We start from the raw sequence: 57,671 nt of genomic DNA on the forward strand, positions 1-57,671 counted from the left end.
GACGGTAAAACAATCCATCTTCGCGATTACCTGAAGCATGCCGGGGTAGTAGTAATTTTTGTGAGTTACGATTGCCCGTTTGATAAGTACTACATGGACCGGATTTTGAAAATTGCCGAAACGTATAAAACGACTTTTCCGGTAGTGCTCATCAACTCCAATTCCGATGAAGTGGAATCGGGTGAGCTTCTTAAGAATTATCTGGTTCAACAGAAAATAACAATACCGTATCTGTTGGATAAAAACCAGATTGAGCTAAAAACTTTCAATGCACACAAAACTCCGGAGTGCTTCGTATTGAAAAACACCGGGCAGAAGTTTACTGTGGTTTACCGCGGGGCTATTGACGACAGCCCCCAGTCGGCCGCTGATGTACGGGAAGCGTACCTTACCGATGCTATTGAAAAGGTACTGGCCGGGCAACGCATTGAAGTGGCCGAGCACCGCCCGCCCGGCTGCAGTATACGGTAGCGTTAATTCTCTTTAGCTTTTTGGATGGCCTCCAGCATCTGCTGCTTTACTTTGGTTACCCGCTCTTTTTCCGATTCGAGGTATTCGCGCAGATCTTCACCCGTATATTCTTCCGGTCTGAAATTGTTCATCCATTGCATCATGGCCTTGCCGGCCGAGTCCAGTTGCAGGATTTTCTGTTCCAGTTCTTTTTTCTTTTCAGGAACCAGGTCAGCACTTTTTTCAACCGTTTCTTTCAGTTCGCGCTTTAGCTTCATAATGTCGTCCATACGGGGCATTACTTCGTCATGAATGTCCATTACCTGGTTGTACAACACCTTGTTGGGGTCGTCCGTAGCCGGCTCGCTGGCCTGGTTATCTTTGTTTTTACCACAGGAAACAAGCCCGATAACGAACAGGAGTGCAAACGTTTTTTTCATGATTATTTAGGTAATTAAGGCAATAAAGGTAGGTTAATGGGTGCATGTGATCAAATCGCCTAACGGGCATTTGGTTGAAAAAAAGTTTTATTCAACCATTGCACGGCAAATCAAATTCATCTTTATTAGGGCATTATTTAGCAGTAAGTATGTTCAACAACACGTGGTTTTACTTTTATTATTTCTTTTTTCAGCCCTACACCGGGATTGAGCGAAGAGTAATTTGTTGTTGACAAAACGATAAAAACAAACGCAGAAAGTCCCGGATAACCTCCGGGACTTTTTGTTTGGCCTCAGCCCTCCCGTCCTCCATCTTTTGAGTGGAGAGGGAGGTGAGAAGGAAAGAGGTAAATAAAAAGTGATGAATAAAAGGAAGAGGATACGGGTTGCAATCCAGGGAATTGCCACCAGTTTTCACGAAGTGGCTGCGAAAGCATATTTCGGGAATGCCATTGAAACGGTGGAGTGCCTGACGTTTCATGAATTATGTAAGGTGCTGAGCCAGGGAAAAGTTGATTATGCAGTAATGGCTATAGAAAACTCCATTGCCGGCAGCATCTTGCCGAACTACTTCCTGCTGCAGCAGCATCACTTCAGCATCGTTGGCGAGTTGTACCTGCCCATCCACCTGCACCTGATGGCATTGCCCGGAGTGAAAATGAATGAAATTGAGGTCATTGAATCGCACCCGATGGCCATCCGCCAATGTTCGGAGTTTTTGCAAAGCCTGAACGGTGTTGATATCCGCGAAAGCGATGATACGGCTTATTCGGCCCGAAGGGTGAAAGAAAAAAAACTGAGGAACACGGCCGCCATTGCCAATGAACTGGCTGCCAAAAAATTCGGGTTGCAGATTCTTGAAAAGGGAATTGAAACGCATAAGAAAAATTTTACGCGCTTTCTGATGCTCACCAGGCGCATGAATGGCAAAGCCGAAAGCAATAAGGCTTCGCTATGTTTTGAAGTCGCTAACGAAGTAGGCAGCCTGGCTGATGCGTTACTGGTATTTAAATCGCACCGGATTAACCTTACAAAAATTCAGTCGATACCGATTATCGGTAAGCCAAGCGAATACTCCATTCATGTAGATGTGGAGTGGGCCAGGCGTAAGCAGTATGATGACGCCATGAAGGAAGTAATGCGGCAGGTGAAAAACCTGAACATTCTGGGTGAGTACAAAAAAGCAAAAATTGAATACAACTGATATGATCATAGAGCCATCAAAACGGGTTGAAGGTGTTGAAGAATATTACTTCAGCAGGAAGCTTGCCGAAGTACGTAAACTCGATACGCCTGAGTACCCGGTAATTAATTTAGGTATTGGCAGCCCGGATTTACCACCAGCGCCAGCCGTGATCGAAACGCTGATGGTTTCGGCCATGCAGGCGGGTCATCATGGTTACCAGAGTTACCGCGGAGTGGCTGCACTGCGCAACGCCATAGCTTCTTTTTCCGAACGTGTTTATGGCACTGTACTCAATGCCGAAACTATGATCCTTCCGCTGATGGGCTCGAAGGAAGGCATCATGCACATCAGCATGGCTTTTTTAAATGAGGGCGATGAGGTACTGGTGCCCGACCCGGGATATCCTACTTACGCAGCTGCGGCCCGGCTTGCCGGTGCAACGGTTCGTACCTATGACCTTTCGGAAGAAAATGACTGGCGGGTTGATATTCAATCGCTGCGAAAGCAGGATCTGTCCAACGTAAAAATTATGTGGCTCAATTCTCCGCACATGCCAACCGGGGCGACAGCCTCGGTTAACGAATTGAAAGAACTGGTAACGTTGGCACGTGAACATCAGTTTTTATTGGTGAACGATAATCCGTACAGTCTTATTCTAAACGACACACCCATCAGCCTCCTTTCTGTTGATGGCGCCCTGGAGGTTGCCCTCGAACTTAACTCGCTCAGCAAATCGCACAACATGGCAGGCTGGCGCGTGGGTTGGGTGGCCGGCCGCAAAGAATACATTGATGCTATTCTCCGGTTTAAAAGCAACATGGACTCCGGAATGTTCCTTGCCGTTCAGCATGCTGCTGCCGAAGCCTTGCGATCAGCAGGTGAATGGACGAAGTCGCTCAACACCATTTACAGAAAACGAAGACAAGTTGTTTATGAGCTGTTGAACGAGCTTCGGTGCACATACACTTTAACCCAGGCCGGATTATTTGTTTGGGCCAAAGCTCCTGACGATGTGCCGGCTGTTGAGCAATGGCTGGATGAAATCCTGTATGAAGCACATGTGTTTATTACACCCGGTTTTGTGTTTGGCAAAAATGGCGGCCGCTATATCCGAGTTTCTTTGTGCAACCCGGAAGAACAGATTCAGGAAGCTGTAAAACGGATCAGTGCAATGAAAATAGTAAAGCAAAAACAAGTTAGTGCAGCATGAGAAGGAAAGCAACCATAGTTGGACTGGGCTTGATTGGCGGATCCATTGCTATCGATCTGCGCAAGTCAGGATTGTACGATGAAGTTACCGGAGTTGACCTGAATGCCGATCATGCCCTACAGGCACTTCAATTGAAGCTGGTTGATAAAACAGAGCAGGAAGGAAAAGCATTGTCAACTGCGGATTTGATTGTGCTGGCCATACCCGTAAATGCCATCCAGGCATTTTTACCTGCGGTGCTGGATATTATAAAAGAGAACGCGGTAGTGGTTGATACCGGCTCAACCAAATCACTGATATGTAAATCGGTAAGCAATCACCCGAAACGAAATCGTTTTGTGGCAAGCCATCCGATTGCAGGAACAGAAAATTCGGGCCCGACTGCAGCCTTCGGGGGGCTGTTCAGAAGTAAAACGAATATCATCTGTGAAGCGGAGAAATCAGCAGACGAGGCCCTGCAAACGGCACTTCGTCTTTTTAATGAACTGGGCATGAAGACCATTTTTATGCAGCCCGATGAACACGACCGCCATGTGGCGTATGTGTCGCACCTCTCGCACGTGAGTTCTTTTTTACTCGGGCAAACCGTGCTGGATATCGAGAAGGATGAAAAGAACATTGCCGTACTGGCGGGCAGCGGGTTTGCCTCTACCGTGCGGTTGGCCAAAAGTTCGCCCGATATGTGGGCGCCCATCTTCGAACAGAATATGGAGTACCTGAGCCAGGCCCTGCAGGAGTACATCATTCACCTGCAGCGGTTTCAATATCATTTACTGAAGCGCAACACCAATGAACTTCATCATACACTGCGCGAAGCCAACCATATCCGGAGAATACTGGATGGCATAGAGACAAAAACTTTATCAATAGAAAAACAAGACGTATGAAAAAAGATATACAACCTGAATCGCTGACCAAGTGGTTTCCGAATACACATAACAGTAAACCCCTGCTCATCTCCGGCCCGTGCAGTGCCGAAACCGAATCACAAATGTTGAATACGGCCCGGCAGCTGGCGGCCACGGGTAAAGTAAATGTACTTCGTGCGGGCATCTGGAAGCCGCGCACCCGGCCCGGGCAGTTTGAAGGTGCCGGTACCGAAGGACTCGGCTGGCTGGTGCGTGCGAAGATTGAAACCGGGTTACCCGTAGCCACCGAAGTAGCTAATGCTCAGCACGTGGAGTTATGTTTGAAACACGGTGTGGATATACTGTGGGTAGGTGCAAGGACTACGGTAAACCCGTTTTCGGTACAGGAAATTGCCGATGCCCTTCAGGGTGTGGATATACCCGTGTTGGTGAAAAACCCGGTAAACCCCGACATCGACTTGTGGATGGGTGCGCTGGAACGACTGAACAAGGCTGGCATCACCAAACTGGCAGCCATCCACCGCGGATTTTCTTCATTTGAGAAAGGGCCCTTCCGCAATGCACCCATGTGGGATCTGGCCATCGATCTGAAAACGCGTGTACCCGAACTTGCCATTTTTTGCGACCCCAGCCACATCTGCGGAACGAGAGAACTCATTCCCTTCGTTGCGCAAAAAGCGCTCGACCTCGATATGGCCGGGCTGATGGTAGAAAGCCACATCCATCCCGATGCCGCGTGGAGCGATGCCAAACAGCAGGTAACACCGGCCGCGCTTGCCAAACTGATTGACGGATTAATTGTGCGTAAACCTTCGGTTGACAGCGGTTCTTTCAAAGACACGCTGACGCAGTTGCGCGAACAGATCGATCAGTTGGATGACGAGATTATGCAGAAACTTTCCGCCCGGATGAAGATCTCGGAAAAGATTGGTGTGTATAAAAAAGAAAACAACGTAACCATTTTGCAGGTTAACCGGTGGGAGGAGATCATCCATACCCGCATTGCGCTGGGGCTGGCCATGGGACTGTCGGAAGATTTTACCCGCGACATGCTGAAGCTGGTGCACCATGAATCCATACACGTGCAGGAGAAGGTGATGAACGCGGTGAATCAGCGGGTGGGATGAGGTTGTTGTACAAAGAGGTTTGTGTTCAAATTTTATCATTTTTGCGGTGTGAGGTTGCTTAGCTTTTTTATTGTATTGTTGACAGCATTTTCTCAGGAGCCCGATAAATCCTATTTACTCGGCCGTTTCAACCCGGAAACTGATGCCCGCTTTGTAAAGCCGGCTGATGAGCACACGGCAGGGGCTGCCCGCAGCCAGTACTTGCGTAAAGAAACCTATGAGGCGTTTGTAAAAATGGCTGAAGCTGCTGCAACGGATGGAGTTAGGCTCGTGATCATTTCAGCTACGCGGAATTTTGAAACGCAAAAAAGCATCTGGGAACGCAAGTGGCAGGCCGAGGCTACCATTGCCAATGAAGCTGACAGGGCCAAAAAGATTTTACTGTACTCCTCCATGCCAGGCACCTCGCGCCACCACTGGGGCACCGATATGGATCTGAATGATTTGAATAACGACTACTTTGAATCAGGTGAGGGATTGAAAATTTACCAATGGCTCACTGCCCACGCCCATGAGTTTGGATTTTGCCAACCCTATACTTCAAAAGATAAAGGCCGTACCGGTTATGAAGAAGAAAAGTGGCACTGGTCATATACACCGTTATCCGTTCCGTTGCTGGAGGCGTATAAAAAAACAGTTTCGCTGAAAGACATCAGTGGTTTTAAGGGCAGCGAAACAGCCGTGCAACTGGATGTTATTAAAAATTATGTTGACGGGGTGGCGTGTAAGTAGTGACTCAATTCCTGTGAATTGCTATTCACTTTTCTTCAGGTGAATCGTCTGGGTGGGATAAGCAAACTCAATTCTTTCTTTCTCAAAAATCTCGTATATCTTGAAATTTACATCCTGCACAATATCCATGTACTGTTTGTAATCGGAGCTTTGTACAAAAAACACCACTTCAAAATTTAAACTGAAATCGCCATAGGTGGCGAAATGCACCCGGTCGGGTGTGGTTAAAGGTTCATTGATGATAATTTGGGTTATCATATCCGGAATCTTCTTCAGTTTTTCCAGGGGCGTTCCGTACACCACACCAATATTGAAAATGGCCCGCCTTTGCTCCATGCGCCTGAAGTTGTGCAGGCGTGAACTGGTGAGGTTACTGTTCGAGATAATGATCTGTTCGCCCGAAATACTTTTAATCCGGGTAGTTTTAATGCCGATGTACTCCACCGTGCCGCGCTTGTCATCCACTACGATAAAATCACCCACCTCAAACGGCCGGTCGAAAAAAATCACGAAATAGTTAAATAAATCGCCCAGGATGTTTTGAGCAGCCAGGGCAATAGCAATACCGCCAATACCCAGCCCGGTGATGATGGCTGTTACATTGTACCCGAAGTTATCGAACAGAAAGACTAGCCCCAGTACCCACACAGCAACATTGATAACCACCATGATGCCCGTGATTTGCTTCAGTTTGGTTTCACCGTTCTCCTGCTTCAATACATAGGCCTCCAGTAATTTTCGTATCGCGCTGAGAATTATCCGGATAACGAAGTAAACAATAACTACGGTTGTGGCTTTAGAAACGATGGAAGAAACCTTAGCCGACAGGGTGAGGTAGTGAATACCCCAGTAAATGATTAAGAAGTTCAGAATGGGTAATCCAAAGCGTTCAACGCCCAATACTACATAATCATCAAAGCGGGTATCAGTTTTGGCTGCCCACGCTTTCAACCGGTTCAACAGTGTCTTCCGGAACAACCTCAACAAAGCGATACCGCCCAGAATAATGCCCAATGCAATGGCATAGTCTTGCACGGTGTTATTGAAATAAATGTTATCCAGGATGTCTTTCATAGATCAATCATAAATCGGGTTAAAGTTAATTATAACAGGTTGCTGCGTATAAAATTCACAAAGATTTCTTCGGCCCTGCTTCGTTTCTCACAATTAATTCTCGAAATTTCTTTTTCCAAATTCATTTACCTTATGAAAAACTTTCCGTGGAAAAAAGTTGTACTTGTTGTTCTAGTCATAGGTGTTTTTGTTGCCGGCTTTTTTTATTTCAAGCCAGGCGCAGCCACACGCGAACCGGTAACGTACATCAATCCTGCCTTTGCTGAATACATCTCCACCTATTCAGCAGGTTTGCTCAGTTCAGGTACACCGCTTCGTATCGGATTTACGCAGGATGTTGCTGATTCAGCATGGGTAGGGAAGGAAACCTCGGCTAAGCTGATGGAGTTTAGTCCTGCAGTAAAAGGAAAAACTACATGGCTCGACAGGCGTACGCTTGAGTTTAAACCGGAAGGCCGTTGGCTTTCGGGGCAACGCTACGAAGTAAAGTTGTTCCTCTCAAAACTTGTTCAGGTGCCCACCGATCTGAAAACCTTTGCGTGGTCGTTCCAAACCATTGCGCAGAACTTTGAACTGACTGTTGATAATGTTAAGCCTTATGTAAAAACCGAATTAACCCGCCAGAAAATTGAAGGTTCGTTAACAACATCAGATTTTGCAGATGCAGAAATGGTTGAACGCAGTCTGCAGGCTTCGCAGGATGGAAAGAAACTTAACATTACCTGGGCTCACGCAGGCGAAGGTCGACAGCACAACTTTATTGTTGAAGAGGTAGAGCGCAAAGAAGCTGGCAGCAAAGTTATGCTATCGGTTAATGGTAAGGAGCTGGGCATAAGCCGTACCGATGAGCAGGAAATTGAAATTCCATCGCTAAGCGATTTCAAAGTGATGAATGTGCGGGTTGATCAGGCTTCAGGTCAGCACGTGGTTGTTCAGTTTTCCGATCCGTTAAATGAAAAGCAAAACCTTGCGGGATTAATCAGCCTCACGGGATTAAGCAGTCTTGAATTTCAGATTCAGGATAACCTGCTTAGGATTTACCCTCCCGTTAGGCAAACCGGCAGCAGCACACTCACCATTGAGGCCGGTGTTCGCAATGTGCTCAACTATAAAATGAAAGAGCCGGCTACAGCCGAAGTCATGTTTGAGGAACTTAATCCTGCTGTTCGCTTTGTTGGCAAGGGCACAATACTTCCGGGTACTGACGGTCTGGTGCTTCCTTTCGAAGCGGTTAATCTGAAAATGGTGGATGTGCAGATTGTTAAAATTTTTGAAAGCAACATCGTGCAATTCTTCCAGGTAAACGACATGGAGGGTTATTCGGAATTGCGGAGGGTGGGCAAGCGCCTGCTGAAGCAGCCGATCTCGCTCGAAAATTCAGGCGTTGTCGATCTGGGTCGCTGGAACCGCTTTACCCTTGATCTTTCAACCTTGATTACACCCGAACCGGGCGCTATTTACCAGGTACATCTGGGTTTTAAAAAGGCTTATTCTGTTTACCACTGTGGCGGTGAAGAGCAAGCACCGGATAATCCGTTTGAAGCCGATGAGGAGGAAGATGATGAGAAGGAGTTCAGCTACTGGGATTCGTACGAGGAATATTATTACGGAGAGGATTACGATTGGCAGGAGCGCAACAACCCATGTCATTCATCCTATTACAATGGCGAGAAAAACATCAGGCGCAACGTGCTGGCAAGCGACTTGGGTTTAATAGCCAAACGCGGAGGTGATGGAAGTACCGTAATTTTTGTTACCGATATCAAAACCACAAAGCCCATCGCAGGTGTAACGCTTGATCTGTACAACTACCAGCAACAGGTTATCGGCAGTGCATCGACAGGCTCAGACGGCAAGGCAGTTATTCAAGCTAAAGAAAATCCGTTTGTGTTGGTGGCGAAAAACGGTTCGCAACGCGGCTACCTGAAACTAGCTGATGGCGAATCGCTATCGCTCAGCAATTTCGATGTGAGCGGTGAGCGCATCAGTAAAGGGCTGAAGGGTATGCTTTATGGTGAGCGGGGTGTGTGGCGCCCGGGCGATTCGTTATTCCTTACGTTTTTGCTCGAAGATAAACTGAAACTTATACCATCTACCCACCCGGTTGTTTTTGAACTTCAGAATCCGCAAGGCCAGGTAGTGCAACGCCTGGTACGGTCAGCAGGAGAAAACGGTTTTTACAAATTTGCCACCGTTACCGAACCGGATGCACCAACAGGCACTTATACCGCACGCGTAAAAGTTGGCGGTACGGAATTTACCCAGCCGGTTAAGATTGAGATGGTTAAGCCCAACCGGCTGAAAATTAACCTGGATTTTGGGGTAGATAAGATTACAGCAAACAACAACAACCTGAGTGGGAAGTTGAATGTAAAATGGCTGCATGGCGCCCCAGGCAAAAACCTGCGGGCTGAGTTTGAAGTAATGCTCATGCGCGGTGAAACAAAATTCCAGCGATATCCGGATTATACCTTTGAAGATCCCTCGCTGGAGTTTTACAGCGAAGCACAACCGGTGTTTGACGGCTATACCGATGCTGAAGGAAATGCCACTGTTAATACAACTCTTGAAGCCAGCGAATATGCACCCGGGGTGTTGAACGCGGTGTTCCGCGGCAAAGCGTTTGAGGAAAGCGGCAATTTTTCTACCGACCGGTTTAGTATTCCATTTTATCCGTACACTTCTTTTACCGGCATCCGGTTGCCGGCAGGCGATAAGGCGCGAGGCATGTTGTTAACCGATACTACCCATCGTGTTGATGTGGTGACCGTTGATGCGGATGGTAACCCGGTATCGCGCGAGAAGGTGGAAGTTACCTTGTACAAATTAACCTGGAGCTGGTGGTGGGATAACACCGAAGCCAGTGCCGTGTACCGCACTTTTTCGCAGGCACAGGAACTGAGCAGCAGCATTATTCAAACACGTAACGGAAAAGGCGAATGGAAATTTAAAGTAAAGTACCCGGACTGGGGCCGTTACCTGGTGCGTGCATACGACCATGAGTCAGGCCATAGTACCGCCAAAGTAGTTTATATCGATTGGCCCGGTTGGGCTGGCCGCGCCCGTGGCGGCACCGATGCGGCTACCATGTTGTCGTTTTCATCGGATAAGCCGGGTTACGCCATTGGTGAAAAAGCAAGTATCGTAATACCCGGCAGTGCACCCGGCCGTGCACTGGTAAGCATTGAAAACGGAAGCCGTGTGATTGAAAGTTACTGGGTGGAGACCAAGCAGGGTGATACGCCATTTTCGTTTACCGTTACCCGCGACATGACCCCGAATGTTTTTGTACATGTTACGCTGGTACAGCCCCACAATCAAACGGTTAATGATTTACCTATTCGGTTATATGGAGTAATACCTGTTTCGGTAGAAGATCCACAAACACACCTTGAACCGGTTATCGAGATGCCCGATGTGCTGGAACCGGGGCAGGAAGTAGTTATCCGGGTTTCAGAAAAGAGCAAACGTAAAATGACCTACACCCTTGCCATGGTGGATGAAGGCTTACTTGACCTGACCCGATTTAAAACACCCGATCCGTGGAAACGATTTTACGCCCGCGAAGCCTTGGGCGTAAAAACATGGGATTTGTACGATCAGGTTATCGGCTCATTTGGCGGAAAAATCGAGCGACTGCTGGCCATTGGCGGTGATACGGAACTGATGGCCAAAGAAGATGACGCCAAAACAAACCGGTTTAAAGCGGTAGTAAAATTTTTCGGGCCGTTTACCTTATCGGGAGGAAGAAATGAACACCGCTTTACCATGCCCAATTACATTGGTTCGGTTAAGACCATGGTGGTAGCCGGTTATGAAGGCGCTTATGGTTCGGCTGAGAAAGCCACGCCCGTACGCAAACCGCTGATGGTGCTGGCTACACTGCCGCGGGTGCTGGGCCCAGAAGAAAAACTGAAACTCCCGGTAACTCTGTTTACCATGGCGAAAGACATCCGCAATGTGAAAGTAGAAGTAAAAACCAGTGGACCTCTGCAGGTTAAGCAATCATCACAAAATGTTGCCATGACTGGCTCAGACATGACCATTGATTTTGATTTGGAAGTGAAGAGCATGCTGGGTGGGGCGAAGGTAGAAGTAACAGCAACTTCCGGTAATTACACGTCAAAAGATGTGATAAACATCCAGGTTAGAAATCCCAATCCTCCGGTAACAAAAGTTCAGGAGGCTATTGTTGAAGCCGGCAAAACATGGACAGTTAATGCCACACTGGTTGGCATGGCGGGTACTAACTCGGCTACACTGGAAGTTTCAACGCTTCCACCAATAAACCTTGGCCAGCGGATGAAATACCTGCTTCAATATCCGTACGGGTGCATCGAGCAGACTACGTCAACGGTGTTTCCTCAATTGTATCTGGATCAGATAAAGTCACTGACGGATGGCGAACGCGCAGTTATTCAATCGAATATTAAAGCAGGCATTGAAAGGCTAAAATCCTTTCAGCAGCGCGATGGCGGCTTTGCGTACTGGCCCGGTGCCGAAGATACAGACAGTTGGTCAACCACCTATGCCGGGCATTTCCTGGTGGAGGCTGAACAAAAAGGCTACTTTGTTCCGGGGGATTTGATTAAACGCTGGAAAAAATTCCAGCGTAACCGTGCACAGGCCTGGCGTAAGAGTCAGGAAGCCTACAGCAGCGAACTCATTCAGGCGTATCGCCTATACGCATTGGCTGTAGCCGGTGATCCGGAATTGGGTGCGATGAACCGGCTGCGCGAACAAAGCAATCTGCCGGTAACGGCTGCCTGGATGCTGGCAGCTGCCTATGCTCGTGCCGGCCAGCCTGAAGCGGCAAAGAAATTAATTGAGAATATGCCCACTACAGTTAAACCCTACCAGGAAATGGCCTATTCGTATGGTTCTGATTTACGCGATAAAGCCATCATCCTGGAAACAATGGTGTTGCTGAATGAACGGGCCAAGGCATTTGATCTCTTGAAAGATATTTCCACTTCACTCAGTAATGCCTCATACTGGATGAGTACGCAAACCGTTGCGTGGTGCCTAAAGTCGGTTGGCGCATTTGCCTCGGCTGAAAAGCGTGGTGAACTGAAGTTTCAGTACAACTATATTGGAAAAGAGGTCACTGCTTCAACTGATTTGCCTGTGTCGCAGGTTTCACTTCCGGTTGATGGCGTTTCATCACCGGCTTTGAAAATTTCCAATAGAAGTAACGGTGTGCTGTTCGTTCGGTTGATTAATGAGGGTACTCCGACACGGGGCGATGAACAGGAGGAATTGAGCAACCTCGGTCTCAGCGTTAGCTATTTGGATATGAATGGTAACGCCATCGATCCAACCCGCCTTGTGCAGGGCACTGAGTTTATGGCATCGGTTACTGTAAGCAACACCGGTACACGGGGCGCTTATAAAAACTTGGCGCTAACGCAGATTTTCCCTTCCGGGTGGGAAATCAACAACCTGCGGCTGGATGAGGCTACCGCGCGTGCCGGTGGCGATATACCAACCTACCAGGACATCCGCGATGACCGTGTTTATACGCACTTCGATTTAGGTGGTGCTCAACGTAAGACATTCCGCGTGTTGCTCACCGCAAGTTATACCGGTACCTACTATCTGCCGGCTGTAAGCTGCGAGGCCATGTACGATCGCTCTGTGTATGCCCGAAGAAAAGGACAGGTGGTTGAGGTGGTTAAACCTGAAGTGCAATGAAATTGCTTCGTTCATTGTGGCTGGGCTGGACCCTCATAATTCTCTCACAGGATGTGTCAGGGCAAATCAATGACCAGAAGGAGGTTTTATGGTTATTCCATAAAAAATTCGAGTGGTTAAAGAATCATCAGTTTGATTCGTTGCGCTGGATGCTGGATGATAACCTGATGTATATTCACTCGAACGGCTGGGTTGAAACCAAAGCCGATGTGATTGACGATTTAAAAACCGGTAAGCTGGTATATCGTAAAGTGGATATTATGGAGGCATCGGTGCGTTTGTATGAGAACACGGCCATTGTTACCGGCAAGGGTGCTTTTGCAGGAGTGAACAGCGGAGCGGAATTCAGTTTAAATCTTTTGTTTACGGAAGTGTACATTAAAAAGGGAGGCCGGTGGCTGCTTGCTTCGCGCCATGCCAACCGGCTGCCTTAAGTGATGAAGAGGCCAATAAAAAGTGCGGGTATAGTTGTAGCGGCAATCGGATTTTTTGCCTGGTATTATTTTGCGTTGCCCGAGCCGCTCTTTACAAGGCCTTACTCAACCGTGCTGGAAGATGAACAAGGCGAATTGCTTTCGGCCGCCATCGCCCACGATGGCCAGTGGCGGTTTCCACAACTCGACACAGTACCGGAAAAATTTAAGGAAGCCCTTATTCTTTTTGAAGACAAGCGCTTTTACCGTCATCCCGGTATCGATGTATTGTCGTTGGCAAGGGCTGTTAAACAAAATATTCAAGCAGGGGATATTGTAAGCGGAGGAAGCACTATTACCATGCAGGTTGTTCGGTTGTGGCGCAACCAACCCCGGACCTATTTTGAAAAATTGTTTGAAATCATTTTGGCCACCCGACTGGAGTGGCGCTATTCAAAGGATGAAATTCTTTCTCTCTATGCTTCGCATGCTCCGTTTGGAGGTAATGTGGTTGGACTTGAAGCCGCCTGCTGGCGGTACTTTCATCGTCAGCCGGATGAGCTTTCGTGGGGCGAGGCTGCCTTGCTGGCGGTACTGCCAAATTCGCCATCATTAATTCATCCCGGTAAAAACAGAAACGCACTGCTTGCCAAGCGAAACCGGCTGCTGGAGCGGTTGCATAAGGCCGGTAAACTGGATGAAGTTGAACTGGATTTGGCGAAGGCTGAAGACCTGCCGGAGCAACCAGTGCCCCTGCCACGCCTGGCCACTCATCTGCTTGACCGATCCATTCGCGAAGGATTGGAACAGAGGAAGGTCAGGTCAACGCTGCGACATGCATTACAAGTGCGGGCGGAGCAAATTGTTCGTGATCATTCCATACGATTGTCCGGCAACCTGATTTACAATGCGGCAGTTATCGTAGCTGAAGTTGAAACAGGCAAGGTACTGGCGTATGTGGGCAATACCGGTTTAACGGGCGATGATCACGGTCAGCATGTTGATATTATTTCCGCCAGGCGCAGTACGGGCAGTATTTTAAAGCCAGTGCTATACGCGGCTATGCTTGATGAAGGAAAGTTGCTTCCGAAAACATTGCTTCCGGATGTGCCCACCATTATCAACGGCTTTGCACCTAAAAATTTTTCAAAAGATTATGATGGTGTCGTGCCTGCCGATGAAGCATTAATACGGTCGCTTAATGTACCTGCTGTACATATGCTGCAGGAGTATCGATATGAAAAATTGTATGCTTTGCTCAAACAAATGGGTATTGGTACTCTTACTGCTTTGCCTGATCATTACGGGCTTTCACTTATACTGGGAGGTGCAGAAGGTACCTTGTGGGACATTACATCTGTATATGCTTCCATGGCCCGGGTATTGAATCGGTTTTCATTACATAATGATGAACGATATGCAACGACCGATTATCATTCATTAACTTATCTGCAATCTCCCACCGGCCAACAACTGCTTCAGGCTCAGGAAAACCCAATCATTCATGCAGCCGCATTATTTCAAACCTTCACTGCACTAACCGAAGTGAACCGGCCGGGTGAAGAAACGGGTTGGAAGAATTTTTCCGGTTCGCGGAAGATTGCCTGGAAAACCGGAACCAGTTTTGGCTTTCGCGATGGCTGGGCCGTGGGTGTCACACCCGAATATGTAGTTGGCGTTTGGACAGGCAATGCCGATGGCGAAGGCCGGCCGGGTTTAACCGGCAGCGAAGCAGCTGCACCTATACTATTTGATATTTTTTCGATACTGCCGGCCACAACCTGGTTCAATCAGCCTTATTCCGAAATGGAACAGGTTTCTGTTTGCGCAAAAAGCGGTATGCGCAGCACCATACTTTGTGAAAGAACCGATACAATATGGGTAGCAGAGGCCGGGCTAACCTCAAAGCCCTGCTCTTTTCATCAGATTGCTCATTTAAGCAAAGATGGGCGGTATCGGGTGCATGCCAGCTGCGAGCCGCTGGATAACCTCATGTCAATGCCGTGGTTCGTACTGCCCCCGGTACAGGAGCACTATTACAAAACCAAAAACATGTCGTACAAGCCCCTGCCTCCCTTTAGGAAAGATTGTACTGCTACGGCTTCAGTTGCGTCCATGGAGTTGGTATACCCTAAAGAAAATACTCGAATTTTCATCCCTCGTGAGCTGAATGGCAGTTGCGGACGGTCAGTTTTTGAACTGGCCCACCGAAATCCGGCAAGTAGGGTTTACTGGCATTTAAATGGCACTTTCATTGGAATAACGCAAAACCGGCATCAAATGGCCTTAAATCCGGGGCCCGGAAAACACGTGCTGGTATTGATTGATCAGGCCGGAGAGCCTCTGGAACGGCATTTTGAGGTACTCTCCAATTGATAAATATCTGATATGTAAGGTTTTAGTTGATATTTATTAATTCAAAAGTCAACTCCGACCTACATTTGCCCTCGTAAATAAAGTTTTGTGCTATGAAGACTCTCAGGAACATCATTTTAGGAGCGATTCTATTGTCGGTTTGCATCCCCGAACATGCCCAAAGCAACGATTTTCAAGGGCACCATTATGTGGTAATTGGGGCCTTTGCCATCAAGAAAAACGCGGTGCGTTTTACTTCCAGAGCGACAACCGGTAACCTGCAGGCAAAATTTGAGTTGAACCCTAACCGGCAGTTGTACTATGTATATGTACTCACCACCGATGATCGCCAGCAAGCGATTGACCTGGCCCTGCGCCTGCGTAGTGAATCGCCTTACAACGATACCTGGGTTTTTAAGGGGCTGTTAGGCGAAGAGCAAATTATGGCTACCCGTGGCGTGGATATAAACCCAGCCACGTTAGATAAGGTCGAAGAAGTTTTAATAGGCGATCAGCCAGTTCCGGCTGAGGAGAAAAATGCACCTTCACGGCAGGTTACCTTTGAGGAGGTATCACCGACTGATCAGCAAACTACAACCCTTTCAACCGCTGAAGATCTGTCGGGTAAAAACTTTTTGTTTAAAGTTTTTCGTGCCGATACAAAAGAAGCTATTGAGGGGGATATTAATGTTATTGATAGTGAACGTTCGAAAAAAGTGGGTTCCTATGCAGCAAACCGGCAGGTTAGAATAACTAATCCCAATAATAAATCCGGTAACCTTAGTTTGATTACTGAAGTATTCGGATACCGAAAAATCCAGCGGGAGATTAATTTTAATAACCCGGAGGCAGCGGATATTGCAACCGACCAGGATAATACCGTGGTTATTCCCTTTGAACTGGTACGCTTGCAAAAAGGTGATATCGCGGTGATGTATAATGTTTACTTTTTTAAAGATGCTGCGGTTATGCGTCCGGAATCGCGATGGGAAGTGAACAGTTTACTGGACATGCTGAACGAAAATCCGAAGTATAAGATCAAAATTCACGGACATACCAACGGCAACGCCCCCGGAAAAATTATTTCGATAGATGAAAAATCCGATAACTTCTTTGCACTTACAAACACCCGGGATGGTTTTGGTTCTGCCAAAAAACTTTCAGAAGAACGTGCGGAAGTGATTAAATCATACCTGATTGCCAATGGAGTTGATCCTAAACGGATGCAGGTAAAAGCATGGGGCGGAAAAAAACCCGTGGTCGATAAGTTGCACAGCCTTGCCGAGAATAATGTGCGTGTTGAAATTGAAATCCTGGAAAATTAAGATAAGCCGATTGAATCCGGAAAATTATTCAATAATCCCGGTTTCAATGTTGCCGCTGATTTCGCGGGTGATGGCGTCAAGTTGTTCACCGCATGTCCGGAGGTGACTGATAATTGTTTGGGTATCGTTTTCAAGTCGCTGGTCAAGTAAAGTAATCAGCCCCAGAATACTTGAAACGGGTGCGCGTAGCTTATGCGCGTTGAAGTAAGCATACTCAATCAGTTTCTGATTTTGTAATACAAGCTGACGGGTCCGCTCTGCAATTCTGTCTTCCAGTGTTTTATTCAGCTCGGTAAGTTCTTTGTTTAGCGATGCAACTGCCTTAGCTTGAATTTCCAGTTCGTTTTTTTGCTGTTCAATCTCGGCTGATTTCTCCTTTAGCATCTGGTTTACACTCAGAATTTTTCTGCGTTGCCGTAAAAGAACCCAGCTTAATAGTATTGCCAGTATCAACACTCCCGCTATGGCCGCAATTACTACCTGCTGGGTACGAAGGCGGTTTTCTTTAAGTAGATTACTTGCGCGCAACTGCTGATTCTCACGTTCGCGGTTTTCTGTTTCGTAGGCAAGCTGAAGGCGTGCCATTTGTTCAGACTTTACCAGGTTGAAGACACTGTCTTTCATTTTATTATGTTGGTAGAGGTATTTTAATGCCTGCTGATAATTACCACGGGCTGAGTCGAGTCGGGCATGTTTCAATAAATTGGTAACCATTAAATCGGGCACCCGTATCTGACGTGCCAGTTGGTGCGCCTCATTTAAATATGCTTCGGCCTTTGGGTATTGCTTAAGTTCAATATAAACATCCGCAATATCTAAATACATCTGGGTAAGTAAGCGGGTTTCGCCCAGTCTGCGATAGAGTTCTTCGGCTTGCTTAAAATATGCGATTGCTCCGTTGTGATCTTTTTCATGCAATGCGGAAACGGCAAAACCCCAGTATGTATAGGCAACAGTTCGCTGATCATTGTTTTTTGTGGCATGAATAAGCGATTGCTGAAAATACTTTTTAGCTTCGTTAAACCTTCCGGTTTGATTATAAAGTTCCCCTATGTTGTATAACGTAATGGCCCGGGTAAGTGTATCTTTCTTTTTTAACTGGATTGAACGGAGCAGAAAGTCCAGAGCTTTATTGTATTCACCCATGCGTTTATATACCTCGCCCAGGTTGTTGTATGTTTGTCCTAAACCAATACTGTCATCAAGTGATTGGTATTGGCGTGCTGCCTGCAGGTAATAATTTTGGGCCAGGTCGTATACCCCCTCATACCAGAACGAGTTACCGATAACGGTTAATGAACGTGCATAGCCTTTCAGATAATTGATTTGTTGTGCTGTTTCCGAACTGTGTAGGGCAATTCTTCGTGAAGCGTAGGGATTGATTTTCAGGTATTCATTAGCCAGTTTATTCAGTTCAGTTACATAGGCTGAGTCGCGCGTACGGGTATTAAAACGGGCCAGGCTGTCGGGTAATTGCGTTTGGCCTGTAACTGAAAAACTGATTATCAACAGAATAAACCCGTTATACAACGTTTTTTTGAACATCTACTACTTTTTTCTTATTGGTTAGAAATGGCCGCAAGCACATCATGCTGGGTAATGATGTGAACCTGTTGTTTTTCATCTCGGATCAGTACGGCTTTATTATCCTTATTTAGTAAAGATGAAAGAACATCCAATGTACTGTCGGGGGCAACAAACAACATGGGTTTGTCCATTACTTCACCAACCGATTTATTTTTTAGTTGAGGGTCTTCCATCATTTTTTCGAGCAGGCCGGCCGAACTAACACTGCCGATGAAGTTATCGTTTTCGGTTACGGGTATCTGGTCAATGCCCTCACGGCTCATCAGCAGAATGGCTTCGCTGACTTGGGCGTTTTTAGTTACCGTAACTAAGCTGGTGCGGCCGTTGCGAGATTGAATCAGGTGGCGTGCAGTTGTGGCATAGGGAGTTTCGGCAAAGCCGTGATCCTTCATCCACTGGTCGTTATACACTTTGGCCAGGTAGCGCGTACCGTGATCAGGAAGAAGAATTACAACAACATCATCTTTTTTAACATGTTGCCGTGCATATTCCAACGCTCCATGAACGGCCGAGCCGCTCGACCACCCCACAAACAGCCCTTCTTCGCGGGCCAGTTTGCGCGTCATTAAGGCACCGTCCTTATCCGTAACTTTAATGAACAGGTCAATTACATCAAAATCAACATTCTTCGGGAGAATGTCCTCGCCAAACCCTTCTGTCAGGTAAGGATAAATTTCTTTTTCATCGAAGATGCCCGTCTCTTTATATTTTTTAAAAACGGAGCCGTAGGTATCAATTCCAACAGCGATTAAATTCTTATTCTGTTCTTTTAAATACCGGGCTGTTCCACACATCGAGCCCCCGGTGCCCACCGTTGCAACGTAGTGCGTGATTCTGCCATCAGTCTGTTTCCAGATTTCAGGTCCTGTGGTTTCATAATGTGCTTTTGCGTTGCTGGGGTTGTCGTATTGATTCGGGTAAATCGAATTCGGAATCTCCTTGTTCAACTTGCGGGCCACCGAATAATACGAGCGCGGGTCGTCAGGCTCCACATTGGTGGGGCAAACAACTACCTCTGCGCCAACGGCACGCAGGATATTAATTTTTTCCTGCGACTGCTTATCGGCCATGGTGAAAATACACTTATACCCTTTAGCGATGGCCGTTAGTGCCAAGCCCATACCCGTGTTGCCCGAAGTACCTTCAATGATGGTGCCACCGGGTTTAAGTATGCCGGCTTTTTCCGCATCCTCAATCATCTTCAGGGCCATCCGGTCCTTGGTGGAGTTTCCGGGGTTGAAATACTCAATTTTGGCCAGGTAGGTTCCCGGCAGGCCTTTAAAAACTTTATTTAAGCGGATTATTGGCGTGTTGCCAATGGTTTCGATGATGGATGAATAAACTTGCATGGGGGCACAAATGTACAAAAAACAGGGTCGTAGTCGGGGTATTAATTTCTGTTGAAATTTGTGGCATTTAGGGGTTACATTGTTGTATTTAGGTTTATTTTAGAAGGGTCTACCCGTTTAGCGTAATCCACTAAGAAGCATTACTTTTATGGGTTTAAAGCAATAGTTGGTTAAACTTTATTAAATGCACTTATGATTCGGATTTTTACTGTTTGGTGTTTCCTCATAACCACCGTTTTAGTGGCTAACGCCCAGGCCACATTTACCTCCATAGCCAGTGGCGATTGGAACGGTGGCCTCACAGTATGGTCGGTAGTGGGTATTGACGGGGATAATGTGCCCGATGCCGATGATGAGGTAATTATTGCCACCGGGCATACTATAAACGTTAATGTTAATGCGGCCTGTAACACATTAACGCTAAACGGTACAGCCAATCTTTTCTTTAATACAAATAATCGCACCCTGGATGTAAATGGCCTGATGACCATGAATGGCAACAGCCAGGTTACCGGCAATAACAACAACCGTGTATTAAATCTCAACAATAATTTTAACATACCGGCTGGGCAAACAGGATCCATTGGCGGAGTGCGGGTTAATCAAACCTCACCCCGAACCTTTACAGTTAGTGGAACATTTATTCCGACCAGTGCAACAGGCACTAAAACAATTGGTGATGTAATCCTAAACTCATCGGCCTTTTGGTCAGCCACTTCAAATGAAACCTATACTACCAATAACTTTACTGTTTTTAATGGAGCTAATGTTGATGGTAGCACCACGGCTTCAATTGTTGTTAACGGTAATTTACTGGTGCAACCTTCAACACCCGGTTTACGCTTTACACTCGGTCGCATTAATTTCAGGGTAAATGGTACTACAACTGTTATTGCCAACGGTTATTTAGAATTTACAAACTCCAATGCCGGCACCAAGCGGTTTGAAAATACAATAACGGTTAATTTAGGGGGTACCTGGGACAATACAGTAGGTGAGGACCCGGTTATTAACTGCAGCATCGTAAACAACGGTGTTTGGCCCGTTCCTACCGGAGGTAACGGCCGGTACGATGTTACTGCTGGCGGAAGTTATACGTATTCAGGCAATGCAGAGATTGGAATAACGCGTTTGCGGTTACAAAACGCCAGCACCGTTACCAATATCGGCACCTTGCGCTTAACACGGGCCGGGGGTCAGAACCTTAGTGTTGAAAGCGGCTCAACTTTTATTAACGGCAATGGAACATCGGGTTATCTGATTATGACCGGTGACGGTGCTGTGGTAGATGTGGTAGGAGCCCTGAGTAGTGTAGATTTCTCGGCCCCGAACAACATTGTTGAATATTCGGGTGCGGTTAACCAGACGATTTACGCAACCACCTACCACCATATAAACGCGTTAAACGGAAGCACCAAAACCATAAACGGAACCACAACTGTTAATGGGAACTTTACTATTAACAGTACCACCCTGGTTGATGTTACCGGAGGTAATGATCTTATCGGAACCGGTAACCTGGTGATGTCGGGCACCAGCCGGATACGGATTTCATCGGCTGGCACAGTGCCGGCATTAACGGGAACTTCACATTCACTTGCCCCCAGCACAATTATTGAATTTAATCGGGGTGGAGCACAAACAGCAGCCTCTAGTGCGATTTATCCCTATCAGAATCTTCATATTACCGGAGCGGGCGGGTCGGCTGTAAACATGTCGGCCGTAACCAATATAACCGGCAACCTGGTTATGACTAATCAGGGAACAATTAACAGCAATGCAGTGCTTACAATTGGCGGAACCTGGAACTATACATCCAGCGGTACATCGGTACTGGCCAATGATGTAACCACTTCAAATTTCATTTTTGCTAACGGGGGCCTAAATTACAGTAGCAGAACGATCACCATTAATGGTAATGATGGCACATGGACTTTTAACGGAGGTGGAGGTGTTTTTACAACCAACACTACCAGCCGGGTACGGTTTACTACCGGTACCAATCAGCAAATTACCGGAACATCAGCTACTACTTTTTCGAATTTAGAGATCGATAACCTGAATGGCGTTACGCTGAATGGAGTTAATGCAACGGTATCTACCGATTTGCTTTTTACCAATGGGAATATCTACACCGGAACCAACGTGCTTATCATGGCTTCGGCTACGGCTACCGTTACACCAACCAACGGATTTGTAGAGGGCAATTTGCGAAAGCCGGTTATTGCCGGTTCTCCCACAGTAACGTTTGAAGTAGGCACCGGTACGGATTATGCTCCCGTGAGTATTTCGTTTAATACGGTTAGTGTGGCTGGTAATTTCACGGTATCATCAACCGCTGATGATCACCCGGATATAAACGGGTCGAACATCGAACCCAACCGCAGTGTTAACCGGTACTGGACGGTTACGAACAATGCCACTACATTTGTTAACCTGAGCGCTGTCTTCAATTTTGTCGCTTCCGACCTGGATGGGTTAGCTGATTTCTCAAATTTCAGTGTGCGCAGATATGACGGAATAAACTGGTTTACCAGCACAGTAGGAACCCGTACAGCAACTTCTACCCAGATTACCGGAGAAGCTGCGGCCAGTTTGCCAAGCGGATCATCCCGATTTTATCAGATAGGTGAGTTAATCAATACCTCAGGTACGTTTAACCGGCTTACAGGAACCCAGAACTGGAGTAATCCGGCAACCTGGATACAAAACCGCACCGGTAATATTCAGTTTACTGCCGGAAGTACTGCAGTTACCGGAACCGGTACATTATTTACTACCGAACTGGCTGTAGGCGATGTGCTGATGCTGCAAACCAGTCCGGGTACGGTTCGCGGAACCGTACAATCCATAACCGATAATGAGAACCTGGTGCTTACAGCCAATGCTTCGGCAACAGCTACAGGAGGCTATGGCAGGCAATATGTGCCAAACACGATTAATGATGCCGTGACAATCGGTAACTCAAACATCACTCCGGATGCGGCCACCACTATTAACTTGGACATGAATGCTACCGTCAATTCGCTGGACATTAATACAACATCCAGTGCGCGCACTACAGCACAGGTATTGACTCACCTCGGCACCAATTCGCTAACGGTACAAACCAATGTACGGGTTAACCAGCCGGGGGGCGCAGGCACCACAACTGATGTGTGGAACCTGAATGCAGGCACCGCTACCACAGGCGGCAATGTACAGATAGGTTCAGGAGTTAATAATGCCAACCTGTTGGCGCGTGTTAATATAACCACTGGTACGTTAAATGTAGGTTCAAACCTGGTATTCAACACATCCAACAATGCCAATCGTGAATTAACTGCCGTGCTGGATATGACCGGGGGTAACGGACGGGTGAATTTAACCGGTCAGCTTTCTTTTACAAATAACAGGGGTTTGCTATTAGCGGGTACATCTGGCAGTGTGTTTAACTATAGTAGAACAGCCTCAGAACAGTTATTGGGTTTTCCTACAAGCAACCAGCCTGCTAATCCGTTTGTTTATCATAATCTCTACTTTAATAACACTAGTGTAAATGGAGTTTTTATTGGCACATCTATTACAACAACAAATGTTACCGGTGACCTAAGAATTCAAAGTGGTACTTCAAGACAAGGGAATGCCTCAATAACTGGGAATGGAACCAGAACTTTCCAAATTGCCCCTGGTGCTTCTTTGAGACTCATCGGCAATCAAGGATTTGCAACCGGTTTTGGTACTTTTGATCTTGGCACCACTTCACCTTTTGGTACAGTTCAATATCAAAATTCAAATGCACAAACCATTGCCAATGTTACTTATGGTAATTTGATTATAAGTGCTAATCAAACGTTTAGCATTCCTAATGTAACCATTAGTATTGCTGGAAATTTAACTTTAGGCAACGGAGCAACCAGCCCCGTTCTCCAAAGTGCGGCTGGCGGTGCCTCGGGCCTTACCGTGGCCGGTAATTTAACCATCAATAGCGGGGCACGCCTTAGGGCTGATAATAATGGAACCATTGCAACAATTACGGTTGGAGGTAACTGGGTAAATAACTCAACGGCCGGGGCTAGCAACGGCTTTGATGAAGGTACCGGCACCGTGGTATTTAACAGCCCGGCATCAAACACCTTGCAAACTATTGGCGGGACCACGGCTGAAACCTTTTACAACCTTACGCTGAATACCAGCGCTGCAACCGATGTAGTTCGTATTTTAAACAATACCACGGTTAGTAATACGCTGGCCTTAAACCAAGGAGAACTTGATTTGAATTCACTTACCCTTAACGTAACTCGTAACAGCACCGGGGCTATTACACGCACAAGCGGATACGTTAAAAGCGAAGATTCAACAGATCCTTATGGCACCCTTCGTTGGTTAACAGGTACGCTTACCGGTTCCTTCGTGTATCCTTTTGGAAAATCCAGCACAGAATACATTCCATTTACCTTAAATATCACCTCGGCCGGTGCTCCGGCTGCCGGTTCGGTGTCTGTATCAACTTATCCAACAGGTGTTGATAACACCCCTTTTCCGACAGGCGTTACCAATTTAAGTGGAACCAGCGGAGGGCTTTCGGTGGTTGACCGTTTCTGGGTGATTACACTGAACAGCTATACCACCACAAGGCCAACCTCTACCATAACATTTACGGCAACCTTGGCCGAGATTTCAACTACCGGGGCAACTACAGTCAATGCCCAACGGTGGGCACCATCCAACACTTGGGAGCCGGCATTGCCGGGGCAGGTGTACAACAGCGGGGCCGGCACGGTTACTGTGCCGGGTGTAAGTAATTATTCACCCTGGGCCGTGGCCGATATTGCCGCTCCTCTTCCGGTAGAGATGAAGTCGTTTGATTTGGTAGCCCACCAGGATTTTGTGGAAGTGAAATGGTCAACCGCTTCGGAACTGAATAACGATTTCTTTACTGTTGAAAAGCGATTTGAAGATGCTGAAGGATTTACAGCTGTAGCAGATGTGGCCGGTGCCGGAACGACTAACCGCGAAACCCGTTACCGTATTGAAGATTATTCAGTATCCCCTGGTACATGGTACTACCGCATTAAGCAAACTGATTACGATGGTACGTATACATATTCAAATGTAAAATCGGTCACAGTTTCCGGGCAGGGATTCTGGCAGTTATATCCTAACCCTTCTGACGGCTCATCCTTTACCGTAAAACTTACGGCTACCGAACTAAACAAGCCGGTACTGATTACTGTGATGGATATGCAAGGTAAGGTTGTACACACTGAAAACATGCAGGTTAGTTCGTTAAGCGAAGAGATAAAGTTGCCCGGCAAATTATCCCAGGGTGTGTATGCAGTCATTATTCAAAGCACTGTTTCCAGAAGTCAGCAAAAACTTGTGGTGCGGTAGGGGTATATTAGGGCATTAAGAAGGAACACCGGCCAGCAGGTACAGTACGGCCATCCGGATAGCTACACCGTTTTCAACCTGGTCGAGAATAATAGAATGGGCCGAGTCAGCGGCATCGCTGCTTAATTCAATGCCGCGGTTAATGGGCCCCGGATGCATTATTACAATCGGTTTTTTGAGGGAGTCGAGTGTAGCTTTGGTGATGCCATAATACAGGGCGTATTCACGCAATGAAGGAAAGTACTTGATTTGCTGGCGTTCAAGTTGGATGCGCAATACGTTGGCCACATCGCACCATTGAAGGGCTTTTTTCACATTAAGTTCAACCTGTACGCCTAACTCCTTTACAAATTTTGGTAATAAGGTTGGCGGACCGCAGACCATTACTTCGGCACCGAGTTTTTGAAGCGCAAAAATGTTTGATAGCGCAACCCTTGAATGAAGAATATCTCCGATAATGGCAACTTTTTTTCCGCGCACTTCACCCAGTTTTTCGCGGACGGAGTAGGCATCCAGCAGTGCCTGGGTAGGGTGCTCGTGGGTACCATCGCCTGCATTGATAATGTTTGCCTTGATGTGACGTGCCAGAAAATGGGGTGCACCGGGGCTGGCATGCCGCATGACCACCATATCCACTTTCATGGCAAGGATGTTATTGACCGTATCCAAAAGAGTTTCGCCTTTTTTTACTGAGCTTGTGGAAGTAGAGAAGTTGACTACATCCGCTGATAAGCGTTTCTCAGCTAGTTCAAAAGACAGCCTTGTCCGGGTTGAATTTTCAAAAAAGATGTTGGCGATGGTTACATCGCGCAGTGAGGGGACTTTCTTAATGGGCCGGTTTAGTACATCCTTAAATGTGTCGGCTGTTTCAAAAATAAGTTGTATATCTTTTTCAGTAATGTCCTTGATTCCGAGCAGGTGCTTCTGACTGAGTTTTGACATGCTTAATCTTTGTTTATCAGCCATATTTTATTTTGATGGTGACCTTGTGCCACAAGTTCAACCAGCACTTTTTGTGAGTGCACCGTATTCACTGTTTTGCCCACATAATCCGGGGCGATGGGCAAGTCGCGGTTATAGCGTCTGTCAATCAATACGAGCAGCTCTACTTTTGCCGGGCGGCCAAAGGCAATTATCGCTTCGAGGGCTGCCCGCACGGTGCGACCGGTAAATAACACGTCATCTACCAAAATAACGTTCTTTCCTTCAATGATAAACGGAATGCGGATTTCGCTTGCCTTGGTTATTTCCCTACGCCTGAAATCATCGCGGTGAAAGGTAACGTCCAGGTAGCCGACAGGCACTTCGTTACCGGCAAGTTTCCTTAATTTTTCCTGTATCAGATCGGCCAGGTAAATGCCCCTTGGTTGGAGGCCGATAATGACCGAATTAGCGAAAGTACCGTGATTTTCAATGAGTTGTTGACAAAGGCGGCTTATGGTAATGTCCAGCAGATCGGAATCCAGGATGAGTTTTTTCTGCATAAGCCATGGCAAATATAAGGGATTAGTCTGACAGTTACCGGTATGTTACTTTGTTTATAAAGAATATCCGTTGCCGTGATCGGCTCATTGACCGGCTTGGCGGGCGCTCAACACCATAAGCCAGGAAGGTGCCGTCATACCAATAATCAAGCTTTCGGATGTCGGTATCTTCTTCTCCACTGTCTTCGGGCTGGTAATCAAGTTTAAGCGGGTTATAATTTTTCCCTTCCAGAATTTTACTGCCCTGCAATATTTTGGTACGAATACGGTTATCAAACAAATAAAGCAAGGCAATTTTATCGGATTGAGCATCCATTTTTACAAACTGCTCAAGGGTAAACGTTTTGACGTCATTAATCTCAAAACTGTTATCCCATTGCAATTTTCCCTGTTGGTTGAAACCGATAACGATGGCGTGCGTGTAGCGGTAACCATCAAATATATAAGGTATGGCCAGCGAAGTAGCCAGTCCGTAGTTGTAGCGGTCATCACGTTTGTACACGGGATAAAACGCTTCGCCAAGCAACAAATATTGATTATTTTGAAGTACTAACTCATGAACCAGGATACGGTACTGTAACCTTATTTTTTTTCCTTTGATTTTTCTTCTCTCAATTTTCTCTTTGATTCTTTTTTGTCTTTTTGCTTTCATGTAATTAAAAAAATTTTCCAGGTCGGTAAATGGGTAAAGATATTGGACCTGGTCGCCCTGATTATTTGTTGTTACAATAAACAATCCTTTCGAGTATTCTGAAGTCCGGTTTCCGTATGTGCCCGCTACAACCAGGTTATCGTTTCCAGTTTCAATAACTTTACCAAACAGCAGGCTGGAGTTTTCAGGAGGTTGAATTGACGTATTTTGTTTTAATGTGCCGTCCGGGTTGTATAGCTTAATCCAAATGGTTCGTTGTTTCATGAAATTTTTTGCACCAATCAGTATCTGAAAACTATCATCATCGCTTACCCGGATTTGAATTAATTCGCCTGTTTCGTTAACCAGGCCGGGTAGCACGTTGGTTCTGAGTGTAGTAAAACTGAAGTACAGCACTACGGGTACGTGGCCGATGTAATAGCCTCCGATCAGTGCACCTTTTGATGTTACTTCGAGGTGAGTAGGCACAAAGGGGATGTAGTTTTCAACCTGGTATTTTGTCAGCGCACCATCTTTTAGCTGAATGGAGTAGATATAAAAATTTAAAGTTGTGAATTCGCGATGATAAAAAAGCATGTATTGCCGGCCGTCAAGGGTACGCTGATGCGCCAGGATAAATTTCTTTTCGAGTTCAAGTTGGTTTTTCCATAGTTCATTAAATGCTGTGTCAAGGTGGATCAAATCGAGGAAATCGTTGCGTTTGGTGGAACTGTACCGGTAAATAAGTGCGCCATTGGTTTTGGCCGAGGCCACATGGTACTCGGCTTCTTTATCGGAAATGGGTATTTCATACCGTTTGCTTTGTTGAAGTTGGCCTGATACCGCGTACGCAATGATGAAAAATACACTACCGGATAGCAACCTTATTAACATAAAAAACTCGTTTCGCTCCTTCTTCCTTACTGGTCGTATTTCGTATAGTCTGAACTCCCCAAACATAAAAACCGGTATTGTACCAGTACCGTAAAGCGCCAGACTGATCACGCTCAGAGCGTAACTCATCCGTTTCAGATTTCATGCGGATGCGCTCCGTTAATTCGCTGACTTCACCGGTTTCAAGGTTTACTTTTTTTAAACGTAGATCAGACTCCTTTTTATAAATGAAATACAAATTGTTTGAAATCAGGCAAAAGTCGCTGACCTGCTCCAAGGCGGATAAGCGGATATTATCAAGTTCCAGCGTCTGGTCCCACGCTACTTCACCTTTTGGTGTGAATGATACAAGAATAGAGCGAGTGATTTTTATATCATCTGCAGGTCGCATGGTATTACTATCCGTGTAAAACGGATTGTACATACGGTTGTAATAAGAAGGATAGTTGCCAAAGTACGGGCCGTAGTAAGAGTAAGGGGTTGGGTAGGGTGCATAATACGGATAATTGTCCCGGAAGGGTGCGGTTGATGAAGAGGGTATAAACACTTCGGCTAACAACAGAAAACCTTTATCATATTCGGTAATCCTAACGGGCCGAATAAAATTTATAAAGTCAGGTATTTTACCGGCCTGCAAGGCAACTTTGGTTTTCTCAACAATGCGCTTCCTCTTCGCTTCCTTCAGGTATTGCAGGTAGTTAGTCATATCGGCAAAGGCTGTATAGGTGATGGGTTGCTCGGTAAAAGGGTCAACCGGAACACCGTAAAAACCAGCCGATTGTTTTGAATTGAGACCGCCCCATGTGCCCAGTAAAATCAAATCATCGCGGACCAGCGAACTGACAATGGCCGTTTGAAGTGAACGTTTACCTTCAATGGTAATAATATCATCAAGTAACTCTTTGCCCTGGCTGTCAAAAATCTTAAATAACAGTTTTCTGTTATCGCGTTGGCTTCGATCGATGAGAATAACACTGAAGGTGCTGTTTTTGTTTCCACGCAGTTCGACCAATTCCGTTTCCTTTTGGAAAAAACCGGGTACTACTTTCATATTCTGTTGATCTGTTAAATACAACAAAACTGCAGGCTCGTTGTTCACATATCCACCAAAAACGAAATTATTACCCACTTTGCTGAAGTGGGTAAGGTTTACCGCCAGTTCGGGTTTAATTTCAGTTTGTTTTATTTCGGCTGTTCGGATATTTATTTCAACCAGGTCCAGAATAGTTTTAATGCTTTCTCCTGATTTAAATAACAAATAGAAATTTGTTGAATCATATTCATATCCGATAAGAGTTTTGCGCTGATCTATCTCTACATCGAGATGCTGCCGCTCATTCAGTATGGTATCCAGCAAAATGAGTTCCCAGGTTCGGTTACCACCTTTGTAGTGCCTTGTTTCACGTACCAGGGCAAGGCCGTTTTCTTCCAGGGATATTACTGTAAAATCTTCATCACCAAATTTTTGTTCTTTTTCGTACCGATAAGGTTGGTGTACCTGTGCCGGAAGGTTATTTAAAAATGAGCAAGCCAGAAGCAGTGCAGTATAAGTAACTATAAATCTCATTTGGTTTCACTCATTTTCAGAACCTCATCATATTCTTCTGGTGAAACGGGTTGAACAGACAGGCGGGCAATGCGCACCAATGCCATGGCTGTTAACCGTTTGTTTGATTTAACTTCTGCCAGGGTTACCGGGCGCTTTAGTTTTTTTTGAGGGGCGAGTTCAACAGCGGCCCAGTTAGGATCATGAGGGTCAGGAAATGCTTCTCGGGTAACTTTGGCCAGGCCAATAATTGCTTTTTCATCGCCAGTATGGTAAATAAACACCAGGTCGCCTTTGGCCATTTTTTTCAGGTTGCTTCTTGCCCGGAAGTTGCGAACGCCATCCCATGTTGTTTTTTTATCGCTCACCAGGTCGTCCCACGAGAACGTTTCAGGTTCGGTTTTAACCAGCCAGTAATTCATAAAAAAGCTTTTGGCTAAGTTAACAAACTTAGATTAAGAGCAAACCGGGTGTATTGAAGGTAGTTTGTTAAATTTTAGTAAGCCCTCACCAGTTTGCCTTCCATAAAATTGGCGTAGGCGCGATTGGCAACTTTATGGCCACCGGGCGTAGGGTAGTTCCCGGTAAAATACCAGTCGCCCAGATGACGCGGACAAGCTTTGTGCAGATTGTCAACCGTTTGGAAGACCACCTCCAGTTCAGCTTTCATGTTGGCCGGTTTAATGATTTCAGCAATCTTATGGCTAACTCGTTCGTATTCAAATTGTGCGTACAGTTGTTTTACATGGTTTTCCGGATGCTCCTCACCAGCTGCGCGGATGCATTTTTCATAGACTTCACCCAGCAGGTACTCTTTACCGGATTCCTTCAGCAGGTCGATAATTGCCCGGAAAGCCACAAAGTCGCTCATTCTACTCATGTCAATTCCATAGCAGTCGGGGAAGCGTATTTGGGGTGCTGAAGAAACAACCACAATTTTTTTAGGTTCCAGCCGATCAAGCATTTTCAAAATGCTTTTCTCCAGCGTAGTTCCCCGTACAATGGAGTCGTCAATAACCACCAGTGTATCCTTGCCTTTGTTTACCACTTCGTATGTAGTATCGTATACATGGGCTACCAGGTCATCGCGGTGTTCGTCATCGGTAATGAAGGTGCGGAGTTTAACATCTTTTACTACAATCTTTTCGATTCGCGGCCTGAACGACAGCACATCGTCAATCGGATCAACAGAGGGTTTCCCCTCGATGATTACTTCTTTTTGTTTTTTAATCAGATAATCTTCAATACCCTCCATCATGCCGTAGAAGGCTGTTTCGGCCGTATTGGGTATATAGGAGAAAATGGTGTTTTTTAAATCGAAATTAATGGCCCGGAGTACTTGCGGAACCAGGAAGCGCCCCAGTTGTTTGCGCTCCTGGTAGATATCGGGGTCGTTGCCACGCGAGAAATAAATGCGTTCAAAACTGCATGATTTTTTCTCACCTTGCGGAAGCACCGGGTAAAGCCCGGGTTCTCCGCTTTTGTTAATAATTAGAGCGTGGCCGGGTGTAATTTCTTCTATCTGGTTGTAATTGATGTTGAAGGCTGTTTTGATGGCCGGCTTTTCTGAGGCTACCACCACCACCTCATCATCGGCATAAAAATAAGCCGGGCGAATGCCGTTGGGGTCGCGCATAACGAAAGCGGAGCCTGAGCCGGTTAACCCGGCCATGGTATAACCTCCGTCAAAATCTTTGCAGGCACGTTTAAGTACACGCTGCAGATCAATTTCATTCTCAATGATTTCCGAAATTTCCTGATTGGAATACTGGTCTTTGTATTTTTCAAACAGTGCCTGCACCTCTTCATCCAGAAAGTGGCCGATTTTTTCCATTACGGTTACGGTATCCACTTTCTCCTTCGGGTGTTGCCCAAGGTTAACCAGAATGTCGAATAGCTCGTCTACGTTGGTCATGTTAAAGTTGCCGGCCATAACCAGGTTGCGGCTGCGCCAGTTGTTTTGACGTAAAAACGGATGAACACTTTCGATACTATTTTGGCCGTGCGTTCCGTAGCGGAGATGGCCCAGCCACAACTCACCGGTAAAGGCTACATTCTCTTTAAGCCATTTCTCATCTCTGAATTTATCTTTCCCTTCTTTTTGGGCCTTTTTATACTTCTTGCTAATCTTTTTAAACAGGGCAGCAATGGGTTGTTGTTTCATGGAGCGATACCTGCTGATGTATCTGCGGCCGGCTTCAACGTCAATTTTAATGTTGGCAATACCGGCCCCGTCCTGCCCGCGGTTGTGTTGTTTTTCCATCAGGATGTACATTTTGTTCATCCCATAGGTCGGGCCATACTTTTCAATATAGTAGGAAAGCGGTTTTCGCAGGCGGATTAGGGCAATTCCGCATTCGTGTAATACCTGGTCGCTCATGAGGGGTAAATCAATTGCAAAGGTAACCTTATTCGGTAAACCCATCAAGGCGGGATAAGGTTCCGATTAGGCCTTAGGCAGGGAGAACCAGAAGGTACTGCCTTTGCCTTCTTCGCTTTCAACCCAGATGCGGCCGTTGTTTTTCTCAACAAATTCTTTGCAAAGAATTAATCCCAGGCCTGTACCTTTTTCATTGGCGGTACCCCGTGTGCTGTAGGGGTTTATTTTATCAAACAACATGTTGCGTACCTCGGCTGACATGCCCACTCCATTGTCGCGCACAAACATAATCCATTCATTATTTTTCTCTTCAGCTCCGATTACAATTTCTCCGCCATCGTTGGTGAATTTCAGCGCATTGGTCAGCAAGTTCCGGATAACCAGGTTAATTGTGTTGCTGTCGGCCAGGGCATAGGCTAATGGTGAAACGTTGTTTATTAGTTTAATATTTTTTTGATGTAATGAAGTGAGCAGGGCAATGTTCTCTTCGACCAGGGCATGTAAACTGATTTTAGCAGCCTGCAGGTTAAGTTTGTCCATCTGCAACAGGGTCCAGTCGAGCAGGTTGTTGAGCAGGGTGCGGGTATGGTTAAACCGTGTGCGCAGTTCCTTCAGCGCCATGGGCAATTCTTCCGGTTTAATGGCGCCCTTGTCCAATAAATCCAATAAGCCGGCCAGCGCATTTACCGGTGAGCGCAGATCATGAGAGATAATGGAGAAGAACTTATCCTTTACTTTGTTAAGTTGTTCCAGTTCCTGGCTTCGCTTTTCCATTTCTTCCTGGTGTTGCAGCAGCAGCGAGTTAATCCGTTTTCTGCGTTGGCCGCTGCGGTAAACGGTTACTAATAAAATGGCTGTGAGGGCTACAACCACTACCAGGATATTCCGGATGATTTCCTGTTTACGGATTTCAGAAGCACGAATTTGTTCAATACGCATCAGGGAGGCAATCTGGTCGTCTTTTTCCTCGGTTTCAAATCGCAATTGGTCGCGGAAAAACTTTTGCTGCATGCCCTGGCTGAAGATGCTATCCCTTAATTGCTGGTGTTGCCGGTTATGACGAAGGGCCTTTTCAAATTCCCCTCGTTTTTCATACAAAGCCGAGAGTTGATCATGGCATTTAATCTGGAGCAGGCGTGCGTTAATGGATTGTCCAATACCGAGTGCTTTGGTCATCAGGCGTTCCGCTTCTGTAAAATTTGCCTGACGGGCGAACACCATGCCCCGGCCAAGTTCTACATCGGCAATGCCAAACTGGTTACCGGTTGCCTGATGAATGTTCATGGCCGAATCGTAATAGGCCAGTGCGGCTTCATATTGTTGTTTATGAAGGTAAGCCAAAGCGATTTTTGAAAGTGTTTTCGGGAGTACTTCAACCACAATGTTGCCTGGTTCGGCTTGCAGCAATTTCTTGGCTTCCGCTGTTGCTTTTAACAGGTAGTAAACTGCCGAGTCATATTGGTGGTTGCGGAGTTTAACATCGCCAACCTCATCCAGAAAATAGGCGTAGCCGGCTTTATCGTTTAATAACTGGCTCATTTTATAGGAGATCCGGAGATGTCCCAAGGCCGTTTCATACTGACCCATTTCTTTAAATACCCTGCCCAGGTTGTGCAGGGCTATGTTCATGTAAAGCGAATCGCTGCCGTTCATGTTGCCATGCTGCAGGATGCGGTAGGAGCGTGTCAGGTAAAAGTAGGCTTCATCATATACGCCCATTTCGTGGTAGTAATTACCAATGTTGCTGTAAGCCAGGCCAATGCTGGTCGTATCCGTCATTGCAATAGCTATCTGAAGGGCTTCGGTTTCGTACTTTATAGCGGTGCTGAAATCGCCACTCAGGTTGTTGATTAAAGCATAATTTTGAAGTGATTTGTAACGGAATTGAGGGGCCTCAACTTTCTCAGCAAACTTAATCGCTTCCAGTGCATACGTACTGGCTTTATTAAAGTTGCTTAATGCATAAAGCTGGGAAAGTTCTACCAATGTTTTTATGCGTACCGTGTCGTGCAAAGTATCCTTCAGGCTGTTCTCCAGACTATCGGCAGTTGATGCCCGTTGGGCATATCCGGTTAGGCCTGGTACCAGCAAGAGGAATAAAACCGTAATGTGTATAAAAGGCTTCATAAAGAGGCCATTAATCTCTATATTCCTTACCACATAACCAATATTATCCGACATAGTTTACGGTAAACCTACACCATGACAGACCAGCCATAATGATAATTTGGCTAGGCATCATGCCTTAACTAAATCATGTGCTTTCAAGTTGAGGAAAAGCATTTGTTTAAATAATTGAATTTAACTAAAAACAATACATGGCTTTTATTTTTTAATGCCATAAGGGGTTTTCCTGCAGGTGTACCTGCTGCCCAAAAAACAGGCGGGTGGAGGCCTCAAATGACGTGGTGTAGTCGGACACCAGAAATTGGTCGGCTCCGTGTACCCGGCTGTTGAGCAGGTCTGCAGAAAAAAGGTATTCCTTCACGGCCAGGGCAACCACTTCCGAGGAATCCAGAATAATAACCGAACGGCCCCGGTAGTACGCAGCAATTTCGTTGCGGATGAGGGGATAATGTGTGCAGGCCAGAATAAGGGCATTGATTTCGCTTAATTCAGGTGCTGATAAGTATTGACCGATTATTTCGTGACTAATCTGGTTGTTAAAAAAACCCTCTTCAATCATGGGGGCCAGCAGCGGGGTAGCCAGTTGATGCAGGGTAATGCCCCGGTTGGCTTCATCAATTTTTCGCAGATACACTCCCGATTGCACGGTGCGCTTGGTGCCGATTAGCCCCACATTGGAATTTTTAAAGTTAGAGGCAACCCATTGAACCATCGGATCAATAACGTTGATGATCTTAACCCCCCGAACATATTCCTTCAGCAACTCATAAGCGGCCGAACTGGCCGAATTGCAGGCAATCACAATCAGCTTGCAATCTTTTTTGAGTAGTACATCGGCAATGCGAACTGAGTACGCCTGGATGGCTGCTTCGGATTTGTCACCATACGGAAGGTGGGCCGTGTCGCCAAAGTAGATCAACTGTTCGTTGGGAAGCAATTCCTTTATGGCATGTGCAACAGTAAGGCCTCCGATACCGCTGTCGAAAATACCAATGGGGTTGTTGGCAGAAACAGGCATAAAAAAACTTCGGCAAGTTTAATACAATCCTGCCGAAGTTGATTAATGATTTATAAACCTCAGGCGTTAGTTGAAAGCTTGGCCAGCACCTGTTCGCGCGCTTCGCGGTGGCCGCAATAGCTGCATTTGAAATGTTTGATAAACAATCCGGTTTCGTCCTGTGTGGGTGCTTTTTCCAACTCTTCGCGTTCAATCTTCAGGGTGAAATAGCCGCACTCCGGGCACTCTTCCGAATGCTGATACGCCATGTATTTTTCAATTTTTTTATAACCCGTCTTGTCATCAATCCACACATCGTAATCCACCGAATGAAATTGTTCTTCGTGAATCTGACTATCTTCGAGGTGGGCATCTTCTTCCACTTCACTCAACTTGCGCATGATGTTTCCCTCGGGCGATTTGCGCGGCTTGTTTCGAATCTTACGCAAGCGCTTCTCTACCGAACGCGGATAGTAAATACGGATAATGCTGTAGAAAATGAAATAGCTAATAATGGCAAAACTTACCGTAATGAACAGGCGTACATAAAACCACGTCATCCCCTTTTCATGGATCATTTCGGTAAATAAGGTGTTGAAGAAAAGAAAGCCTGCGGCTATAAAGGCAATTACTGCAAACCAGAAGTACCGTATTTCATGTAAGTTTACGTAGTCGTATTTTTCCTTAAGGTCTTTAATTATAAAGATGCGGAACTCGTGGTAAAGCAGAATCAAAAAGCCAATTCCGATAAAGGCTACTGTTCCTTGCAACATGTAGGCGTTCCAGGCATTCAAAAAATCGTAAGGTACTTCCATAAGCGAGGGTTGTTTAGGTTTCTATGTTACTCCCCAAATTAAGAAAGAATTTGAAAGGTTAGCATGCCGGTTGCCTGATTTTGCCCGGATAACCTTAAATTTTGCCCGAACCACAGATTTCCAATACTTTTAGCAAAAATTAACCCCTATGGCTCATTCTCTTCTGAAAGGTAAGCGTGGTATTATTTTCGGTGCCCTCGATGAAAACTCCATTGCCTGGAAAACGGCCCTGGCTGTAAAGGCGGAGGGGGGTATTTTTACCCTTACCAACGCTCCCATCGCCATGCGCATGGGTAAGATTAATGAGTTGGCTAAAGCCTGCGATGCGGAGGTTATCCCGGCCGATGCTACCTCGGAGGCCGACCTGCAAAACCTGTTTACCAAGTCGCTGGAAGTACTGGGGGGTAAACTCGACTTTGTACTGCATTCCATTGGCATGAGTCCGAATGTTCGGAAGGATCGGGCCTATGGCGATTTGAATTACGAATGGTTTTTAAAGACACTTGATATCTCTGGATTATCCTTTCATAAGGTGATGCAAACGGCCGAGAAAACCGATGCGATGAACGAATGGGGTTCCATTGTAGCACTCTCATACATAGCTGCTCAACGGACATTTCCTGATTATTCGGATATGGCCCAGGCCAAGGCTGTTCTGGAATCTATCGCACGAAGCTACGGCTACCGGTTTGGTAAACTGAAAAAGGTGCGGGTAAATACCATTTCCCAGTCGCCAACCAAAACTACGGCCGGTGCCGGCATTTCGGGCTTTGATGTATTTTTTGATTATGCTCAAATGATGTCACCGCTGGGTAATGCTTCGGCCGAAGATTGTGCTAACTTTATTGTGGCACTCTTCTCCGACTATACGCGCATGGTAACCATGCAAAACCTGATGCACGATGGGGGCTTCTCATCAACCGGAATTACTGAAGATTTGATTGCGCGATTGACAAAATAATTCATTCCGGCAAGGCACCATGGTTGTTTTTCCTCCCAGCAAGATCAATCTTGGCCTTCATGTGATTTCAAAGCGCCCGGACGGCTATCATGAAATTGAAACGTGTTTTTATCCGATACCGCTTACAGATATCTTGGAGATAATCCCATCGAAGGAATTTTCATTTTCTCAAACCGGGGTTGAACTGGAGGGAAAGCCAACCGATAACCTGGTGGTGCAGGCTTATCAATTACTGAGTAAAGATTATGTAATTCCACCTGTTTCCATACACCTGCACAAACTTATTCCTGCCGGTGCCGGATTAGGCGGTGGGTCATCCGATGCGGCCTATACTTTGCGCCTGCTCAATGAAATCTTTGAACTGGGTATATCAAATGCAACACTTCAACAATACGCAGCCCGGCTTGGAAGCGATTGTTCGTTCTTTTTATATAACCAGCCGATGCTGGGCAAAGGAAAAGGGGATATGCTGTCTCCCGTTACAACTGCTTTAAAGGGCTATACGTTGATGCTGGTCAAACCCCCTATTCACGTATCAACTGCCGATGCTTATCGGGGTGTAACTCCCATGCAGCCCACCGCGCCATTGAAAGTGGTTTTAGAATCTGTTATTGAGCAGTGGAAGGACAGTTTAGTGAATAATTTTGAATTTTCAGTTTTTGCCAGGTACCCTGACATCAGAAAAATTAAAGAAACGCTTTACCAATATGGCGCTGTTTATGCCAGCATGAGTGGATCAGGCTCATCGGTTTATGGGATTTTTCAGGATGCCAAGGATTTATCCGGCTTGTTCACCGGGTGCTTCTACTGGTCAGCGGTGCTTTAACGGGCAACTTTTTCAAAGTGGCTTTTTAATTTCGGGTACGCCATAACCGCGGCCAGGATGATGACTGTACCGATATAAAAATTCAGTCCCATTTTCTCCCTTTCGCCAAAGATGATAACGGCCATGATAATTCCATATAATGGTTCCAGGTTTAGTGTTAACTGGATAAAAAAAACCGAAAGTTTTTTCATCAGATGGATGGCGGTGGTATAGGCGTACACCGAGCAGGCCCAGGCCAATAGTGCAATGTAAAACCAATCGAGTAATGTGGGTACCAGTTGCAGGGTTCCGTCTCCGGCCCAGAACTGTTTGTAAAGCGGCAGGAAAAGCGCAGTACCGAGGAAGGCACCGACCATTTCGTAAAAAGTAATTGTATTGGGTTCAATTCGCTTAACCAGTTTGGCATTTAAAACCGAGAACAGTGCAGCAGTAAAACCGGAAACGATACCCAGCAGCAAACCCAGGTAGTAAATGAAGTTGAACGAAAAAATAATGTAAAGCCCGGCCAGTACCATCAGGCCGAGGAGCAACTCAAATTTTTTTACCTGGCGGCCGTTCAGCCAGGGTTCAAGCAACGCAGCCCACAATGAATTGGTGGCAAACCCCACCAAACTTACCGAAGCATTTGATACCCGGGCCGATGCGAAAAAACTCAGCCAGTGGATACACACAATGCCACCTATCAGCAACAGGCGGCCTGCATCTGATTGACGTACTTTGAATGAGCCTTTTAATACAACGATAACTGTACCCATGCCCAGGGCGGCCAGCAGGGTGCGGTAAAAAACCATTTCAACGGCTGGTATTGAAATAAGTAAACCGAGCACGGCTGTAAAGCCCCACAGAAAAACAATGAAGTGTAATTTAAGGTAATCGGTAAGTGTAGCCATTTACCGCGGAACGTATTTGTACATAAAGGCCGAAATAATTCCGAAAATGGCCGTTGGTATCCAAACCGAAATGGCTGGCGGCAATGAACCAGCCTCGGCAAAGGTGCGGAACATCATAAAGAACAGAATAAAGACAAACGACAGGGCAAACCCAATGGCTATCTGCAGGCCGGTGCCCCCCCGGCTTTTCCGTGATGACACAATAACCCCCATAAAGGTGAGGATGAAAATAGAAAAGGGAGAGGCGAACCGGGTGTACAACTCTACTTCATACACTTCAATACCGGCAATGCTTCGAGCCTGCAGGGTTTGTATGTACTCGGTCAGTTCGTTAATGGTGAGGCCATCAAATTTGCGGTAATCATTTTCAAATTCTTTCGGGTGAATAACCAGCGCGGTGTCCAGGCTCATGCCTGACGTAATAAGTTTTTCTTTTGCCGGCATGCCTACCGTTTGAAAAATGGTGTCGATCCGTTTGATGCTCCAGTCGCGCAGTGTCCAGGTATGTTTGGCAGTATCCCACTCAATGCGGTTGGCGTACAGTTTTTCAACCAGTTTCATATTCTCAAACCGTTCCAGGGTAAAATGGTAGCCCCGGTCGCTCAGGTTATTGTAATTCTGAATGTACAGAAAAACATTTTCTGATACCTGTAAATGGATATTCCGCTGGCTGCCGCCTGTGTTTTTTTTCAGGTGCTGCATTTCAAAGGCTAATCGTGTTTTGTTGGAGTTTGGTATTACCCACCCGTTCAGGTAAAAACTTATCGTGGCAATGATGGTTGCTCCGATTAGGTAAGGGAGCAACAACCTCCTGAAACTCACCCCACTGCTGAGCGTGGCAATGATTTCAGTCCGCCCGGCCAGGCGGGCGGTAACATACACAGTAGCAATGAAAACGGTTATGGGTGTAACCAAACCGGCAATCCATGGAAGGAAATCGCCATAATAGTCGGCAATCTGCCATAAGGTTAAATTGGCTTTGGCGTACTTATCGGTTTTTTCGGTAAAGTCGATTACCGTAATCACGGCAAGCAGTATCAGCACCACAAAAATGAACGTGCTTAAAAATTGTTTGAGAATATACCGATCAAGTAGTTTCATAAATTGCACTAAAGCCGTGCTGACACGGTTTTCGCCATGCTGTTTTTCCAGTTTATAAACGTTCCTGCTTCTATTTGCTTGCGCGATTCTTTCACGAGCCAAAGGTAGAAGGTAAGGTTGTGAATGGAAGCAATTTGCGAGCCCAATATTTCTTTATTAATAATAAGGTGGCGCAAATAGGCTTTTGAATAAAAACGACTGACGTAGCCCTCCAGTCCGGCATCGATGGGCGAGAGGTCGTCTTTCCATTTTTCGTTCCGGATATTGATAATTCCCTGAGTGGTAAACAGCATGCCGTTGCGTGCATTGCGGGTAGGCATTACACAGTCGAACATATCAACACCAAGGGCAATACACTCCAGTATATTTTCGGGAGTGCCAACACCCATCAGGTAACGGGGTTTGTTTTTCGGAAGGATGCCACACACCAGGTCGGTCATGGCGTACATTTCTTCGTGGGGTTCGCCCACCGATAAGCCACCAATGGCATTGCCGGGCAGTTCCTGTTCTGCAACAAAGGAGGCTGATTCTTTTCGTAAATCAGCAAAGGTGCTGCCTTGCACAATTGGGAACAGGTATTGTTCATAGCCGAACTTTGGTGCGGTTTGCTTCATCCGGCTGATGCACCGTGTAAGCCAGGTGTGGGTTAACGTCATTGATTTTTTGGCGTACCGGTATTCGCAGGGGTAGGGGGTACACTCATCAAATGCCATCACAATGTCGGCCCCGATGGACCGCTGAATGTCCATTACATTTTCGGGCGAGAAAAAATGTTTCGATCCGTCAATGTGTGATTTAAAGGTTACCCCTTCGTCATGAATTTTCCGGTTGTCGCTCAGCGAGTAAACCTGGTAGCCCCCGCTGTCGGTTAACAGCGGCCGTGGCCAGCCGGTAAAGGCATGCAGGCCTCCGGCTTTTTCCAAAAGTTCAATACCCGGCCGCAGGTAGAGGTGGTACGTGTTGCCCAGAATAATTTCGGCACCGATGTCGGTCAGCAGTTCGCGCTGATGAACGGCCTTAACCGAGCCGGCCGTTCCTACGGGCATAAAAATCGGGGTGTGTATTTCACCATGAAAGGTTTTAATAATTCCTGCCCGTGCGGAGGAGTGCGGGTCGGTGGCGGTAACGGTAAACTGCATCTGAACAAAGGGCCTGGTGGCCGTGCAAAAATACCGCAATTCCGCTCAACGGGAAATCAGTCCGTGTAAAGCAGAAAATCTTTCACGAACAAAAAGCACAGTTATCTTTGCGACATAATCCTTCAACTTTGTCTGTTTTACTTTACGTTTTCATTGCCTCAGTCGCTGTTCAACTTCTTTATTTTAGTTTGCTTTTTATCGGTGTAAGCCGAAAGGCTGCACCAGCATGCGGGGCAGGCAGCGTGCCCGTTACCGTGCTGATTTGCGCGCACGATGAAGAGAAGAACCTGCGGAACCTAATACCCGCCCTGCTTCAACAGGATTACCCCGTATTTGAAGTGGTGGTTGTTGACGATCGATCCAATGACGGCACGTACGATTACCTGCGTGAATTGTCAGCATCTGATAACCGCCTGCGCATTGTTAAGGTAGATCACTTACCCGCTCATGTTAATGCGAAAAAATATGGAATTACCCTGGGTATTAAGGCCGCCTCGCACGAGTGGATACTGTTAACCGATGCCGATTGTACTCCTTATACTACCACATGGATTGTCTCCATGAGCCGGTACATGGATGAAAATGCCCGGTTTGTACTTGGATATTCACCTTATGAAAAGCAACCTGGTTTGCTAAACCTGTTTATCCGGTACGAAACGTTGTTTACGGCCATCCAGTACATTGGCTTTGCCGGCCTGGGCATGCCCTACATGGGCGTTGGAAGAAACCTGGCTTACCGAAAATCGTATTTTCTTGCCAATAAGGGGTTTAATTCAATTATGAATATTACCGGGGGCGATGATGATTTGTATGTTAACCGCCATGCAACGGCAGCCATAACCCGTGTTTGTACTGATGTAAATGCAATAGTTTATTCGCAACCAAAGAAAACGGTGCATGATTTTTTAGCACAAAAGAAACGCCACTTGTATGCCGGAAAAAAATATCGATTGAAACATAAGTTTCTTTTAGGACTGTTTATGGGCACACAGATTTTCGTCTGGTTAACAGCATTTGTGTTGCTGGGTTTTGGCATACAACCTGTTACAGTTGCCGCTTTGCTGTTGGTGCGGTTGTTCATGCTGGGATTGCTTACACACCGTGCGGGGTTACGCTTCGGAGACCCGTTTCCGGGCTATGCCGTTGCGATTTTAGATATTCTTTTTGCCTTTTATTATCTTTCAACGGCACCGGTGGCATTGATTTCAAAACGTGTAAAATGGAAGAATTAGACGAAGGCCGATTTTCTTCGAAGGCGCTGGAAGATTTCCGTTTGATTGACGAGGCGGTGAATAACAATGACGAACAGGCCTTTGCCAAACTGATGCAGCGGTATAAGCGTCCGGTGTACCACATGATTTTAAAGATGGTGCGCAATGTTGACGATGCCGAAGACCTGACCATCGAGTCGTTTGCCAAGGCGTTTCGCAGCCTGCACCGGTTTAAGAAAGACTTTACCTTTTCAACCTGGCTGTTTCGGATTGCTACCAATAATACCATTGACTACATCCGTAAAAAAAGACTGAATACGCTGAGCATTGACAACACGTATACCGACAGCGATGGCGATTCGGTTTCGCTTGACGTGGAGGATGAAAACCTGAATCCGCAGGAAGTAACCATTAAAGCGCAGAAAGAAGAATTGATGCAGGTATTTGTTGATAAACTGCCGCCCAAGTACCAAAAGCTGGTACGCATGCGGTATTTTCATGAATTATCGTACGAAGAAATTGCCAAAGAGCTTGAAGCGCCCCTCGGCACTGTAAAGGCCCAATTGCACCGCGCCCGCGAACTGATGTATGAAATGGTTAAAAACAAACGTGACCATATTTAATTATTATTGAAATACGTTTGCACAACGCGGCCGTCATATTTCATTATTTTCCGGAGCTTTCCGAAAAGCAAAAGGCACAATTCAACAGCCTTTATGATTTATATGCAGAGTGGAACGAAAAAATTAATGTCATTTCCCGCAAGGATATTGATAACCTCTACATCCACCATGTTCTGCATTCGCTGGGCATTGCCAAAGTTATTTCGTTTAAACCGGGAGCCCGTATTCTCGATGTAGGTACCGGTGGAGGATTTCCCGGTATACCGCTTGCCATTCTGTTTCCGCAGGTGCAGTTTGATTTGGTCGACTCTATCGGAAAAAAAATTACCGTGGTCAATACTGTAGCAAAAGCACTTGATTTGAAAAATGTCCGGGGCGTACAAACAAGGGCTGAGCAGGTAACCGGCAGTTATGATTTTGTGGTAAGCCGGGCCGTAACCCGGTTAAAGGAATTTTACGGATGGGTGCATAAAAAAATAAACTGGCAATCCGTTCATCAACTGAAGAACGGAATACTTTACCTGAAAGGTGGCGACCTGGAAAGTGAATTAACCGAATTGAATAGACCAAGCACGGTGTATCCGCTTCGTGATTTTTTTAAAGAAGAGTTTTTTGAAACCAAGAAAGTAGTGTATGTGCCGGTTAACCATTAACGGTTTTTAATAAACCGTTTCGCCTGGTTTCCCATTTTAAAAATATATACTCCCGGAGGGAGCGTATCCAGTCCCTTGCAGATATTGAATGTTTCCATGCCAGAACCGGTTATAAATGTTTGACCGGTAAGGTTACTGATGGCCCAGGAGGTGAGGGATTTGAAAGCTGACTGCACAATTAATTCATCGGCTACTACTGTGGGATAAATTACAAAGCCTGGGTTGACACCCGGCTTTTCAATGCCGGTAATGGGTGCAGAATACAACTGCGATTGCGGAATGATTTGCTTTGGTAAGAGCGATGATTTCCAAAGCAACTTCATAACGGCATCTCCGCCATCTTCGAAAAACTCCAGTTTTATCGGGTATAATTCGCCTGCCTGCAGGTTCATGGTGCCGCTCCACTCGGTGGCAGCCTGGGGTATCCATTTGTCGATAAGTAAAAAGTGATTTATCCATAACCGGACACCGTCATCACTCAGGGTATAAAACGTGTAGTTGCCGGTAAACGGGGGCTGAATAAAGCCTTCCCAGCGGGCGGTGAAATTGTTGTTTGGAATAGTACCGGTTAAGGGCGAATCGGCTCCCCAGTCGAAATTGATAACGGGATCGACTCGCATTAAATCGGAGGGCATAAAAAATGTGCGCGACTGGTTAAAGTAATTACCCAGTAATCCATCTCCGTTGCCCAACGGCACGGCTGTAAAGTGTGCAGTAAATGAAACCGGATCGGCCGGAGCGTTAAAACTAAATACCCGCTGCAGGCCGGGGTCGCTCCATTGATTAAACGTGTAAAGGTCTGCACCATTAAATTGCAGCACAGGCGCTTCAAGTGTGCGGGTAACGCCAATTACACTCAGTACCGATTGAGGAGCAGGTTTGGGCTGACCGTCAACATAAACGGTAAGCCCGGGTGGCACCGTGTTTACAATGAAGGCCGTTAACTCAGGATGAACATCCTGATAAACTGTTTTGCTTAGCCCTTCGCTATCGGTGGCGGTGAGGTAGATACGGTACCATACGTTATGATCAGTTTCGCCAATGCGGGGAACGGAGTAGGAGCCCGATGAAATACCGGTAACCGCCTGAAGGGCCGGGTGAGTATGATCGTTGTGATGGAAATCAATTTTCCAGGTTAGTTGTGAAGCAGGCAAACTGCCGTCTTCATTATCGGTTGCAACTCCTGAAAAATTAATTGGTTCACCCGCCCGGTAAAGAGTTCCTGCAACCGGGGTTAGTATTTGGGGCTGAGGGCGTGCATTAGCCGTAACATGCAAAATTGCTGCGTTACTTGTTGCGGTGCCAAAAGCGTTGGTTACCACGCAACGAAAAGCTGAACCATCATCGGTAAGTTGGGCTGATGGAAAAGTATAACTGAGTCCGGTAGCACCCGGAATAGCAACACCATCTTTCTGCCATTGCACAGTCATGGGGGTAGCACCAGAAACAGAAATAGTAAACACGGCATCTTCACCCACCGAAACCAACGTTGGTAGCGGATGACTTCCGATAAACGGTTCGCCACTGCCGGTATACTCCACCTTCCATAATGATCCGTCCGGTGTACTGGTATTATCTCCCGGAGAGCCGCCCCCGAAACCTGCCCGTTGCAGGTAATACATGGCTCCGGTGCGGTTCACCGCCATCGCCAAAGGGCGGTTAATACCCGTTGCAAAAGGTAATGGCGAACCTCCTGTGGGATCAATCTGCCGGATATAGCCTTCACAGTAATCGGCATAAAAAAATTTTCCAACATAGCCTGCAGGAAATTGCGGAGTTTGCGGATTGTAAAACGCTGCTCCTACAATGGAGCAGCCGTCTCCGTGGCTATACGCATAAAACGGATCCTGGTAATTGGCGGGCGGAGTTTCGGTAGTGCGGTATCCTTCAATCACAGGCCAGCCGTAGTTTTTCCCGGCCAGCACTTCGTTGATTTCTTCCCAATTACTGTTGCCCACATCGCAGGCAAAAATTTTACCGGTGCCGGGTTGAATGTCCATCGAGAAAGGATTGCGGAAACCCAAAGCGTAGATCAGTTTGTTTATTCCCGTAAAAGTCGGATCGTGAATAAAAGGGTTATCATCCGGAACGGTACCATCCGGGTTCATCCGAAGCACTTTGCCCAGCAAACTGTTTTTTGATTGTGCCAGAGACGCATTGGCCCCATCGCCCGTAGAGATGTAAAGTTTTCCGTCCGGCCCGAAAACCATATCGCCACCGTTATGGATGCTGCCGGCCATTGGTTCCAACTGAAGTAAAACCACCTCGCTGCCGGGCAGGGTGGAGTTGCCGTTAGCAGTAAAACGGCTCACCCGGTTGCGGTTTGAATTCTTTTCGGTGTAGTAAACGTAGTAATAGTTGTTCAGTTCAAAGTTCGGGTCAAGCACCAGGTGGCCCAGCCCCCGTTCGTTAAAGTTATCCACCTGGTTTTCAATATTCAGCATCACCGAAGAGGTTAACACATCATTTTCAGCCACCAGTATTTTGCCGCTTTTAATTGTAATCAAAACCCGTTGATCGGGCGTTACAACCAAATCGGTCGGGTCTAGATTAGCGGCAACTTCCCGGCTGATAAACCCGGTGGGGAATTGCTGCGACACGGCCTTCCATGAAACAAGCAAAGAGATAATAAGCCAGTATTTTTTGCAGGTGTTCATGACTGAATCTGTTGTAAATCCGTAGCATGGTGCTGAAGTAAATCAAGCATAGCTTGAAAGCATTGTTGCTTCAATTCAGAAACATCACCGGGTTGGTACTTGTTCACCGCGATTTCGGTACCGGCAATTATTTTTATTGTTCCGGGGCGCATGCGCAGTTTACCCGGTGGCATTAGCTTGCCGGCACCAATAACAACCAACGGTAATATGGGCGTTTGGGTATCGATGGCAATACGAAAGGCGCCATCTTTAAAAGGTTGCAGAATTTCCGAGGTTCTGTTCTGGGTTCCTTCGGCAAAAATCAACATTGAGATTCCTTGATTGATAATGCGCTTGGCATATTCCATGCTCTTCTTCCGGCTTTCATGATTACTCCGATCAACCACTACCGTTGCTGCTTTTACGATAAACCCAAAAACAGGAATCTTCAACAGCTCTTTCTTCGCAATCGGGCGAAACTCTCCTGGAATCATAAGGCGGATACCCGGTATATCCAGAAAGGAGGTATGGTTGCTCACGAAAATGTATGCCTTACCACGCTGGATGTTTTCCTTTCCGTAAAGTTCATAACGGATACACGTCAGTTGACTGAAAATCCACGACCATAGCCATAGAAATTGGTAGCCAATCCAGGTGAATCGTACACCCATCAAAAACGGCAATAAAATTCCCGGCAGCAGGATAATCATAAATACACTGAATACCAGGATAACCCAACCGGTATAAATTTTATTAACACTATTGTTCAGGAATCGCATAAACCTGAAAAGTAAAAAAAGTTACTGATAGTCTTTGTTGGCAGGGCAGGTTCTTCTAATTTGGACAATTAAACTCTCTTGCGTATGAAAAAAATTACCGGCCTTTTCGTTTGCCTTTTCGCAGTATCCGTGCTGGCTTCGGCCCAAAGCGAGGCTCCTCCCAAACGGCCCGACAACATCGGGGTTTCTGATTTTGACGGATTCAAAAACAACTCGTTTGACATCCTGGATGAATCCACCCGCCTGAAAAACGATGCCACCCGCATCGATAATGAAATTAAAGGAGGCGTACTTGCTTCCATGACGGTCGATAAAATCCGGCAGGATATCAAAGCCCTGCGCGGCATAAGCGAATCTTCGCAGGCCCTCACGCAAAAAATTGGCGATTTGGATGAACAAGGCAAAACCCTGCTCTCCAATGCAAAAAATGTTAACCCCCGAACCAAGGCCCCCGCAGCTACCAACAACACCAACAAGTCGATTAAAGGACTGGAAGTAGCCCGCAAAAACCTGGATGTCACCGCATCGCTGGTTAAAACCAATACCGATTTACTGGTCAATGAACTTAAGTTGCGCGGAGAAAGTATAGATTAATCGGTTCGTCATGCGGTATGCCGTATTGATTTTCTTGGTTGGAGTTTTGTCGGGCGGTTATGCGCAAGACATCTGGGGCGAATTGGGCAAATCGCTGGCAAAAGAAGGCGGCAAAAAAGGTGCTCAGCAAAAGCAGGCCCTGGATTCTATTGATTTTCAATTTGCCATTTCCGTAAACGAAAATGCCGGCTTCTTCGATATTGAGCAGAAAGGAGAAGGAACCTCTCGGCTGTTGTATGCTCTGCGTGAAGAAGCCGATAAAACCCTCGTAGAAAAAGCGCGCGATTCGCTTCAAACTGCCATTTCGTTTTATGAACTGCGGCAGTATAAACTGGCTGAGGAAAATTTTATTAAGGCCAGAAACTTTATGGAGCGCAGCGGGCTAACTAATGAAATGGTTTACCTGCGGGCGCTTTCTAATTTAGGCCTGGTTTACCTGGCACAAGGTAAAACAACCGATGCGGCACAGTATATCAGTCAATGTTTAGCCTATAGTGAGCAAACCCTGGGCAAGAAAAGCGCGGCCTACATTGCCAACCTCAACAACAAGGCCAAGCTCGATCAGTCGCTGGGTAAATACAACGAAGCCGAGAAGCAGTTTGATGAGGCCATCGCATACAATGAAAGTGTGTTTGGTGAAGGCATGCAAAAAGCCATTTTGCTGAACAACAAAGCAATGTTGCTACAGGCTATTGGACGGTATGCCGAAGCCGCTGACCTGATGAAGAAAGCCATGCTCTCTTCTACAGTTGCCCCCAAAAAGGCTTTGCAGGGAAAAAAATCATTTGATAATCGGAAGTTTCAAGCCAACCTGGCATTTATCTATCAACTGTCAGGCAAGTATGCTGAAGCAGAAGCCAATTTTCTCGAAATCAAAAAGGTATTTGATAACCGCAAACAAACGAGTAACGCAGAGTATGCCGGTCTGCTGAATCAACTGGGTATTCTGTATATCCAAATGGGTAAAAATGACAAGGTGGAAGAATTGCTGAAAAAATCGCAGGAGGTTTACAAGAAGCGTTTTACCGAACAAAACATTTACTCCGCCAAAGTAACCAACGACCTGGGCAACTTTTACCGGATGAGCGGCCGCTATCCCGAAGCTGAAAAGCAATTGGATAAAGCTTTATCGGTACGGGAATCGCTGCTGGGCATTAACCACCCGGATTATGTAAATACAAAAGAAAACCTGGCTATACTCTATTGGAAGTCCGGGCGCATCAACCAGGCCTATATGGCCTACCGCGATGTAATGGATAAAACGATTGAATTTATCAATCGCTACTTCCCGCCCATGAGCGAGGCGGAGAAAACCAGCTACTGGGATGTAACCGCGCCCCGGTTTCAGCGTTTTTTCAATTTTGCCATCGAAGCAAATGTAGAGCTGAATTATGTAACGCAGGATTTTTTCGATTACCAGATGGCTACCAAGGCGCTGCTGCTCAACTCTACCAACAAGGTGAAGAACGCCATCCTGGCCAGCAACGATAAGCAGTTGGTTAACGACTACCTGCGTTGGCTGGATAAAAAAGAACAACTGGCACGCCTGTATTCGTACTCTAAAGAGCAATTAAAAGAACAGAAAATCGATCTGCCCGCCTTAGAGCGCGAAGCCAATGCCATGGAGAAATCGCTGTCAGAGCGTTCCTCCGATTTCTCCTCAGGCTACTCCACCCAAAAAATCAGTTACAAACAGGTACGCGACCTGCTGACCGACAACGAAGCCGTGGTGGATATTGTGCGGGTAAGGGGTTTCAACCAGGATTTTACCCCGGATGCGAAGTACGCGGCCCTGGTGCTGCTCAAGAAGCAGGACTTACCGAAACTTATTGTATTGGATAACGGCTCGCAACTGGAAACCCGGTATGCAAAGTATTACACTACGGTTATCCAAAAGCGCATGCCCGATGAATTTTGCTACGATCAGTACTGGGCGCGCATCGATCCGGAACTGGCCGGCAAGCGGATGATCTACCTTTCGCCCGATGGCGTTTATAATCAGGTGAATTTAAATACCCTGAAAAAACCCGATGGCGATTACCTGGTTAACCGGTACGACTTTGTGCTGCTGGGCAACTCGCGCGATTTGATCGAACTGAAGACGCGTAAAGTTACGGCCATGAAAAAGGATGCGTTTTTACTGGGCTTCCCCGATTACGGAACAACCGATGTTCCGCCCCTGCCCGGAACAAAGGTTGAGTTGGATGGTGTATCAAAGGTACTGAAAGCATCGGGGTACCAGGTAACCCAATACATGGAGCGCAACGCCACCGAAGGCAATATTAAAAAACTGAAGAGCCCGGCTTTGCTGCACATCGCCACGCACGGATACTTCCTTAAAGATGTGGATGAATCGGGCGGCTCGGTGTTTGGCGTAAATGCGGAGAATGCTTCGAACAATCCCTTGCTGCGGTCGGGCCTCATCCTGGCCGGAGCCGGCAAAGCCATTGAAGGAACAGGCAGTGCCGACATGACCAGCAATGACAATGGTATTTTAACAGCCTACGAAGCCATGAACCTGAACCTGGAAGGCACGGGCCTGGTTATTCTCAGCGCATGCGAAACCGGCCTTGGCGATGTGAAATCAGGTGAAGGGGTTTACGGATTGCAGCGCGCATTTTTAGTGGCCGGTGCCGATGCGCTGATTATGAGTTTGTGGAAGGTGGATGACGAAGCCACGCAACTATTAATGACCAGCTTTTATACCAACTGGATTAAACTCAACAACAGGCAAAAGGCCTTTAAGCAGGCCCAGCTTCAGCTCATGGCCAAATACAAGGAGCCGTATTACTGGGGCGCGTTTGTAATGATGGGAATGTGAGCAGAATCAGGAAAGTGGGGGCCGCCCGATTGTTTTGATAAAATCAGACGTGCTGCCATCCCAATAGCAAACTATGCACCTTCCGTTTTGAAACTGATGAATACAGTTTTTGTAGCCATATAAAAATGTGCGAACATTCCGGACAGAGGTTGTTCATTGGTGAAGCATCCCGGTAAAAAGCACTACCGCATTCATCACAGGTGGTAATGTTTTTGGTTGATAAATTATCAGCCATTGTAAAACTTTCAAAAAATTATGTCTACCGATTCGGCTGAAAGGGTGACTTTCCACACCCCATTGCACCAAAGCCGAATCGGGCCTTTACACAGTTGCTTAGTCGTTACCTTTTTCTAATTCTTTGTCAACTGCTTGTGTCATGTTTTTAAAAATTCGATTAACTGTCCACGTAGCCACCCCATTGCTGCGAACAACACGCTATATGCATTGCATATATTTCTTCTATAAAATTAGCTAATTGAGCCTTATAATCCAGCCTCAGTCAGAACAGCCGTTACACAATTTCCCCCATCCTCAAAAAAACCGGGAACGTAACCGGCAGCTTATCCTTCCACAACGGACTGATTTTTTCCATCACTTCCGGTACCGGATCATATCCTTTTTCCTTTATAAACTTTTGCGTTGCCGACCAGGTGCCCAGGTAGCCGGCAAATTCTTTTGCAGTCCAGCTTGCTTTAATTGAAAATGCAGGTGATTTCACTTCATCAAACGGAAACGGAATGGATCGGTAATGGTCCTCTACCAGTTTTCGCGCACCATCCCAATACGGCCCAACCGTTTCGTTATAAAATTTCAGAAAATGAAAATCAACTTCGGGATTGACGGTGCAATGTGAATAACCCCACACCGCCAGCCACGCACCGGGCTTTGCGGTACGGATAACTTCGCTGTAAAAAGCATTCGCATCAATCCAATGCAATGCCTGCGCTACGGTTATCAGGTCAAACGTTTTATCGGGCAAATCAGTCTTTTCGGCAGGTTGAACCGAGTAAACAATGTTGTCAGCTTTGTACGCGTGTTCCAGTTGCTGCCGGCTGATATCGGTGGCAAAAACGTTTTCAAACTGGGTGGCCAAAACACGGGCTACCTGTCCGTTGCCGGTGGCGCAATCCCACGCGGCATCAAAGGTTTTTAAGTGGCCGAAAATAAACCGGTACAGTTCGTCCGGGTAGGTTGGCCGGAAGGCAGCGTATTGTTTGGAATGGCCGGAGAAATAATCTTTCATTTTGCCGGGAGTCCGCAATTATACTATTAATTCACACCAGACGAGAATCATTGGATTGCCAACAGGAGATGCTTCGCTCCGCTCAGCAAAACAAACACCTGTTGTCCTGAGCAACGCGAAGGACCTCTTGATAGATAGCATTGAAAAGTACTTCTGGGTTGCCTCCAAAGGCTTGGCCATTGATCAATTTTTGATTAACCGGGCCAGCAACTCCTTAAAAAATTTTGCCGCCACCATGGCCGTCATGTCGTTCAGGTCGCGCTGCGGGTTTAGTTCAACAATGTCGGCACCAACCATCTTTCCTTTTACTTGCTGAATGATGGAAAGTACCTGTCTGGTAGTTAATCCTCCGGGTTCGTGGTGTGACACCCCGGGTGCAAAGGCCGGATCGAGTACGTCCAGATCGAGTGAGATATAAACGGGCCCATCAAAACTGAATTGCAAACGGTCATCCCAGTTTTTCATTTCGATAATCTCAACACCAAATTTTTTAGCTTGTTCACGCTGGTGCGGATTAAGTGTACGGATGCCTACCTGCACGAGTCGTTTAGCCAATCCTTCTTCCATAATGCGGGCAAACGGGCAGGCATGCGAATACCGGTTGCCTTCAAAATCAGCATACAAATCGCTGTGGGCATCAAGGTGAAGGATGTTGAGGCCGGGGTATTTCCCGGCCACCGCTTTTACAACCGCGTAACTCACCGAGTGGTCACCGCCCAGGCAAAGCACGTTATCGTGCGATTGCAACGCGGAAGAAATTTTACGGGTGATTTCCTGAATAGCCATTTCACCGGCCGGCAGCGACAGGTCGCCCAGGTCTTTCCACTGTGAACATTGGCTCAGGTCGGTTCCGTCTTCAGCGCAATAGTTGGAGGAAGGGCTGTGATAAGCGCCACGGATTTTTGCCGGAGCCTGTGCGGCCCCTTGCAGGTACGATGAATTTTCATCGAGCGGTATGCCGATAACGGCCACCATGTGCTTAGGGTTTGATGATAAGGCCCAACTCCTTCAACTGTTCTTCAGAGATGGTTGACGGTGTATCGATCATCATGTCCCGACCCGCATTGTTTTTAGGGAAAGCAATAAAATCGCGGATGGAGTCGGAACCCCCGAACAACGCGCACAGCCTGTCGAACCCGAAGGCAATGCCCCCGTGGGGTGGTGCCCCGTATTCAAAAGCCTCCATCAGAAAGCCGAATTGTTTTTTTGCTTCCTCATCGGTAAAGCCAAGTTTACGAAACATGAGTTGCTGCGTGGCGCGATCATGAATACGAATGGAGCCTCCGCCAATTTCGCTTCCGTTCAGCACCATGTCGTACGCATTGGCGCGCACATTGCCCGGGTCGGTTTCCAGCAGCGGAATGTCTTCCTGCCTGGGCGAAGTAAACGGATGGTGCATGGCATGGTAGCGTTTGGTTTCTTGGTTCCACTCCAGCAGCGGAAAATCCAAAACCCACAAGGCCGAAAATTTAGTTGCATCGCGCAGCCCAAGTTTTTCACCCATCAGCAGGCGCAGTTCGTTAAGTTGTTTCCGGGTGGTGTTTGCTTCCCCGGCCATGATAAGCAGCAGATCACCGGGTTGAGCCTGAAAGGCTTCGGCCCATTTCTTCAACTCATCAGCCGTATAAAATTTATCCACCGATGATTTGAAGGTTCCATCCGCACGGTACTGTACGTACACCAATCCTTTTGCCCCGACCTGCGGGCGTTTTACAAAGTCGGTCAGTTCATCCAGTTGCTTACGCGTGTACTCGGCACAGCCTTTGGCACAAATACCCACCACCAGTTCGGCACTGTCGAACACGTTGAAGTTTTTGCCGGAGGTTAGGTGTTTAATTTCAACGAACTTCATCTCAAACCGTGTATCCGGTTTATCCGACCCGTAATATTTCATCGCATCGGCATAGGTCATGCGTGGTACGGGGCCAAGTTCAATTCCTTTTACAGTTTTAAATAAGTGGCGAATCAGTCCTTCAAACGTGTTGAGAATATCTTCTTGTGTAATAAAAGCCATTTCGCAGTCGATTTGCGTAAACTCCGGCTGGCGGTCCGCACGCAGGTCTTCATCGCGGAAGCAGCGCACAATCTGGTAGTACCGGTCGAAGCCCGAAACCATGAGCAGTTGTTTAAAGGTTTGAGGCGATTGCGGCAGGGCGTAGAACTCGCCATGGTGTATGCGGGAGGGAACCACAAAATCGCGGGCGCCTTCGGGTGTGGATTTAATCAGCACCGGGGTTTCCACCTCCACAAAATTCAAACTATCCAGGTAGGCGCGGGTTTGCCGGGCCATTTTGTGGCGGAGCAACAGGTTTTCGCGCACGGGTGTTCTGCGCAGGTCGAGGTAACGGTATTTCATGCGCAGCTCATCACCGCCATCCGATTCATCTTCGATGGTGAAGGGCGGCACTTTGGCGCTGTTCAATATCTTCAGTCGGGTTACCCGCAGTTCAACATCACCGGTAGGGAGTTTATCATTTTTCGATAGGCGTTCAGTAACTACTCCTTCAGCTTCAATCACAAACTCACGCCCCAGTGTTTTGGCAAGCGCCAGCACTGCGCTGTCGGTCTTACCCTCCTCAAATACCAGTTGGGTAATGCCGTAACGGTCGCGCAGGTCAACCCATAAAATGCTTCCCTTGTCGCGCAGGCGTTGTACCCACCCGGTAAGGGTTACTGATTGATTAACGTGTGAAATGCGCAATTCACCGCAGGTATGAGTTCGTAGCATGGGTTTTTGTAATTTTGTGCAGTTATCCGAGGGGGCGAAGTTAACAATAGTCTTTTATACAGCCCGTTATGAATTAAATTTTAGTGCCATGCACCGACTGCTGATTTTCCTGATACCGCTCATTCTCTTTTCATTTAATGAACCTAAACTGGTAAAGACCAAAATTGCTGAGGGCATGGTGGTTAGCCTGCCGAAGAATTTCCGGCCAATGGACGACATTGATTTTGTGCAGCGCTATCCTTCGGTACGGCAGCCGATAGCGGCTTTTACCAACCAAGAGCGTGAGGTGGATTTCAGCGTAAACCTGTCGGCCACCCAATGGCCCGATGCGAATGTGGAACTTGCCCGAAAATTCTTTAAAGCAGGTATTTATAATTTGTTCGATGGCGTAGAAATGATTGACGAGGGTGTGAAGGAAATTCATGGGAAGGAGTATATTTTTTTTGAATTTGAATCGCGCATCAAGGGCGACAGGCGCGACATGGCCCTGCAGGAACCGGTGCTGCGGTACACCTACATTCAATATCTGGTTGAACCCGGCCGTACGCTGGTGTTTTCATTTAATTGTCCGCGCAGGCTGCGTGCCGACTGGCAGCCAACGGCTCATTCCATTATGAAGAGCATCCGGTTAAAATAATCCCTCCGTGGAAGTATTCTCCGATGAATATTTTATGCGCGAAGCGCTGAAAGAAGCGCACAAAGCGCTGGCCATTGGCGAAGTGCCCGTAGGTGCAGTGGTGGTAAGTAACAACCGCATTATTGCACGGGCCCACAACCAAACTGAAAAGCTTACCGATGCCACGGCTCATGCTGAAATGCTGGCAGCTACCGCAGCGGCAAACTACCTGGGTTCAAAATACCTGGATGAATGCACACTGTATGTTACCCTTGAACCCTGCGTGATGTGTGCCGGAGCGTTGAATTGGGTACAATTGCAGCGACTGGCATTCGGGGCCAGCGATCCGCAACGGGGTTACCGGCTGGTGAATGGAAAGGTGCTTCATCCGCGAACGGAGGTAACCGAAGGAGTCCTTGCCGGAGAATCAAAGGAACTGATTGACCGGTTTTTTAAGCGAATCAGGGGAAAGTGAACGGGTTGCGGGGTCCGGGTTACGCGTTGCGCCTTGTGTTTAAAGTTGCGCGCTACGAGTTATGAGTTTCGAGCTAACTCGAAGCTGAAAACTCGAAACTCGCAACTTTTAAAAAGTAACGAACTTAATTCCATCTCTCTTGTTTCAAGAGTATATTTGAAATCTTTAATGTTTAACCACTAAACAATCCGATTATGCCGTTTACGTTGCCGAATTTACCCTATGCCTTTAATGCGCTTGAACCTCATATTGATGCCCGCACCATGGAAATTCACCACGGCAAGCATCATAACGCTTATGTAACCAACCTGAACAACGCCATTGCCAACACCGATGCTGACAAACTGAGTATTGAGGAGATTTGCAAAAACGTTTCGAAGTACCCGGTGGCCGTGCGCAACAACGGGGGAGGCCATTACAATCACAGTTTGTTCTGGACCATTATGGGCCCGAATGCGGGGGGTGTGCCAACCGGTGCGCTGGCCGATGCGATTAATTCGGCCTTTGGCAATTTTGATGAATTCAAAACCAGGTTCGCTGCGGCCGGTGCCGGCCGGTTTGGCTCAGGCTGGGCCTGGCTGATTGTGGATGGAAGCAAGAAGCTGCAGATTACCTCAACGCTCAACCAGGATAATCCGCTGATGGATGTTGCTGAAGTAAAAGGAACACCTGTTCTAGGCCTGGATGTTTGGGAACACGCCTACTACCTTAACTACCAGAACCGCAGGCCGGATTACATCGCTGCCTGGTGGAATGTGGTAAACTGGGCCGAGGTGGCGAAACGGTTTGCCGCTGCGCAGTAGCACAAGCAGAGCATGTTAAAATAAGGTTAAAAATCCCGGTATCGGCCGGGATTTTTTTATTGTGCGCCCCCCTTATTCGAAACATTCCGATCCTATTTGATAAGAGGTTCTTCGCCCCCTTGCAGCGGAGCTCAGTACGACAGTGTATTTGTTATGCTGAGCCATGCTTTGAGCGTGGCGAAGCATCTCTTGATACCAAGAGGAAGAACTTTTAGCCTACGTTGGAGTTCTTATCCTACGTGTGAGATGAAAGAAGAATGAGTACAGAGACCATGCAGAAAGTAACATTTTCATCGTATTTTGGTAAGAGGTTCTTCGCCCCCTTGCAGCGGAGCTCAGTACGACAGTGAATTTGTTATGCTTCGCCATGCTTTGAGCGTGGCGAAGCATCTCTTGCTGCAAGACGATAAATTATTTCTTACCAACAGCATTTGTTGGTGGTATGTTCGGATTATAAGATTTGTTGATCAGTAATTCCTACCTCAATGGAATGATATACGCTAACCCGGTTCGAACGGCAAACTCGCCTTCAAAGTAGAAGTCACCAATCAGTTCGAGCCGCCAGCTGTTTTTTAATGGTATAGCACCACCTGCACCTAATGAAAAATCATTTTGGCCAATCAGCCCGCGGCCGCGGGCAAAAAAGTGGTCGGTAAAGTAATACCGGCTGCCAAACACAAAACTCTCATCGCGCTTTGTCCAGATTTCCGCCCCGGCTGTTATGGTGAATTTGCGGATGACAAAGTAGTTCAGCTCAAAGCCAACCTGGGCTTTATCAAACAGGTTATCGTTATCGGTTTTCAGGAAGTCCATGGCGCCACCCAGCATCAAATCGTTGGAACTTTGGGAGTAGGCCAGGGTAGCGCAAAAAATCAGACCAAGCGCAAAAAGTTTTCTCATCTAAAAAATGATTTAACAAATATACGGATTGAACGCTATTTGCGGTTACTGTCTTGTATCAGGTTTACTTTTTTGAGCTTGCCGGTAATAGTTTCCAGTCTCGTTGTTGTTGGGAAGCAGGTAGTTTTGGAAAACCACCATGGCGATTATCAAACCTATGGTAAACAGGGTTATCAGGGTTAATACCAATGCCAACTTTTCCATAACCGCTTTTTAGAATTAAGTTACTAACAGAATAGTTGAGCTGATACCCCGTTAACAAGCTCCGTACCAATGGTTTGCCTTATTGATTTACCGTTGTGATAACTAATGATTATCGGCCCGACCTTACAAAATGGCAAGGGTGTTTGAAAAATTGTCAGGCAGGGGTGCCAGGCTTTGGTGACCGGTGTTACCGGATAATAAACGGTATCTCCACCTGCTGCTTGGCACTGTTAACACCATAGATATATCCTCGTCCTTTAAATTTTTCAAAAAACTCAATTACATCTTCCGGCTCCTTAACCCGTACACGGTTAATGGCAATGATGGTGAAGTTTTCGGGTACCCCGATTTGCTTGAGCACGCTTTTGTCTTTCAGCTTGAAAACTTTTATGCCGTAATCGGTGGCCTCC

The 57,671-nt window shown here is 46.7% G+C and carries 45 protein-coding genes (2 of these 45 cut by a window edge); 21 read left to right on the plus strand and 24 right to left on the minus strand.

The window, feature by feature from the left end:
- Positions 1–471, plus strand: the 3' portion of a protein-coding gene (locus HRU69_07760) for a redoxin domain-containing protein (GenBank protein ID QOI97389.1). It extends 87 nt beyond the left edge of the window; the window shows 471 of its 558 coding nt (coding positions 88–558); its start codon lies beyond the left edge, outside the window; its stop codon occupies positions 469–471.
- Between the two features lie 2 nt (positions 472–473).
- Here the strand turns inward: HRU69_07760 and HRU69_07765 are convergent, their stop codons facing one another.
- Entirely contained in the window at positions 474–890 is a 417-nt protein-coding gene (locus HRU69_07765; protein QOI97390.1) for a hypothetical protein, read from the minus strand.
- Positions 891–1,251: 361 nt separating this feature from the next.
- On the opposite strand from HRU69_07765, the gene HRU69_07770 reads away from it, so the two are divergent.
- The 5 genes from HRU69_07770 to HRU69_07790 all read left to right on the plus strand — a co-directional run bounded on the left by HRU69_07770 (position 1,252) and on the right by HRU69_07790 (position 6,014).
- The gene (locus tag HRU69_07770) at positions 1,252–2,094 is read left to right on the plus strand and encodes a prephenate dehydratase (GenBank protein ID QOI97391.1); all 843 of its coding nucleotides are present in this window, start codon (positions 1,252–1,254) and stop codon (positions 2,092–2,094) included.
- 1 nt (position 2,095) lies between these two features.
- The gene (locus tag HRU69_07775; GenBank protein QOI97392.1) at positions 2,096–3,286 is read left to right on the plus strand and encodes an aminotransferase class I/II-fold pyridoxal phosphate-dependent enzyme; all 1,191 of its coding nucleotides are present in this window, start codon (positions 2,096–2,098) and stop codon (positions 3,284–3,286) included.
- Positions 3,283–4,173 carry a prephenate dehydrogenase gene (locus HRU69_07780; protein QOI97393.1) on the plus strand — a complete coding sequence of 297 codons (891 nt, stop codon included), beginning with the start codon at positions 3,283–3,285 and terminating at the stop codon, positions 4,171–4,173. The genes HRU69_07775 and HRU69_07780 overlap by 4 nt, the downstream gene beginning before the upstream one ends.
- Positions 4,170–5,282 carry a bifunctional 3-deoxy-7-phosphoheptulonate synthase/chorismate mutase type II gene (locus tag HRU69_07785; GenBank protein QOI97394.1) on the plus strand — a complete coding sequence of 371 codons (1,113 nt, stop codon included), beginning with the start codon at positions 4,170–4,172 and terminating at the stop codon, positions 5,280–5,282. The genes HRU69_07780 and HRU69_07785 overlap by 4 nt, the downstream gene beginning before the upstream one ends.
- Before the next feature lie 78 nt (positions 5,283–5,360).
- Positions 5,361–6,014 carry a M15 family metallopeptidase gene (locus tag HRU69_07790; GenBank protein ID QOI97395.1) on the plus strand — a complete coding sequence of 218 codons (654 nt, stop codon included), beginning with the start codon at positions 5,361–5,363 and terminating at the stop codon, positions 6,012–6,014.
- Positions 6,015–6,035: 21 nt separating this feature from the next.
- On the opposite strand, the gene HRU69_07795 is transcribed toward HRU69_07790, so the two are convergent.
- Positions 6,036–7,088, minus strand: a complete 1,053-nt coding sequence (locus tag HRU69_07795; GenBank protein ID QOI97396.1) for a mechanosensitive ion channel family protein — start codon at positions 7,086–7,088, stop codon at positions 6,036–6,038.
- Positions 7,089–7,220: 132 nt separating this feature from the next.
- Between HRU69_07795 and HRU69_07800 the strand changes: the two genes are divergently transcribed.
- The 4 genes from HRU69_07800 to HRU69_07815 all read left to right on the plus strand — a co-directional run bounded on the left by HRU69_07800 (position 7,221) and on the right by HRU69_07815 (position 16,875).
- On the plus strand, positions 7,221–12,782 hold the full coding sequence (locus HRU69_07800; GenBank protein ID QOI97397.1) for a hypothetical protein: 5,562 nt from the start codon (positions 7,221–7,223) through the stop codon (positions 12,780–12,782).
- Positions 12,779–13,216, plus strand: a complete 438-nt coding sequence (locus HRU69_07805) for a nuclear transport factor 2 family protein (protein ID QOI97398.1) — start codon at positions 12,779–12,781, stop codon at positions 13,214–13,216. Before HRU69_07800 ends, HRU69_07805 begins: the two co-directional genes overlap by 4 nt.
- Positions 13,217–13,219: 3 nt before the next feature.
- Positions 13,220–15,571, plus strand: coding sequence for a penicillin-binding protein 1C (gene pbpC, locus HRU69_07810; protein ID QOI97399.1), 2,352 nt, complete (start codon positions 13,220–13,222; stop codon positions 15,569–15,571).
- A 92-nt stretch (positions 15,572–15,663) separates the two neighbouring features.
- Complete coding sequence (locus HRU69_07815; protein ID QOI97400.1) at positions 15,664–16,875, plus strand: OmpA family protein; 1,212 nt, start codon at positions 15,664–15,666, stop codon at positions 16,873–16,875.
- Positions 16,876–16,899: 24 nt separating this feature from the next.
- On the opposite strand, the gene HRU69_07820 is transcribed toward HRU69_07815, so the two are convergent.
- The gene (locus HRU69_07820; GenBank protein QOI97401.1) at positions 16,900–18,420 is read right to left on the minus strand and encodes a tetratricopeptide repeat protein; all 1,521 of its coding nucleotides are present in this window, start codon (positions 18,418–18,420) and stop codon (positions 16,900–16,902) included.
- A gap of 14 nt (positions 18,421–18,434) precedes the next feature.
- Positions 18,435–19,811: a pyridoxal-phosphate dependent enzyme gene (locus HRU69_07825; protein QOI97402.1), complete on the minus strand. Its 1,377-nt coding sequence runs from the start codon at positions 19,809–19,811 to the stop codon at positions 18,435–18,437.
- 192 nt (positions 19,812–20,003) lie between these two features.
- Between HRU69_07825 and HRU69_07830 the strand changes: the two genes are divergently transcribed.
- Positions 20,004–25,184, plus strand: coding sequence for a hypothetical protein (locus tag HRU69_07830; GenBank protein ID QOI97403.1), 5,181 nt, complete (start codon positions 20,004–20,006; stop codon positions 25,182–25,184).
- Positions 25,185–25,199: 15 nt separating this feature from the next.
- On the opposite strand, the gene HRU69_07835 is transcribed toward HRU69_07830, so the two are convergent.
- From HRU69_07835 to HRU69_07875, 9 genes are all read right to left on the minus strand, one after another.
- The gene (locus tag HRU69_07835) at positions 25,200–26,126 is read right to left on the minus strand and encodes an aspartate carbamoyltransferase catalytic subunit (GenBank protein ID QOI97404.1); all 927 of its coding nucleotides are present in this window, start codon (positions 26,124–26,126) and stop codon (positions 25,200–25,202) included.
- 2 nt (positions 26,127–26,128) lie between these two features.
- Positions 26,129–26,668 carry a bifunctional pyr operon transcriptional regulator/uracil phosphoribosyltransferase PyrR gene (gene pyrR, locus HRU69_07840; GenBank protein ID QOI97405.1) on the minus strand — a complete coding sequence of 180 codons (540 nt, stop codon included), beginning with the start codon at positions 26,666–26,668 and terminating at the stop codon, positions 26,129–26,131.
- 34 nt (positions 26,669–26,702) lie between these two features.
- A complete protein-coding gene (locus tag HRU69_07845; GenBank protein QOI97406.1) occupies positions 26,703–28,193 on the minus strand; it encodes a hypothetical protein in 1,491 nt (496 codons plus the stop codon).
- Positions 28,168–29,760, minus strand: a complete 1,593-nt coding sequence (locus tag HRU69_07850) for a hypothetical protein (GenBank protein QOI97407.1) — start codon at positions 29,758–29,760, stop codon at positions 28,168–28,170. The genes HRU69_07845 and HRU69_07850 overlap by 26 nt, the downstream gene beginning before the upstream one ends.
- Positions 29,757–30,161, minus strand: coding sequence for an EVE domain-containing protein (locus tag HRU69_07855; GenBank protein QOI97408.1), 405 nt, complete (start codon positions 30,159–30,161; stop codon positions 29,757–29,759). The genes HRU69_07850 and HRU69_07855 overlap by 4 nt, the downstream gene beginning before the upstream one ends.
- Positions 30,162–30,235: 74 nt before the next feature.
- Positions 30,236–32,119 (minus strand): amidophosphoribosyltransferase, encoded by a 1,884-nt coding sequence (locus HRU69_07860; protein QOI97409.1) that lies wholly within the window; start codon positions 32,117–32,119, stop codon positions 30,236–30,238.
- A 66-nt stretch (positions 32,120–32,185) separates the two neighbouring features.
- Positions 32,186–34,300: a tetratricopeptide repeat-containing sensor histidine kinase gene (locus tag HRU69_07865; GenBank protein ID QOI97410.1), complete on the minus strand. Its 2,115-nt coding sequence runs from the start codon at positions 34,298–34,300 to the stop codon at positions 32,186–32,188.
- Positions 34,301–34,451: 151 nt separating this feature from the next.
- Positions 34,452–35,264 (minus strand): glutamate racemase, encoded by an 813-nt coding sequence (murI, locus tag HRU69_07870; GenBank protein ID QOI97411.1) that lies wholly within the window; start codon positions 35,262–35,264, stop codon positions 34,452–34,454.
- A 59-nt stretch (positions 35,265–35,323) separates the two neighbouring features.
- The gene (locus HRU69_07875) at positions 35,324–36,058 is read right to left on the minus strand and encodes a hypothetical protein (protein ID QOI97412.1); all 735 of its coding nucleotides are present in this window, start codon (positions 36,056–36,058) and stop codon (positions 35,324–35,326) included.
- A gap of 148 nt (positions 36,059–36,206) precedes the next feature.
- On the opposite strand from HRU69_07875, the gene HRU69_07880 reads away from it, so the two are divergent.
- Positions 36,207–37,019: an SDR family oxidoreductase gene (locus HRU69_07880; protein ID QOI97413.1), complete on the plus strand. Its 813-nt coding sequence runs from the start codon at positions 36,207–36,209 to the stop codon at positions 37,017–37,019.
- A 19-nt stretch (positions 37,020–37,038) separates the two neighbouring features.
- Positions 37,039–37,845: a 4-(cytidine 5'-diphospho)-2-C-methyl-D-erythritol kinase gene (locus tag HRU69_07885; GenBank protein QOI97414.1), complete on the plus strand. Its 807-nt coding sequence runs from the start codon at positions 37,039–37,041 to the stop codon at positions 37,843–37,845.
- Here HRU69_07885 and HRU69_07890 read toward each other — a convergent pair.
- Genes HRU69_07890 through tgt form a run of 3 tightly spaced genes read right to left on the minus strand, consistent with a single transcriptional unit; the run spans position 37,842 to position 40,975 of the window.
- Positions 37,842–38,735 (minus strand): DMT family transporter, encoded by an 894-nt coding sequence (locus HRU69_07890; GenBank protein ID QOI97415.1) that lies wholly within the window; start codon positions 38,733–38,735, stop codon positions 37,842–37,844. The genes HRU69_07885 and HRU69_07890 overlap by 4 nt on opposite strands.
- Entirely contained in the window at positions 38,736–39,836 is a 1,101-nt protein-coding gene (locus HRU69_07895) for a YjgP/YjgQ family permease (protein ID QOI97416.1), read from the minus strand.
- An 8-nt stretch (positions 39,837–39,844) separates the two neighbouring features.
- On the minus strand, positions 39,845–40,975 hold the full coding sequence (tgt, locus tag HRU69_07900; GenBank protein ID QOI97417.1) for a tRNA guanosine(34) transglycosylase Tgt: 1,131 nt from the start codon (positions 40,973–40,975) through the stop codon (positions 39,845–39,847).
- 257 nt (positions 40,976–41,232) lie between these two features.
- Between tgt and HRU69_07905 the strand changes: the two genes are divergently transcribed.
- Genes HRU69_07905 through rsmG form a run of 3 tightly spaced genes read left to right on the plus strand, consistent with a single transcriptional unit; the run spans position 41,233 to position 43,462 of the window.
- Entirely contained in the window at positions 41,233–42,207 is a 975-nt protein-coding gene (locus HRU69_07905) for a glycosyltransferase (GenBank protein ID QOI98862.1), read from the plus strand.
- Entirely contained in the window at positions 42,195–42,809 is a 615-nt protein-coding gene (locus HRU69_07910) for a sigma-70 family RNA polymerase sigma factor (protein QOI97418.1), read from the plus strand. Before HRU69_07905 ends, HRU69_07910 begins: the two co-directional genes overlap by 13 nt.
- A 5-nt stretch (positions 42,810–42,814) precedes the next feature.
- Positions 42,815–43,462 (plus strand): 16S rRNA (guanine(527)-N(7))-methyltransferase RsmG, encoded by a 648-nt coding sequence (gene rsmG / locus HRU69_07915; GenBank protein QOI98863.1) that lies wholly within the window; start codon positions 42,815–42,817, stop codon positions 43,460–43,462.
- Here the strand turns inward: rsmG and HRU69_07920 are convergent.
- Together HRU69_07920 and HRU69_07925 are read right to left on the minus strand one after the other, a co-directional pair.
- On the minus strand, positions 43,459–46,119 hold the full coding sequence (locus HRU69_07920) for a PQQ-dependent sugar dehydrogenase (protein ID QOI97419.1): 2,661 nt from the start codon (positions 46,117–46,119) through the stop codon (positions 43,459–43,461). The two genes, rsmG and HRU69_07920, sit on opposite strands and share 4 nt — an antisense overlap.
- Positions 46,116–46,877, minus strand: a complete 762-nt coding sequence (locus HRU69_07925) for a 1-acyl-sn-glycerol-3-phosphate acyltransferase (protein ID QOI97420.1) — start codon at positions 46,875–46,877, stop codon at positions 46,116–46,118. Before HRU69_07925 ends, HRU69_07920 begins: the two co-directional genes overlap by 4 nt.
- A gap of 84 nt (positions 46,878–46,961) precedes the next feature.
- Here HRU69_07925 and HRU69_07930 point away from each other — a divergent pair, with 84 nt between their 5' ends.
- Together HRU69_07930 and HRU69_07935 are read left to right on the plus strand one after the other, a co-directional pair.
- Positions 46,962–47,471: a hypothetical protein gene (locus HRU69_07930; GenBank protein ID QOI97421.1), complete on the plus strand. Its 510-nt coding sequence runs from the start codon at positions 46,962–46,964 to the stop codon at positions 47,469–47,471.
- Positions 47,472–47,481: 10 nt separating this feature from the next.
- On the plus strand, positions 47,482–50,292 hold the full coding sequence (locus tag HRU69_07935; GenBank protein ID QOI97422.1) for a CHAT domain-containing protein: 2,811 nt from the start codon (positions 47,482–47,484) through the stop codon (positions 50,290–50,292).
- 511 nt (positions 50,293–50,803) lie between these two features.
- On the opposite strand, the gene HRU69_07940 is transcribed toward HRU69_07935, so the two are convergent.
- The 3 genes from HRU69_07940 to aspS form a co-directional block, all read right to left on the minus strand.
- Positions 50,804–51,535, minus strand: coding sequence for a methyltransferase domain-containing protein (locus HRU69_07940; GenBank protein ID QOI97423.1), 732 nt, complete (start codon positions 51,533–51,535; stop codon positions 50,804–50,806).
- Positions 51,536–51,718: 183 nt separating this feature from the next.
- Complete coding sequence (speB, locus tag HRU69_07945; GenBank protein ID QOI97424.1) at positions 51,719–52,510, minus strand: agmatinase; 792 nt, start codon at positions 52,508–52,510, stop codon at positions 51,719–51,721.
- Between the two features lie 4 nt (positions 52,511–52,514).
- Positions 52,515–54,263 (minus strand): aspartate--tRNA ligase, encoded by a 1,749-nt coding sequence (gene aspS, locus HRU69_07950; GenBank protein QOI97425.1) that lies wholly within the window; start codon positions 54,261–54,263, stop codon positions 52,515–52,517.
- Between the two features lie 88 nt (positions 54,264–54,351).
- Between aspS and HRU69_07955 the strand changes: the two genes are divergently transcribed.
- The 3 genes from HRU69_07955 to HRU69_07965 all read left to right on the plus strand — a co-directional run bounded on the left by HRU69_07955 (position 54,352) and on the right by HRU69_07965 (position 56,157).
- The gene (locus tag HRU69_07955; protein QOI97426.1) at positions 54,352–54,900 is read left to right on the plus strand and encodes a hypothetical protein; all 549 of its coding nucleotides are present in this window, start codon (positions 54,352–54,354) and stop codon (positions 54,898–54,900) included.
- 34 nt (positions 54,901–54,934) lie between these two features.
- The gene (locus HRU69_07960) at positions 54,935–55,354 is read left to right on the plus strand and encodes a nucleoside deaminase (GenBank protein ID QOI98864.1); all 420 of its coding nucleotides are present in this window, start codon (positions 54,935–54,937) and stop codon (positions 55,352–55,354) included.
- A 194-nt stretch (positions 55,355–55,548) separates the two neighbouring features.
- Entirely contained in the window at positions 55,549–56,157 is a 609-nt protein-coding gene (locus tag HRU69_07965; GenBank protein ID QOI97427.1) for a superoxide dismutase, read from the plus strand.
- Between the two features lie 477 nt (positions 56,158–56,634).
- On the opposite strand, the gene HRU69_07970 is transcribed toward HRU69_07965, so the two are convergent.
- The 3 genes from HRU69_07970 to HRU69_07980 form a co-directional block, all read right to left on the minus strand.
- On the minus strand, positions 56,635–57,057 hold the full coding sequence (locus HRU69_07970) for a hypothetical protein (GenBank protein QOI97428.1): 423 nt from the start codon (positions 57,055–57,057) through the stop codon (positions 56,635–56,637).
- A 45-nt stretch (positions 57,058–57,102) separates the two neighbouring features.
- Entirely contained in the window at positions 57,103–57,261 is a 159-nt protein-coding gene (locus tag HRU69_07975) for a hypothetical protein (GenBank protein QOI97429.1), read from the minus strand.
- Between the two features lie 187 nt (positions 57,262–57,448).
- On the minus strand, positions 57,449–57,671 hold the 3' end of the coding sequence (locus HRU69_07980) for a trypsin-like peptidase domain-containing protein (protein QOI97430.1). It continues 1,211 nt past the right edge of the window; only the last 223 of its 1,434 coding nucleotides appear in the window; its start codon lies beyond the right edge, outside the window; it ends in the stop codon at positions 57,449–57,451.

This window comes from Flammeovirgaceae bacterium, from assembly GCA_015180985.1.
In the GTDB taxonomy this organism is placed as follows: domain Bacteria; phylum Bacteroidota; class Bacteroidia; order Cytophagales; family Cyclobacteriaceae; genus UBA2336.

Bases quoted from the DNA above. Each gene is read 5' to 3' on its own strand.
- HRU69_07765 (QOI97390.1), bottom strand. From the start codon at position 890: ATGAAAAAAACGTTTGCACTCCTGTTCGTTATCGGGCTTGTTTCCTGT.
- HRU69_07770 (QOI97391.1), top strand. From the start codon at position 1,252: ATGAATAAAAGGAAGAGGATACGGGTTGCAATCCAGGGAATTGCCACC.
- HRU69_07775 (QOI97392.1), top strand. From the start codon at position 2,096: ATGATCATAGAGCCATCAAAACGGGTTGAAGGTGTTGAAGAATATTAC.
- HRU69_07780 (QOI97393.1), top strand. From the start codon at position 3,283: ATGAGAAGGAAAGCAACCATAGTTGGACTGGGCTTGATTGGCGGATCC.
- HRU69_07785 (QOI97394.1), top strand. From the start codon at position 4,170: ATGAAAAAAGATATACAACCTGAATCGCTGACCAAGTGGTTTCCGAAT.
- HRU69_07795 (QOI97396.1), bottom strand. From the start codon at position 7,088: ATGAAAGACATCCTGGATAACATTTATTTCAATAACACCGTGCAAGAC.
- HRU69_07800 (QOI97397.1), top strand. From the start codon at position 7,221: ATGAAAAACTTTCCGTGGAAAAAAGTTGTACTTGTTGTTCTAGTCATA.
- HRU69_07805 (QOI97398.1), top strand. From the start codon at position 12,779: ATGAAATTGCTTCGTTCATTGTGGCTGGGCTGGACCCTCATAATTCTC.
- pbpC (QOI97399.1), top strand. From the start codon at position 13,220: ATGAAGAGGCCAATAAAAAGTGCGGGTATAGTTGTAGCGGCAATCGGA.
- HRU69_07815 (QOI97400.1), top strand. From the start codon at position 15,664: ATGAAGACTCTCAGGAACATCATTTTAGGAGCGATTCTATTGTCGGTT.
- HRU69_07820 (QOI97401.1), bottom strand. From the start codon at position 18,420: ATGTTCAAAAAAACGTTGTATAACGGGTTTATTCTGTTGATAATCAGT.
- HRU69_07825 (QOI97402.1), bottom strand. From the start codon at position 19,811: ATGCAAGTTTATTCATCCATCATCGAAACCATTGGCAACACGCCAATA.
- HRU69_07830 (QOI97403.1), top strand. From the start codon at position 20,004: ATGATTCGGATTTTTACTGTTTGGTGTTTCCTCATAACCACCGTTTTA.
- HRU69_07835 (QOI97404.1), bottom strand. From the start codon at position 26,126: ATGTCAAAACTCAGTCAGAAGCACCTGCTCGGAATCAAGGACATTACT.
- pyrR (QOI97405.1), bottom strand. From the start codon at position 26,668: ATGCAGAAAAAACTCATCCTGGATTCCGATCTGCTGGACATTACCATA.
- HRU69_07845 (QOI97406.1), bottom strand. From the start codon at position 28,193: ATGTTAATAAGGTTGCTATCCGGTAGTGTATTTTTCATCATTGCGTAC.
- HRU69_07850 (QOI97407.1), bottom strand. From the start codon at position 29,760: ATGAGATTTATAGTTACTTATACTGCACTGCTTCTGGCTTGCTCATTT.
- HRU69_07855 (QOI97408.1), bottom strand. From the start codon at position 30,161: ATGAATTACTGGCTGGTTAAAACCGAACCTGAAACGTTCTCGTGGGAC.
- HRU69_07860 (QOI97409.1), bottom strand. From the start codon at position 32,119: ATGAGCGACCAGGTATTACACGAATGCGGAATTGCCCTAATCCGCCTG.
- HRU69_07865 (QOI97410.1), bottom strand. From the start codon at position 34,300: ATGTCGGATAATATTGGTTATGTGGTAAGGAATATAGAGATTAATGGC.
- murI (QOI97411.1), bottom strand. From the start codon at position 35,264: ATGCCTGTTTCTGCCAACAACCCCATTGGTATTTTCGACAGCGGTATC.
- HRU69_07875 (QOI97412.1), bottom strand. From the start codon at position 36,058: ATGGAAGTACCTTACGATTTTTTGAATGCCTGGAACGCCTACATGTTG.
- HRU69_07880 (QOI97413.1), top strand. From the start codon at position 36,207: ATGGCTCATTCTCTTCTGAAAGGTAAGCGTGGTATTATTTTCGGTGCC.
- HRU69_07885 (QOI97414.1), top strand. From the start codon at position 37,039: ATGGTTGTTTTTCCTCCCAGCAAGATCAATCTTGGCCTTCATGTGATT.
- HRU69_07890 (QOI97415.1), bottom strand. From the start codon at position 38,735: ATGGCTACACTTACCGATTACCTTAAATTACACTTCATTGTTTTTCTG.
- HRU69_07895 (QOI97416.1), bottom strand. From the start codon at position 39,836: ATGAAACTACTTGATCGGTATATTCTCAAACAATTTTTAAGCACGTTC.
- tgt (QOI97417.1), bottom strand. From the start codon at position 40,975: ATGCAGTTTACCGTTACCGCCACCGACCCGCACTCCTCCGCACGGGCA.
- HRU69_07910 (QOI97418.1), top strand. From the start codon at position 42,195: ATGGAAGAATTAGACGAAGGCCGATTTTCTTCGAAGGCGCTGGAAGAT.
- HRU69_07920 (QOI97419.1), bottom strand. From the start codon at position 46,119: ATGAACACCTGCAAAAAATACTGGCTTATTATCTCTTTGCTTGTTTCA.
- HRU69_07925 (QOI97420.1), bottom strand. From the start codon at position 46,877: ATGCGATTCCTGAACAATAGTGTTAATAAAATTTATACCGGTTGGGTT.
- HRU69_07930 (QOI97421.1), top strand. From the start codon at position 46,962: ATGAAAAAAATTACCGGCCTTTTCGTTTGCCTTTTCGCAGTATCCGTG.
- HRU69_07935 (QOI97422.1), top strand. From the start codon at position 47,482: ATGCGGTATGCCGTATTGATTTTCTTGGTTGGAGTTTTGTCGGGCGGT.
- HRU69_07940 (QOI97423.1), bottom strand. From the start codon at position 51,535: ATGAAAGATTATTTCTCCGGCCATTCCAAACAATACGCTGCCTTCCGG.
- speB (QOI97424.1), bottom strand. From the start codon at position 52,510: ATGGTGGCCGTTATCGGCATACCGCTCGATGAAAATTCATCGTACCTG.
- aspS (QOI97425.1), bottom strand. From the start codon at position 54,263: ATGCTACGAACTCATACCTGCGGTGAATTGCGCATTTCACACGTTAAT.
- HRU69_07955 (QOI97426.1), top strand. From the start codon at position 54,352: ATGCACCGACTGCTGATTTTCCTGATACCGCTCATTCTCTTTTCATTT.
- HRU69_07960 (QOI98864.1), top strand. From the start codon at position 54,935: ATGCGCGAAGCGCTGAAAGAAGCGCACAAAGCGCTGGCCATTGGCGAA.
- HRU69_07965 (QOI97427.1), top strand. From the start codon at position 55,549: ATGCCGTTTACGTTGCCGAATTTACCCTATGCCTTTAATGCGCTTGAA.
- HRU69_07970 (QOI97428.1), bottom strand. From the start codon at position 57,057: ATGAGAAAACTTTTTGCGCTTGGTCTGATTTTTTGCGCTACCCTGGCC.
- HRU69_07975 (QOI97429.1), bottom strand. From the start codon at position 57,261: ATGGAAAAGTTGGCATTGGTATTAACCCTGATAACCCTGTTTACCATA.